Below are 48,726 nucleotides of genomic sequence, written 5' to 3' on the forward strand. Positions count from 1 at the left end.
GTCCTCGAGGGACTCCTTCCACGGATCCGTGCCTGCGTCGACGAGCTCGTCGAGGCCGAGCAGCTGGTCGAGGCCCGCGACCTCGACCTTGCCGTCCGGCAGCTTCGTCGCCGTGCCAAGAAACGGGATGATCGCCACGAGCGCGGCTGCCGCATCCAGCAGGTCGTCGGTCGTCTGGCCATCGGCCGTGTCGACGACGTTGAGCGACGAGAACCCGAGCTGCACGAGGACGGTGAGCAGCTCGGCCCCGCCGAGCACACCCCCCGCGGGAACGGCGAGCGGTGCGAGGAACGGCACGAGCGACACCACGTCGGCCGCGACACCCGCGTTGGACAGGAACGTCTGCAGGTCCTCGAGCGTCTGGTAGACGCTGGCGGAGCCGTCGTCGAGCACGCCCGCGACGGCATCCTCGACCGCGGTGCGGCACGCCTGGTAGTGCACCTCCCACTCGTCGTAGTGGACGTCGTACGCCACGAGCTGCAGGTGCGTCTGCGCCGCGACCCACAGCTGGTACGACGCGAGCAGCGTCGTCGCGGCCGTGACCTCCTGCTGCGCGGCGCTCGCCGACACGAGGCGGTACGGCACCTCGGGCCCGAGGCTCTCGCGGGTGAACGGCGTCGACACCGTGCTCGGCAGCCAGACCCCCACCTCCGTCTCGGGCGAGTATGCGTCGATGACGCCCTGCGACTCCCCCGCCTTCGCCAGCTGCAACTCGACGTCGGCCTGCAGCGCGTCGAGCTCGCCGACCGTCACGTACACCTCGGAGATCCGCTGCGCCGCGAGCTCCATCTCCACGGCGTACGCGCCGAGCGCCGTGCCGGTCTCCTGGTAGACGACGCTGCCTGCGCGGAGGTCGGCCGCGACGGCCGCAGCCTTGGCGCGGATGCCGTCGATCGAGAACCCCACGCCCGCCGCCCGCTCCTCCGCGATGGCATCGACGTAGCCGGCGAGCGTCGTCATCGTGTCGCCCATCCACAGCATGCGCGAGCCCTCGCTCGCGACGGTCGCCGGATTCGGCATGAGCTCGAGCAGCGGTCGTCCCGCCGGAGTGGTGTGGTCGAGCATCAGACGGTCCCGGGCAGCGGCGGCAGGGTCGTCTCGGGCGTGACGCCCGCGCCGGCATCCCAGTCCTGCCACGCCTGGCCGACGGCGTCCATCGCGAAGGCCGCGTCGGTGGCGCGCTGCACGAGCACGCCGCGCCGGTACGCCCAGGCGTCGCCCGCGTCGGAGACGGTCTGGGCGAGCTCGGAACGACCGGGGAAGGGCTCGTCGACCGCGTCGACGATCTGGGCGAGCCGCTCGTCGGCATCCTCGAGCTCGACGGCCACCTGCTTCATCGCGATCGCCATCTGGTTCAGGGTGGCGAAGTCGATCTGCACGTCTGCCATGCCACGACGCTAGCCGCGCATCCTGGATGCGCGGATGCCGAGCGCTGCCCGCCCGCTCCGACGCGCACGCGGCTGGGCTGGGCGCGTCAGTCGGTGACGCGGTGCATCGCGCGCGCGGCGTCGGCGATGGAGCCCGTGAGCGACGGGTACACGGGGAAGACGCGCGCGACCATGTCGACCGTGAGGCGATGCTCCACGGCCATCGCGATCGGGTAGATGAGCTCCGACGCCTTCGGCGCGACGACGACGCCGCCGATGACGGTGCCGGAGCCGGTGCGCGCGAACAGCTTCACGAAGCCGTCCTGCACGCCCATCATCTTCGCGCGCGGGTTCGTCGACAGGTGCACCGTGTGGATCTCGCCCTGCGCGACGCCCTCCTCGATCTCCTTCGACGTCCACCCGACGGTCGCGATCTCGGGCTGCGTGAAGATGTTCGACGAGACGGTGCGCATCGAGATGGGGTTCACGGCGTCTCCGAGCGCGTGGAACATCGCCGTGCGGCCCTGCATCGAGGCGACCGACGCGAGCGGCAGCGCGTTCGAGCAGTCGCCGACGGCGTACACGCTCGGCAGGTTCGTGCGGGCGACGCGGTTCACGAGGATGTGGCCGGAGTCGGTGAGCTGCACGCCGGCCTCCTCGAGGCCGATGCCCTTCGTGTTCGGCGTCGACCCGACGGCCATGAGGCAGTGGGTGCCCTCGACGGTGCGGCCGTCGGAGAGCGTCACGACGACGCCGTCGTCGGTGCGCGTCACCGACTCGGCGCGCGACTTGGCCAGCAGCGTCATGCCCTGGCGGATGAAGACCTCCTCGATGACGGCCGCGGCCTCCGCATCCTCGCCCGGCAGCACCTGGTCGCGGCTCGAGACGATCGTGACCTTCGCGCCGATGTTCGAGTACGCGCTCGCGAACTCCGCGCCCGTGACGCCCGATCCGACGACGACGAGGTGCTCGGGCACCTCGTCGAGGCCGTACAGCTGCGTCCACGTGAGGATGCGCTCGCCGTCGGGCATCGCCGCCGGCAGCATGCGCGGGCTCGCGCCCACGGAGATGACGACGGTGTCGGCCTCGAGCTCGTCGAAGTCGGCACCCTTGCGGCCCGTCGACACCGCGACCTGCGTCGGCGAGATGAGCCGACCCTCGCCCTGCACGATGTGCACGCCTGCGCGCTCGAGGTCGGCGGTCATGTCGAGCGACTGCTGCGCGGCGAGCGCGAGCAGCCGCCTGTTGACGGCGCGCAGGTTGACGGCGACCTCGGGCTTCGACGGCCTGCCCGACTCGCCGCGGGCGTAGAACTGCACGCCGAGGCCCGACGCGTCGCGGATCGCCGCCGCCGACTCGGCGGTCGCGATGAGCGACTTCGACGGCACGACGTCGGTGAGCACGGCGGAGCCGCCGACGCCCACGCGTTCGACGAGCGTCACGTCGGCGCCCTGCTGCGCGCCCGCGAGCGCCGCCTCGTATCCGCCGGGGCCGCCCCCGACGATGACCACTCGCTGCTGCCGCTCGAAGACGCTCACGACACCGATTCTCGCAGCATGCGAGCCCATCCGCCGACTGCCTAGAGTGGCTGCATGACCGATCACCCCCTCGACGACGCGGGCGCAGACCCCATCCTGGTCGCGCGACAGGCCGCCGACGACATCCGACGCATCACCGGCGTCGAGCGTCACGACATCGCCCTCACCCTGGGCTCCGGATGGGCGAAGGCGGCCGACCTCGTCGGCGAGACGACGCACACGATCGACGCGACCGAGGTCACGGGCTTCTCGAAGCCGGCCCTCGAGGGCCACTCGGGCACCATCCGCTCGGTGCTGCTCGCCGACGGCCGCCGCGCGCTCGTCATCGGCGCGCGCACCCACTACTACGAGGGCCACGGCGTGCGCCGCGTCGTGCATTCGGTGCGCACCGCCGCGCAGTCGGGCGCGTCGATCATGGTGCTCACGAACGGCGCCGGCGGCATCCGCGAGTCGTGGACGCCCGGCCAGCCCGTGCTCATCTCGGACCACATCAACCTCACGGCCGACTCGCCGCTCGAGGGTGCGACGTTCGTCGACCTCACCGACCTGTACTCGCGGCGGCTGCGCGACCTGGCGCGCACGGTCGACGCGTCGCTCGACGAGGGCGTGTACTGCCAGTTCCGCGGACCGCACTACGAGACGCCCGCCGAGGTGCAGATGGCGAAGGCGATCGGCGGCCACATCGTGGGCATGTCGACCGCGCTCGAGGCCATCGCGGCCCGTGAGGCGGGCATGGAGGTGCTGGGCTTCTCGCTGATCACGAACCTCGCCGCCGGCATCCAGCAGACGCCGCTGTCGCACGCGGAGGTCATCGAGGCCGGCCGGGAGGCGGAGCCCGTGATCTCGCGGCTGCTGGCCGACGTCGTCGCGGCCACGGGCCGACCGTGACGTTCGAGGCGGCGCGCGCCTGGCTCGCGCAGGACCCCGATCCGGTGACGCGCGACGAGCTCGCGCAGCGCATCGCGGATGCCGAGGCGGGCGACGAGGAGGCGGCGGCGGCGATCGCCGACGCGTTCGCAGGACGCCTGCAGTTCGGCACCGCCGGGCTGCGGGGCGAGCTCGGAGCGGGCCCGAACCGCATGAATCGCGTGCTCGTCGCGCAGGCGACGGCGGGCTTCGCCCGCTTCCTCACGCAGCGCGAGGCGACGCCTTCGATCGTCATCGGCTACGACGGGCGGCGCAACTCCGACGTCTTCGCACGCGATGCCGCTGCGATCATGGCGGGCGCCGGGGTGCGTGCGACGGTGCTGCCCGAGGCGCTGCCGACGCCCGTGCTCGCGTATGCCGTGCGGAACCTGGGGGCCAGCGCGGGCGTCATGGTGACGGCGAGCCACAACCCGCCGCGCGACAACGGCTACAAGGTCTACCTCGGCGGCGCCGACGAGGGCAGCCAGATCGTGCCGCCCGTCGACGCGGAGATCGCAGCGCTCATCGAGGACGTCGCCGCGTCGACGACGTTCGACGACCTGCCGCGCGGCGACGTCGAGATCGCCGGCGACGACGTGTGGCGCGCGTACGTGCGCGACACCGCTGCCATCGCCGGCCATCCGGTGACGGAGCCGCAGACGGTCGTGTACTCGGCGATGCACGGCGTCGGCAGCGCCACGGTGCGCGCGGTCGTCGCGGCCGCGGGCTACCCGGCGTTCGTCGAGGTCGCGGAGCAGGCCGAGCCCGACGGCGGCTTCCCGACGGTGGCGTTCCCGAACCCGGAGGAGCCGGGTGCGATGGATCTGGCGTACGCGACGGCCGACGCCGCCGGCGCCGACCTCGTGCTCGTGAACGACCCCGACGCCGATCGCCTGTCGGTCGCGATCCCGGACCCCGACCGCGTCGGCGGGTGGCGGCAGCTCACGGGCAACGAGGTGGGGCTGCTGCTGGGATGGGATGCGGCGCGCTCGGCGCACGGCCACGGCACCCTCGCCGCCTCCATCGTCTCCTCCCCCGGCCTGCAGGTCATCGCAGAGGCGCACGGTCTCGCGTTCTCGACGACCGCGACGGGCTTCAAGTGGATCTCGCGCGTGCCAGACCTCGTCTACGGCTACGAGGAGGCCCTCGGCTACCTCGTGAACCCCGGCACCGTGCGCGACAAGGACGGCATCTCCTCGCTCGTGCGCGTGCTGACGCTCGCGAACGACCTGCACGCGCGCGGCTCGTCGCTCGGCGACGAGCTCATCGCCCTCGCCGCCGAGTTCGGCGGGTTCGCGAGCGGCCAGGTGAGCCTGCGCGTCGCCGACCGCAGCCGCATCCCCGCGATCGTGCAGCGCCTGAAGGACACGCCGCCCGCCTCGCTGGCAGGCAGCGCCGTCGTCGCCGCCGACGACCTCGCGACGCCCGAGCACGGGCAGATCGGCGACATCCTGCGCCTGACGCTCGCCGACGGCGCACGCGTCATGATCCGCCCGAGCGGCACGGAGCCGAAGGTGAAGGTCTACATCGACGCCGTGTCGACGCACGGCTCGCCGCACGAGCGCATTCACGCCGCGCAGGAGCGCGTCACGGCGCTCGAGGAGGCGATGCGGCCGCTGCTGGGCTGAGCGGCGACGGCGCCGCGCGCGAGCGCTACAGCTCGCGCTCGAGCACGGCCGCGACGGCGTCGACGTCCATGATGCGGTCGACGACGACGACGTGCGCGAGGCCTGCGGCGGCGCGCACGCGATCGGCCCACTCGGGGGTCGTGAGCACGAGCTGCGCGTCGGCGGCGTCCACGCCGAGGTCGTCGGCGCTCGACGCCGTCACATCGGCCTCGACCTCGAGCCGCTGCAGCGCACGCCGCACCGTCGTGGCGAGGATGGCGCTCGTGCCGACGCCCGCACCGCACACGGCGACGATCCTCATGCCTGCGCTCCCGGACCCTCGATCGCGGCGATCGCCTCCGCATGCGTCGTGCTCGCAGCGACCGCGTCGACGACGCCGGGCCGGTCGAGCTGCACCGCGAGCGCGGCGAGCGTGCGCACGTGCTCGGACTGCGTCGTCGATGCGAGGGCGATGACGACGCGCACCGGGTCGTTGTGCGCATGCCCGAACGCGACGGGCTCTCGCAACGTCACGATCGCGGCCGCCGGCCGGCGCACGAGGGCGCTCGGTCGAGCATGCGGCAGCGCGATGCCGGGTGCGACGACGCACCACGGGCCGCCGTCGTCGATGAGCTGCACCATCTCGTCGACGTAGGCGGGACCCACGGCGCGCGCATGGACGAGGTCGCGTCCCGCGCTGCGCACGGCGTCCTCCCACGACGCGGCGGCGACGCCGGGCGAGAAGGTGGCCTCGGCGAGCAGCGTCGCGCTCATCGCAGCTGATCGAAGACGTCGGAGATGTGCTCGACGAGGTCGTCGCGCTCCTCGACCGGCAGGAAGGCGGAGCGGGCGGCGTTCACCTGCAGCTGCTCGATGTCGTCGAGGTCGTATGCGAACGCGTCGGCGAGCAGCGCCAGCTCGTTCGTGAGCGTCGTGTCGGACTGCAGCCGATTGTCGGTGTTGACCGTCACGCGGAAGCCCAGCTGGTACAGCAGGTCGAACGGGTGGTCGTCGATCTCGTCGCCGAACGCCGCGATCGCACCGGTCTGCAGGTTCGACGACGGGCTGAGCTCCAACGGGATCTGTCGCGAGCGCACCCACTCTGCCGTGTGCCCGAGCTCGACGAGCAGGTCGTCGCCGCGGTCGTCGACGACGATGTCCTCCGCGATGCGCACGCCGTGACCGAGCCGCAGCGTGCGGCCCGCGAACAGCGCGTCGCGGATGGAGTCGACGCCCGCCGCCTCGCCCGCATGCACCGTCACGGGCATGTGGGCGCGCGCGAGCAGGTCGAACGCCTCCGAGTGGCGCGACGGCGGGAAGCCGTCCTCGGGGCCCGCGATGTCGAAGCCGACGACGCCGCGGTCGCGGTGGCGGATCGCGAGCTCGGCGATCTCGGTCCACCGGTCGAGGTGACGCATGGCAGAGACGAGCTGGCCGACGCCGATGCGGCGACCGTGCGAGCGCACGAGCGCGACGCCCTCGTCGAGACCCGCCTGCACGGCCTCGACGGCCGCGTCGAGCGACAGCCCACGCTGCAGGTGCTGCTCGGGCGCCCAGCGGATCTCGCCGTGCACGACGCCGTCGTCGGCGAGGTCGAGCACGAACTCGCGGGCGATGCGCACGAGCGCACCCTCGGTCTGCATGACGGCCGTCGTGACGTCGAACGTCTTCAGGTAGTCGACGAGCGAGCCGGAGTCGGCGGAGTCGGCGAACCAGTCGCCGAGCGCCTCCGCGCCCTGCGCGGGCAGCGCGAGACCGATCTCGTCGGCGAGCTCGACGATCGTCTGCGGACGCAGGCCGCCGTCGAGATGGTCGTGCAGGCTCACCTTCGGCAGCGCGCCGAGGTCCACGCCGTCGAGCAGGATGCGGTCCACGTCGTCCTCCAGTCCGTCCCCCTGATCCTACGGACTCGAGCCGCCGCGTGCCGTCGCGTCTGCATGTCCGTGCCTTGCGCCCGCCCGCCTACGCTGAGGGGATGCCCCGCCGCATCATCCTCGACTGCGATCCCGGCCACGACGATGCGATCGCGATGCTGCTCGCCGCCGGCTCCCCCGCGATCGACCTCGTGGCGGTCACGACCGTCGCAGGCAACCAGACGCTCGAGAAGGTCACGCGCAACGCGCTCGCCGTCGGCACGATCGCCGGGCTCGTCGACGTGCCGTTCGCGGCCGGTGCGCATCGACCGCTCGTGCGCGAGCAGGTCGTGGCGCCGGAGTACCACGGCGAGTCGGGCCTCGACGGCCCCGAGCTGCCCGAGCCGACGATCGCGCTCGACGCGCGCCACGCCGTCGACCTCATCGTCGAGACGATCATGGCCGCCGAGCCCGGCTCGATCACGCTCGTGCCCACGGGTGCGCTCACGAACGTCGCGCTCGCCGCGCGACGCGAGCCGCGCATCGTCGAGCGTGTCCGCGAGGTCGTGTGGATGGGCGGCGCGGCGGCCGGCGGCAACCACTCCCCCGTCGCCGAGTACAACGCGGCCATCGATCCCGAGGCCGCCGCGATCGTGCTCGATGCGGGATGGCCCGTCGTCATGGTCGGGCTCGACCTCACGCATCAGGCGCTCGCCGATCGCGCGGTGCTCGACGCGATCGCCGCAGTGCCGGGACGGCCGGCCTCGTTCACGCTCGAGCTGCTGGAGTTCTTCCGCGGCACGTACCGCGATCAGGGCTTCGACTGGCCACCCGTGCACGACGCGTGCGCCGTCGCATACGTCGCCGACCCCGACTGCATGACCGTGCGGCGCGCGCCCATCGCGATCGAGCTGCACGGCACGCTCACGACCGGCCAGACCGTCGTCGACCTGCGGCATCCCGCGCCCGAGTCGTGCCCGACGTCGGTCGCGCTCGGCCTCGACGCACCGCGCATGTGGGGCCACGTCGTCGACGCGCTCGCCCGCCTCGCCTGAGCCGCGCCCGACCGCGCGGGTCCGCTAGAGCGTCGGCCGCAGTCCTGCGACGCCCGCGACCTCCTCGAGCGCCTGCGCCGCGAGCAGCAGCGCGACGTCGCGGCCGGGCGCCGCGACGAGCTGCACGCCCACGGGCAGCCCCTCGGGCGTGACGCCGAACGGCACCGACACGGCGGGGCAGCCCGTCGCCGAGATCACGGTCGACGCGCGCATCCACTCGAGGTAGTCGCGCATGGGCGTGCCGTCGATCGCGGTCGGGAACTCGAGGGACGCGTCGAACGGCACGACCTGGCTCGTCGTGAGCACGAGGAGGTCGTGGCCTGCGAAGCATGCCTCGACCTCGGCGGCGAGGCGCACGCGGGCCTCGCGGGCGTCTGCGATCTCGTCGGCCGTGAGCCGCATGCCAAGCTCGACGTTCCAGCGCACGGCCTCCTTGACCTGCGACGGATCCTGCCGCACGAGCGCGCGGCAGTCGGCGACGAAGTCCATGGCGCGCTGCACGCGGAACACCTCGTCGGCGTCGCGCAGGTCTGGGATGCCGTCGTCGACGTGCGCACCGGCCGCGGCGAGCGCGTCGCCCACGCCGTCGACGACGGCACGCACGGCGGGCTCGACCGGCAGCAGCCCGGCGAGGTCGGTCGAGCACGCGATGCGCAGGCCCGCGAGCCCCGAGCCCGGCGCATGCCGGGCCGGGTCGACGAGGTCGCGATGGTCGAAGACGGTGCCGGGCTCGCCGATCGAGGCCGGCGCACCCGCCGCTGGCCCCGACGCGACCGCCATGAGCAGCGCGACGTCGCTCACGGTGCGCGCCATGAAGCCCGACTGCGCGAGCCACTGCCAGGGATCCGACGGCAGCGCGTGCGGGATGCGGCCGTTCGTGGGTCGCAGGCCCACGAGGTTCGTGAACGACGCGGGCGTGCGCAGCGAGCCGCCCATGTCGGAGCCGTCGCCCGAGGCCTGCACGCCCGCCGCGATCGCCGCGGCTGCCCCGCCCGACGAGCCGCCTGCGGAGCGGGTCCGGTCGTACGGGTTCACGGTGGTGCCGAACAGCGGATTGAAGGTGTGGGAGCCGGCGGTGAGCTCGGGCACGTTCGTCTTGCCCGACATCACGACGCCCGCGGCGTGCAGGCGCTCGATGACGAGCGCGTCGCGATCGGGCACGCGGTCGGCGAGCAGCGGCGAGCCCTTCGTCGTGCGCCATCCGGCCGTGTCGGTCGACTCCTTGTGCGTCATCGGCACGCCGTGCAGGCGTCCGAGCGGCCCACCCGACGCGGCGAGCGCATCCGCCCGCTCGGCGGCGGCGAGCGCGCGCTCGTCGTCGCGCGTCACGACGGCGTTGATCGCCGCGTCGACCGCGTCGATGCGCGCGAGCTGGTCGAGGAGCGCCTCGCGCGCCGACACCTCGCCGGCGCGGATGCGGGCGGCGAGCTCGCGCGTCGACAGCCAGGTGAGCTCGGACTCGTGCGCGGACGCCGCGCCTGCGTCGACCGTCACGCGGGCGTCAGGAGCCCGAGGTGGCGACGCCGATGCCGATCGCGCCGAGCACGAGCGCGCCGAACGCGATCCACAGGATCAGTCCGAGCACGAGGGTCGCGACGTTCACGCCGATGCCCCAGTTGGCGATCGTGCGGGCGTGCGGCTCGCGTCCCTTCGCCATGACGCCGACGATGATGCCCGCGATCGGCGCGAGGAACGTCCACCCCATGAAGATCGAGACGATGCCGATGACGAGGCTCGTGACGCTCCACGCGCTCGACGTGCCCTGGACCTGGTTCTGGCTCATGCCTCCATCTTGGCCCGAGGTCGGTGCATGCCGCGTCCGACCGCGGCAGGATCTCGTCGACGCGACGTCGCACCAGGGGACGATCGCTCAGACGATGCGGTCCCGCACGATCGGCAGCCGCTCGACGGGGGTGCCGACGGGACCGATCTCCCACGCGCCCTCGAGCGAGGCGAGCGCACGCTCGAAGCGCGTGTCGTCGTCGGCCGACAGCGTCCACAGCGGCTCGCCGGCGCGCACGACGTCGCCGGGCTTCACGTGCAGGTCGATGCCCGCGGCGTGCACGACGTCGTCGGTCGCTCGAGCCCGACCCGCGCCGAGCCGCCACGCCGCGACGCCGAACGGCAGCGCCTCCTGGCGCACGAGCACGCCGTCGGCCTCTGCGACGACCGTGTGCGTCTCGCGCGGCGTCGGCATCGCGGCGTCGGGGTCGCCGCCCTGCGCGACGACGAAGCGCCGCCAGCGGTCCATGGCTCGACCGTCGGCGAGCGCGGCCTCGACGTCGGCGTCGGGCTGGCCGACGGCGGCGAGCATCTCGCGTGCGAGGGCGACCGTGAGCTCGACGACGTCGGCGGGCCCGCCGCCTGCGAGCACCTCGACCGACTCGCGCACCTCGTTGGCGTTGCCGATCGCGAGACCCAGCGGCACGTCCATGCTCGTGAGCAGCGCGCGCGTGTCGACACCCGCGTCGTTGCCGAGCGCCACCATGGTCGCTGCGAGCTCGCGCGCGCGCTCCTCCTCGACCATGAACGCGCCGGAGCCGAACTTCACGTCGAGCACGAGCGCACCCGTGCCCTCTGCGATCTTCTTCGACATGATCGACGATGCGATGAGCGGGATCGCCTCGACCGTGCCGGTGATGTCGCGCAGCGCGTACAGGCGCTTGTCGGCGGGGGCGAGGCCGGAGCCCGCTGCGCAGATGACGCCGCCGACGTCGGCGAGCTGGGCGAGCATCTCGTCGTTCGTGAGCGAGGCGCGCCATCCGGGGATCGACTCGAGCTTGTCGAGCGTGCCGCCCGTGTGGCCGAGGCCGCGTCCAGACAGCTGCGGCACCGCCACGCCGAACGCGGCGACGAGCGGCATGAGCGGCAGCGTGATCTTGTCGCCGACGCCGCCGGTGGAGTGCTTGTCGACCGTCGGCATGCCCAGCGACGAGAAGTCCATGCGCTCGCCGGAGGCGATCATCGCCTGCGTGAGGTCGTGGATCTCGCGCCGCTCCATGCCGTTCAGCAGGATCGCCATGGCGAGGGCGGCCATCTGCGCATCCTCGACGTAGCCGCGCGTGTACGCGTCGATGAGCCAGTCGATCTCGGAGGTGTCGAGCACCCCGTGGTCGCGCTTCGTGCGGATGAGGTCGACGACGTCGTGCGCCTCTGCCATGGTATCCCTCTCGTCTTCGAGCCTCGAGGCGGATGGCCTCAGGCGTCTGCTGCGCGGTACGCGTCGAGCGTCGTGGGCCCGAAGGCGTCCGGCAGCACCTCGTCGATCGTACGGATGCCGGAGAGCGTCTGCAGCAGCATGCCGGGCGCGGCGTGCTCGAACAGCAGCTGCCTGCACCTGCCGCACGGCATGAGCGTCGCCCCGTGGCCGTCGACGCACGTGAACGCGACGAGCCTGCCGCCTCCGCCCATGACGAGCGCCGAGACCATCGAGCACTCGGCGCACAGCGTGACGCCGTAGGCGGCGTTCTCGACGTTCGCGCCCGTCACGATGCGGCCGTCGTCGGCGAGCGCCGCGCAGCCGACGGCGAAGCCCGAGTAGGGCGCGTACGCCTTCGCGTTGGCTGCGACCGCTGCCGCGTGCAGCGCATCCCAGTCGACGCTCGCGGGGTCGGTCATGACTTGAGGTACGGCTTGCCGCTGGCCGCTGGTGCCCGCGACTGCCCGATGAAGCCGGCGACGGCGAGGATCGTGATGACGTACGGCAGCATGAGCATGAACTCGTTCGGCACGCCGGAGCCGATCGACTGCAGCACGTTCTGCAGCGCCTGCGCGAAGCCGAACAGCAGGGCTGCGAGCGTCGCCTTGATCGGGTGCCACTGGCCGAAGATCACGGCGGCGAGGGCGATGAAGCCGAGGCCGCTCGTCATGTCGCGCTGGAACGAGCCGTTCGAGTCGAGCGTGAAGTACGCGCCGCCGATGCCGACGATCGCGCCCGCGAGCGTCACGTTCCAGAACCGCCAGCGGTTCACGCGGATGCCGACGGTGTCGGCGGCGAGCGGGTGCTCGCCGAGCGCACGCAGTCGCAGTCCCCACGTGGTGCGGAAGAGCGCGAACGTCACCACGATCACGGCGAGGTACATCGCGTAGACGATGACGGTCTGGTTGAACAGCGCGGGGCCCACGATGGGGATGTCGGCGAGACCCGGGATGCGGATGCGCGGGAACCGGTCGGGGCTGTTGAGCTCGGGGCTCGCGGTGAGCACCGACGAGTAGAAGAAGTTCGTGAGCCCCAGCACGAGCACGTTGAGCACGACGCCGACGATGACCTGGTCGACGTAGTACTTGATCGAGAACGCGGCGAGCACCATCGACACGAGCACGGCGGCGAGCATCGCGGCGATGACGCCGCCGAGGCCCGCCAGCAGCACGCCTGCCGTGCCGAGGGACCCGATGGGACCGGATGCGATGGCCGACGACGCGACGGCGGCCGCGAAGGCGCCCGAGAGCAGCTGGCCCTCGATCGCGATGTTCACGACGCCGACGCGCTCGGAGATCACGCCGCCGAGGGCGCCGAAGATGAGCGGCGCAGACAGGCCGATCGTCAGCACGAGCAGGCCGGGCAGCGGGATGGTCTTCGTCGCGCCAGCCCAGACGAGGAAGCCGAGCACGGCGACGAGGCCGAACACGACCGGCAGCCACAGGCCGACGCGGCGGCGGACGACGTGCGCCGCGATCGCCACGCCCGCCATCGCCGCGAGCAGCAGCGCTGCGACGATGCCCGTGGCCCGCGCGGGCAGCACGGCGTCGGGGATCTGCAGGAAGTCGGATCCGGTCGACAGGCGCAGCGTCGTCTCGCCGTCGCGGCCGAACCCGACGAGGATCAGCGCGACGACGACCGTGAGCACGACGTACGTGATCGGCACGCGCTTGCTGCGCGGACGCGCGACGTCGACGCCGGGGGCCTCTGCGAGGCCGCTGGTCTGCACGGCGCTCATCGTGCGCCTCCCCTCGGCTTGGGCAGGCGGAAGATCGTGCGCACGAGCGGCGGCGCCGCGATGCACAGCACGATGACCGACTGCACGACGAGCACGATGTCGATCGGCACGCCCTCGGCCGCCTGCATGCGGAATCCGCCCGCCTTGAACGCACCGAACAGCAGGCCGGCGGCGAGCACGCCCCACGGGTTCGAGCGGCCGAGCAGCGCGACGGTGATGGCGTCGAAGCCGATGCCGGCGTCGATGCCGGAGGTGAAGCCCGTCGTCACGGTCGCCTGCACCTGCTGCGCACCTGCGAGGCCCATGAAGGCACCCGCGACGAGCATGGCCTGCACGTAGACGCCCTTGACGTCCATGCCTGCGTTCAGCGCGGCCTGCGGGTTGAGCCCGACGGCGCGGAAGCGGAATCCGAGGCTCGAGCGGTCGATGAGCCACCATGCGACGACGACGGCGAGCACCGACAGCACGATGCCCCACGTGACGTTGAACTGCGGGCCGAAGAGCCCTGGCAGCTGCGCCGACTCGAGCGTGCCTGGCGTGATGGGGTTGTTGCTGCCGGGCGCCTGCAGCAGGTCTGGGGTGCGGATGAGGTACGACAGCAGCCAGAGCGCGACGAAGTTGAGCATGATCGTCGTGATGACCTCGTGCGCGCCGGTGCGCGCCTTGAGGAGACCTGCGATGCCCGCCCACAGCGCGCCCGCGACCATGCCTGCGGCGAGCGCTGCGATGGCGTGCAGCACGGGCGGCATCGGGAACGAGAAGCCCACCCAGCCGGCCGCTGCAGCGGCGGCGAGCATCTGGCCTCGGCCGCCGATGTTGAACATGCCGACGCGGAAGGCGACGGCGACGCCGAGGCCGGCCGCGATGAGCGGCGCCGCGAAGTGCAGCGTCTCGGTGAGCGGTCGGATGAAGGCGACGAAGCCGCCCTCCGGCCGCGAGAAGTTGAAGATCGAGCCCTGGAAGAGCGCCCAGTAGGCGCCGCCGACCGCCGAGGCGATCGCGGCGAACGTGTCGCCGGGCCTCGCGAAGAGGTAGCCGCTCGCGGCCTGCACGCCCTCGTCGGTCGCGGCGATGAGCACGCCGCCGACGACGAACGCGACGACCACCGCCAGCAGCGACACCATGGGCGTGCCGCCGAGGATCTCGCGCAGCACGCTGCCGAAGCGGTCCTCGTCCTCGTTCTGCTCGTGCGACTCGACCTTCGGAGCGTCTGCGACGGGCACCTCGACGACCGTCGGGGCGTGCACGACGTCGCGGTCGCCGTCTGCAGAGGGCGCGCCGCTCGATCGCTGCGTCGCCTCCTGGTCGGGGGCCATGGGGGCGTCGCGGTCGGACGCCTCGTCGCCGGGCGTGCGGTCGTCGGTCATGCTGCGAGTCCTTCCGGCAGCTCTCCGGCCATCATGATGCCGAGGTCGTCGCGCGAGGTGTCGGCGGGCACGACGCCCACGATGCCGCCGCCGTACATCACGGCGATGCGGTCGGCGAGCCCGACGACCTCGTCGAGCTCGGTCGAGACGACGACGACGGGGATGCCCGCGTCGCGCGTCGCGATGACCTGCGCGTGCACGAACTCGATCGAGCCGACGTCGAGGCCGCGCGTGGGCTGCGACGCGACGAACAGCTGCAGGGGCCGCGAGAGCTCGCGCGCGAGCACGACCTTCTGCTGGTTGCCGCCCGAGAGCGTGCCGACGGGCGTCTGGATCGACTGCGCACGGATGTCGAAGGCGCCGAGCCGCTCCTGGGCGAAGTCGTCGCGGGCACCGCGCACGATCGAGCCGCGCTTGACGAACGGCTCGCCGAGGTAGCGGTCGAGCATGAGGTTCTCGGCGATCGAGTACTCGCCGACGAGGCCGTCGACCTTGCGGTCCTCCGGCACGAAGCCGACGCCCGAGTCGAGCACGTCGCGCACGCTGCGGCCCAGGAGCTCGACGCCGTTGAGGCGGATGCTGCCCGTGGCGCGGCGCTGGAGGCCGAGGATCGCCTCGGTGAGCTCGGTCTGCCCGTTGCCCTGCACGCCCGCGATGCACACGACCTCGCCGCCGTGCACCGTGAGCGAGAGGTCGTCGACGACGGCGTGGCCCGTGTCGTCGATCACCGTGAGGTGCTCGATGACGAGCTCGTTGTCGGTGCGCACGGGTGCGTCCTTCTGCACGGTGAGCTCGACGGGGCGGCCGACCATGAGCGATGCGAGCTCGACGCTCGTCGCGGTGGGCTGTGCCTCCCCGACGACCTTGCCGAGGCGGATGACCGTGATGCGGTCGGCGATCGCGCGCACCTCGCGCAGCTTGTGGGTGATGAAGACGATCGCGGTGCCCTCGTCGCGCAGCTGCTGCATGATCGCCATGAGCTCGTCGGTCTCCTGCGGCGTGAGCACGGCGGTGGGCTCGTCGAACACGAGCACCTTGGCGTCGAGCGAGAGGGCCTTGATGATCTCGACGCGCTGCTGCACGCCGACGGGGAGATCTTCGATGCGCGCGTCGGGGTCGATGTGGAACCCGAAGCGCTCCGAGATCTCGACGACGCGGCGCTTGGCGCCCGCGAGGCCGCCGAGCTCCTTCTCGTGGCCGAGCAGCACGTTCTCGGCGACGGTGAAGACGGGGATGAGCATGAAGTGCTGGTGCACCATGCCGATGCCGGCGCGCATCGCGTCACCGGGCCCTGCGAAGCGCTGCACGGCGCCGTCGAGCAGGATGTCGCCCTCGTCGGCCCGGTACAGGCCGTAGAGCACGTTCATGAGGGTCGACTTGCCCGCGCCGTTCTCGCCCAGCAGGCAGTGGATCTCGCCTGCCTCGACCACGAGGTCGATGTGGTCGTTGGCCGTGAGCGAGCCGAAGCGCTTCGTGATGCCGCGCAGCTCGAGGGTCATCGGGCGCTCCTTGACTGGGTGGGCCGGGGTGCTGATGGACGACGGCGCCCGGGTCGGGCGCTCGCGTCACATGACTGTAGTCGCACGCGTGGGGGCCGGCACGAAGCCGACCCCCACGCGATGCGATGCCTTACGGCGACGAGGGCGAGTCGACGACGATGTCGCCGGCGATGATCGCCGTGCGGATCGTGTCGAGCTCGGCTTCCAGGCCCTCGGGGACCTGGTCCTCCCACTCGTTGAAGCCCGCGATGCCGACGCCGTCGTTCTCGAGCGTGCCGACGTACGGCTCGTTCGAGAACTCGTCGGCCGCGTCTGCGAGGACGACGGTCTCGACGCCCTCAGCCATGCCCTTGAGCACGGAGGTGACGAAGAGGTCGGCGTAGTCCGGGGCGGTCTGCGCGAGGTCGGCGTCGACGCCGATCATGCCGTAGCGCACGTCGGGGTTCTCGGCCTGCGCGGTGCGGATGGCCTCGGCCGCCGACTGGAAGATCGGGCCTCCGACCGGCATGACGATGTCGGCGCCCTGCTGGAGGAACGTCGTGGCGGTGGCGGCGGCAGCGGGGCCCGCGTCGAACGAGCCGACGAAGACGTACTCGTCTGCACCGAGGATCTGCACCTCGGCGCCGTTCTGCTCGTTGTAGTACTCGGCGCCCTGGATGAAGCCGTCCATGAAGATCGTGACCGGGGGGATGTTCACGCCACCCCACGTCGCGATGATGCCGGTCTGGCTCGTCGCAGCTGCTGCGTAGCCGGCGAGGAACGCGGCCTGGGCCGTGTCGAACATGATCGGCTGCACGTTGTCTGCCGTGACCGAGTTGTCGTCGATGATCGCGAAGTTCACGTCGGGGTTCGCCTCGGCAGCGGCCGCGGTGGCCTCCGCGAGCAGGAACCCGACCGTGATCATCATGTCGCAGCCACCGTCGATGAGGTTGGTGATGTTCGACTGGTAGTCGGTCTCGGTCTGCGACTCGGCCTGCGTGATCTCGACGCCGAGCTCGTCTGCCGCGGACTCGAGGCCCTCGAGGCCGAGCTGGTTGAACGACTGGTCGTTGAAGCCGCCAGCGTCCGACACGATGCAGGGCGAGATGTCGGCGGTGGCCTCGCCGGACTCGGCCGGGCCCTCCTCCGGTGCCGACGCGCAACCTGCGAGCAGTGCCGCGACGCCGAGCGTCGCGAGACCGCCGAGCGCGGTCTTCCGAATGTTCCTCAAGGGGGTCCTCCAGTGCATGGGGTGGCCGTATGCAGCGGCCGGGTACGGGGCAGCCTAGCCAGCCGCGAGGGCGCGGATCGGCGAATGCGACAAGTCGAAACGCGATCGTTGCAATGCCCTCGCTGGCACGGGGGACGGTTGTTCGCTATACATGTATATGCAAGTAGCGCGACGCGGCGCGATCGGGATTCCGACGATGGTGCGGCGCGCGACCGGGATCGAGCAGGCAGGACCCTCGTGCGCATCGGCATCCTCACCTCCGGCGGCGACTGCCCCGGCCTCAACGCCGTCATCCGCGGCGCCGTGCTGCGCGGCTCCGTCGTCGACGGCCACGAGTTCGTGGGCTTCCGCGACGGCTGGCGCGGCCTGATCGAGGGCGACGCGGTGCCCCTCACCCGGCAGCAGGTGCGCGGCATCGCGCGCGAGGGCGGCACGATCCTCGGCTCGAGTCGCGTGAGTCCCTATCGCGAGGGCGCGGGGCCGGGTGCCGTGCGCGCCGTGCTCGCCGCCCAGGGGGTCGACGCCGTCGTCGCCGTCGGCGGCGAGGGCACCCTCGCCGCCGCGCGCAGGCTCGTCGACGAGGGCATCCCCATCGTGGGCGTGCCGAAGACGATCGACAACGACCTCGACGGCACCGACGTGACCTTCGGGTTCGACACGGCCGTGCAGATCGCGACCGACGCGATGGACCGGCTGCGCACGACGGGCGACTCGCATGGCAGGTGCATGGTCGCCGAGGTCATGGGCAGGCACGTCGGGTGGATCGCGCTGCACTCGGGCATCGCTGCCGGGGCTCACGCGATCCTCGTGCCCGAGCGGCGCACGAGCATGGCTCAGGTGGCCGAGTGGGTCGTGAGCGCCCGCGCACGCGGCCGCGCGCCGCTCGTGGTCGTCGCAGAGGGCTTCGTGCCCGACCACGCCGACGATGCGCACGCCGAGCGCGGCCTCGACGCGTTCGGCAGGCCGAGGCTCGGCGGCATCGGCGAGGTGCTGGCGAGCGAGATCGAGGCGGCGACGGGCATCGAGACGCGGGCGGCGACGCTCGGCCACGTGCAGCGCGGCGGCGTGCCCACCGCGTACGACCGCGTGCTCGCGACGCGCCTCGGGCAGGCGGCGAGCGACATGGCCGGCCGCGGCGAGTGGGGACGCATGGCGTCGCTGCGCGGCACCGAGATCACGTCGGTGCCGTTCGCCGCCGCCCTCGACCGGCTCAAGACCGTGCCTGACCACCGCTACGACGAGGCGGCGGCGCTCTTCGGCTGAGCAGCGGCGACGCGCTGCTCGCACCCGCAGCGCGCGACGGCCCCGCACCTGCCGGTGCGGGGCCGTCGTGCGCGATGCCTACAGCAGGATCTGCAGCGGCGACGCCACGAGCTGCGCGAGGCGGTCGAGCCACCTCGCCGCCACGACGCCGTCGACGGGCCGGTGATCGACCGACAGCGTCACCGTCACGACCGAGCCCGCCTCGAGCTCGCCATCGTCGCCGACGACCGCTCGCCTCGTCGCCGCACCGATCGCGAGGATCGCCGCCTGCGGCGGGTTGATGATCGCCGAGAACTCGTCGACGCCGAACATGCCGAGGTTCGTGATCGACAGCGTGCCGCCCTCGAGCTCCGACTGCTGCAGGCGGCCCTCGTTGGCGCGGCCGACGGCATCCTTGATCTTCGTCGACAGCGCCGCGAGCGAGAGCCCCTCGATGCCGCGGATCGTGGGCGTCACGAGGCCGCGGTCGCTGGCGACCGCGACTGAGATGTCGGCGGAGGCGTACGAGACGACGGCGTCGTCGGTCCAGATGACGTTCATCTCCGGCACGTCGACGAGCGCGCGCGCCGCCGCCTTCACGAACAGGTCGTTCACCGACACCCGCACGGGCGAGCCCTCGTTGACCTGCGCGCGCAGCGCGAGCAGCGCGTCGACCCGCAGGTCGCGACGCAGGTAGAAGTGCGGCGCCTCGCGCTTCGACTGCTGCAGCCGCGACGCGATGAGCCTGCGCAGCTTGGTGTGCGGGGTCGCCGTGCCGCCCGAGGGGGCGGCGACGGGTGCGGGCGCTGCCGCAGGCGCCGGAGGGGATGCGGGCGCGGCGGCTGGTGCCGCAGCGGGCGCCTGGGCGCCCTCGACGTCGGCGCGCACGATGCGACCGCCTGGGCCGGAGCCCCGAAGGGTCGCGATGTCGATGCCGCGCTCCTTCGCGAGCCGCCTGGCGATGGGGCTCGCGAACCGACGCTCGCCGTTCGCCTCGGCGGCGACGGGCGCCGACTCGGCGGCGTCGTCGCCAGCGGGCTCGGCCGCAGGGGCGTCGTCCGCGGGCGCGGGCTCCGTCTGCGTCGCAGGCTCGGGCACGTCGACCGTGGTGTCCTCGGTCTCGACGGCCTCCTTCGCCTCCTCCTGCGTCACCTCGGCGTCCTCCGCAGGCGCCGAAGCGGCCGACGAGCCGCCGAGCTGGGCCACGAGGGCCTCGCCCTCGCTGGCGTCCTCGCCGACCGCGAGCAGCACGGCGATCGGGTCGCCGACGGGCACGGTCGCGCCGGAGTCGACGAGCAGCACGTGCACGACGGCGTCCTCGTCGACCTCGATGTCGACGACGGCCTTCTCGGTCTCGACCGATGCGACGGCGTCGCCGGCGCTGATGGTGGCGCCCGCCTCGACGAGCCAGCCCTCGAGGGCGGCCTCGTCCGAGTCGGCGGAGACGCCGGGCATCCTCAGGAAGCGTGCCATGGTGTGCTCTCCTTCGCTCAGGCCGTGACGGCGCGCAGGGCGTCGACGATGTCGGACGTGTGGGCGAGCGCAGCCTTCTCGAGCACCTTCGAGATCGACGGCGACGACTCCGAGCCCTGCACGCGCGTGATGGGCGCGTCGAGCCAGTCGAAGAACCTTCGCTGGATCTCGTCGGCGAGCCAGCCGCCGTACGAGGTGCCCTCGGAGCCCTGCTCGACGATGAGCACGCGGTTCGTCTTGCGGATCGACTCGCCGATCGTGTCCCAGTCGACGCTCGCGCGGTCGAGCCAGCGCAGGTCGATGACCTCGCCGTCGACGCCGGAGGACTCGACGGCGTCGAGGGCGCGCTGCACCATCGACAGGTACGAGATGACGGTGACCTGCTCGCCGTCGCGTCGCACGGCGGCCTTGCCGAACGGCAGGCAGTAGTCGAGGTCCTTCGGCGCTGCGCCGACCGCCTTGTAGAGGTCGGCGTCGTGCTCGAGCACCGCGACGGGGTCGCCGAGGCGCATGGCGGTGTTCAGCAGGCCCACGTAGTCCAGCGGCGACGACGGCGCGATGATGCGCCATCCGACGCTCGTGGCGAGGATGCCCGCAGGGTCCATGGAGTGCTGCGAGCCATAGCCGGTGTTCGTGCCGATCTTGATGCGCAGCATGAGGGGCATGGCGTGGTCGCCGCCGAACATGTGGCGCGCCTTGCCGATCTGGTTGAAGAGCTGGTCGGCTGCGACCCAGAGGAAGTCGGCGTACATGAGCTCGATGACGGGGTAGTAGCGGCCGTCGAGCGCGAGGCCGCCGCCGAAGCCCGTGAAGGCGTTCTCGCTGATGGGCGTGCCGAGCGTGCGGTCCGGGAAGTCGTCGGCGAGGCCCTTGGTGGCGCCGCGCGAGCCGCCGTTGAGGCGGTGCACGTCCTCGCCGAGCACGACGATCGAGTCGTCCTGCGACATGCGGCGATGCATGACGTTCGCGATGACGTCGACGAACTTCGCGTCCTCGAGCTCGTCGGGACCGAACTCGGCGTTCTCCTTGACGGCCACGTCGGTGATCTCGGGGATGTCGCCGCGGATGCCGTAGTTCAGGAACGCCGGGTCGGGCCACAGCTCCTCGCGGATGCGCAGCTGGCCGGGCTTGCCGTTCGGGTCGGCCTCGACGACGCGGTCGCCGATCTCGGCCATGACGGCCTTGACGCGCGCGCGCACCTCCTTGGCCTCCTCGGCGGTGAGGATGCCGCGGCGCGTGAGGTGGCCCTCGACGATCGCGATGGGGTCGCGGTCGCGCCACGACTTCTCCTCGTCCTTCGAGCGGTAGCCGAAGGCGCTGCCGGGGAACGGACCGTTCTGGTGGAAGTAGCGGTAGGTGTCGACCTCGACGACCGTCGGGCCCTTGCCTGCGCGCATGTGGTCGACGGCCTGCTGCATCGCGAGGTGCACCGCGAGCGTGTCCTGCCCGTCGACGCGCCACGAGGCGATGCCGAAGCCGAGGCCGCGGCCGGAGAGGCGGGACTCGCCGGTCGCCTCGTCGACGTTCGTCGACACGGCGTACTGGTTGTTCTCGATGAAGAAGCACGTCGGCGTCTTCCACGCCGCGGCGAGGTTGAACGACTCGAGCACCGAGCCGATGTTCACGGCGCCGTCGCCGAAGTACGTCACCGAGACGTTGTCGGTGCCCGCGTGCGCGTGGCCCCATGCGAAGCCGACCGCGAAGGGCACGGCACCGCCGACGATCGCGTTGGTGCCCATGGCACCCGCCTCGGTCCACTGCAGGTGCATCGAGCCGCCGCGACCCTTGCAGTAGCCGTCCTTGAGGCCGGCGATCTCTGAGAGCGCGCGGTAGAGGATGTCGCGCACGGGCTCGGCGATCTCGGCGCGTGCGCCGAAGCCGTCGGGCTGCACGTGGCCGAAGGCCTTCGCGAGGAACTGGTGGTGGCCGCGGTGCGAGCCGTTGACCTGGTCGGCGGTGACGAGCGAGAGCGCGCTGCCGACGGCGCCGCCCTCCTGGCCGATGGACGAGTGCGCGGGACCGTTGATGAGCTTCTGGCCCGCGAGCTCGAGCACGTACTCCTCGAAGGCGCGGATGAGGTGCAGCTGCACGAGCATGGTCTCGAGCAGGGCCGGATCGGCGGCATCCCAGTCGGCCTTGGTCGTGCGGAGCTCGACCCACGGTGCGGCGGGCTTCAGCGAGATCGTCTTGGCCATTGATCCTCATCCTCGATGAATCGGTCGGCGCGGGGCCGGGTGTGCGTGGGGTACGTGCGCCCGCCGGGGCTATGCTCTCGCATGCGGCGAGTCAGACGACGTCGTACTGGTCACCACCGTACCGTACAACTCTATACAAGCATAGATGAGTCGGTGGGCAGCCCGTGCGACGCGGCACGCAGGCAGGAGGAGGATCCCATGGTGGAGAAGCTCGATCGGGAGTCGGCGACCCCGCTCTACATCCAGCTCGCCGACGTCATCCGCGCCAAGATCCAGCGCGGAGACTGGCAGCCGGACCAGCGCATCCCGTCGGAGAACGAGCTCAACCAGCTCTACGGCATCAGCCGCATGACCGCGCGGCAGGTGCTCGCGCGTCTGGTCGACGAGGGGCTGCTGTTCCGCGTGCAGGGCAAGGGCACGTTCGTGTCGCGCCGCAAGATCTCCACCCGCTCCCCCTCGTACCAGGGCATCCGAGAGCAGCTCGAGCAGCAGGGCTACGCCACGAGCACCGAGCTGCTCGGCCAGCGCCTCGAGCCCGCCTCGGCGCGCGTCGCCCAGGCGCTCGACGTGCCCGTGGGCACCCCCACCTACATCGTGCGACGCCTGCGCCGCGTCGACGGCACCCCCATCAGCGTGCACGAGTCGCATGTGCCCGAGGCGCTCGCGCCCGGCGTCCTCGAGCGCGACCTCGTCGCCGAGCAGCTGTGCACGGTGCTCGACCGCGACTTCGGGCTGCGCATGACGAAGGTGCTCGAGACGCTCGAGACCACCGCGGCGTCCTCTGGCGATGCGAAGCTGCTCGCCGTCCACGAGGGCACGCCGATCCTGCAGCTCGAGCAGCGCATCGCGGCGCCGTCCGGCAAGGCGTTCGAGTTCTCGCGCATCCGCTTCCGCGGCGACATGGTGCGGCTCGAGTTCTCGTACGACCTCTAGACGCCGCGTCGGCAGAACGCGGGCTTCAGCAGCACGAGAGCAGGTCGAGCTTGCGAGCCTCCTCGGTTCGATACGAGACGAACGCAGAGCACGTCACGAGAACGTACTTGGCGAGTGCTTGATCGGCGTCAGCTGGCTTCGATCCGCCATGACGGATGCCGTCCTCGTCCGATGCCCACCCGTACATCTGGTTCCAGGCACGCCGAGCGCCGGGTGCAGGTAAAGCCCGGCACTCTCGAGCTTCTTGAGAGCTGCTCCCAGCGTCTGCTCGCCCGTGATCCTTCGAGTCAGCGCCTCGACGGCCGACACTGACTCCTCGATCGAGTTCGGGTAGTCCGGGACCTGCCGATCGGCGAGCAATTCGATTGCCCGCTCGAGATGGTGCCGCACGCCCTCCGCCCCCTCGGCAACGGACAGCGCTTGCGATACTGCATCAGCTTCTGCGGCCGAATCGACCGGCGTGATCTCATGACCGATGAATCTGTAGCCGACCAGGAACGTCTCAAAGCGGTCGTTGAACGCGTCGACGAAAGGCTCGACGACATCTCCGAGCCTGCTGGACTTGGCGCGATCCAGATCGCTTCACGACAGCCTCAGCCATGTCGAGCGCGTCGGCCCAGTCACCCTCAGGGATGACTTGCTTCACGGACGCCCACACTTGTGAGTCTCGAGGGCGCTCGTCGAGTGGTTGGTTCAGTTCCCAAGCCCAGACTCGATCAAGGAGATCGGCTTGGGATCGGTCGACGGCTCGCTGCGCCAGGTCCGAGAAGACAGACTGCAGCCCAACGAGCACGTTCCAGATGGCGGTACGGGTGTCGGAATCCAGACCGGCCGATTGCACCAGCGTCCGCTGCTCGCGGTGACCGTAGCGTCCTGCACATCCGGGCATACGTCAGAGGCTGTTCGGCGCGGGAGACATGCGGACATGCCGAGCGCGCGCCGGCCACCCCTGCCCGGCGCGCGCCCCGCTCGAGACGCCTAGGAGGCGGTCGCCGCCGCGCGGTGGTGCTCGAGCACGCGCTCGAGGCCCGCGAGATCGACGATGCCTGCGTCGCTCCTGGCGTCGAGGCCCGCGATGAGCGTCGCGGGCGCATCGGACTCGCCGAGCGCCGACACGATCGTCGTCGCCGCGGGGAACGCGTCGTCGTGCGTGAAGTGGCTCACCGTCACGACGTGCGCCATCCCGGCCGCCGCAGCGGCGGCGGCGCCCGACTGCGAGTCCTCGATCACGACGACCTCGTCGATCGCGCGACCGAGCTCGGAGGCGGCGAGCAGGTAGATGTCGGGCGCAGGCTTCTTCGCGGGCACGACGTCGCCTGCGAACACGCCGGCCATGCGCGCGCGCTGCGCGGGTCCGACGACGGCGGCGAGCACGGCCTCGACGCTCGCGAGCGCCGACGTCGATGCGCACGCCACCTGCCAGCCGGCGTCGAGCGCCTCGCCGACGATGCGGGCGATGCCGGGGCGCGGCGGCAGGGCGCCCGCCTCGACGAGCTCGACGTACACGGCCGACTTGCGCTGATGCGCGGCGAGGATGCGGGCGTCGAGGTCGTCGCCGGAGCCGAGGTCGATCTCCGGATGCTGCGCGAGGTACGCCCGCATGCGCTCCTTGCCGCCGCCGACGCGCAGCAGCTCGCCGTACTCCTCGGCCGACCAGCGGAAGCCGAAGCCGAGCTCGTCGAACGTCTGGTTGAACGCGACGAGATGGCCGTCGAGCTCGGTGTCGGCGAGCACGCCGTCGCAGTCGAGCACGAGGGCGCGGGTCATGCCGACACCGCCTGACGGCGTGCGGAGCCGAAGAGCTCGATGTGCTGCAGCACGGCCTGCTCGACGGCGGCGCCGATGTGGTCGAACAGCTTCACGGGCTCCCACTTGCCGGTGCGCTCGGCCTCGGCGAGATGGTCGCGCGACGCGTGCATGTAGGCGAGCTTCACGGCCGTCGAGATGTTGATCTTCGACACGCCTGCGTCGATGAACGCCTGGAACTCCTCGGCGGACAGACCGGTGCCGCCGTGGAGCACGACGGGGATGTCGGTGAGCTCGACGAGGCGTGCGACACGGTCGACGAGCAGCACGGGGGCCGCCTTGTAGAGGCCGTGCGCGGTGCCGAGGGCGGGGGCGATGAGGTCGGTGCCCGTCTCGGTCGCGACGCGCACGAGCTCCTCGTCGGCGTAGAAGTGCACGTTCGGGTCGTCGGAGCCGACGCCGTCCTCGACGCCGACGATGTTCTCGATCTCGCTCTCGACGTCGACGCCCGCGGCGTGCGCCTCGGCGACGACCTCGGCGGTCTCGGCGGCCGCGACGTCGAACGAGCGGTCGGAGGCGTCGAACAGCACCGACGACCAGCCGTGGGCGATGGCCTCGGTGATGACCTCGCGACTCGGGCAGTGGTCGAGGTGCAGCGCGACGGGCACGGAGGCGGCGTCGGCGGCGGCCTGCGCTGCGGAGGCGAGCACGGCGGCGCCGAAGTGCTGCACGGTCTTCACCGACGTCTGCAGGATGATCGGCGACCCGACCGAGTCGGCGGCCTTGACCGCGGATGCGATCGAGAGGCCATCGACGATGTTGACGGCAGGCACGGCGTAGCCGGCCTGCCTGGCTGCGCGGCTGAGCTCGCGGGTGCTAGCGAAGGCCATCGGACCATCTCCTTCTTGCGTCTCGGGCGTCGTCGCCCGATGCCGTGTCTGTCTCTATGCCAAGTCTATACAACTCTAGCCAACTTGGCCAAGCCGTGCGGTCCGCGTCGTGCGGGCCGCGGCCCCGGCGCTCAGCCGACGCCGCCGCCCGCCTCGGCTGCTCGCGCCAGCACGCGATCCACGAGGGCGTCGTCCCACCGCCCCGCGAACAGCAGCAGGTCGGCGAGCGTCATGCGATCGCGCATGAACGGCAGCGCGCCCACCGCCCACCGTGCGCGCTCCGCGTCGACCGGCGGGGTCAGCGCCGCGAACGTCGCGGGCGCCTCCCACGCCGCGAGCGCCGCCGCGCACGCCGATGGGTCGCCGGCGAGCCGATCGAGCTCGGCACCGTGCCGCTCACGGTCGGCGAGGAACGCCGCCACCGCCTCGCGTTGCCCGCGCCATCGCTCGACCTTGCGCTCGACCGCGACCCAGCACTCCTCGCCCAGGGCCCCAGACGGGTCGACGGGCGCCCACGTCGCGAGCACCCGCTCGCGCAGGTCGGCCGGCGGCTCGAGGTCGGCGATCGACACGTCGAGGATGCGCAGCTCGCGCAGCGCGACGTCCCACAGCGACGCGGCGACGACGCTCGCGACGCCCACCTGCGCGCCGTGGAGGTCGTGATCGACGCCCTCGGCCATCGCCCGCATGTCGAGCACGTGGCTCAGCAGATGCTCGCAGCCCGACAGCGGCGCCGTCGAGCCCGCGGCGCCGATGAGCAGGCCGCCGAGCGTGAGCGCGTCGACGAGCCCGTCGAGCCGCTCGGCCCCGCCGACGCCAGGCGTCGTCATGCGCTCGACCGCCTCGCGCACCGGCGCCGTCCACGCATCCGTGTAGGGCCCGGGGTCGACGCCGAGCGCGCACGCGAGGTACCAGTCGGCAGGCGACGAGAAGACGGCGACCGCGTCGCCGACGCCCGCGCGCGACAGGTGCGCAGGCGCCTCGGCGAGCACGTCGTGGTCGATGACGAGGGCCGCGGGCCACGCGCTCGGCTGCGTGCGCTTCGCTCCCCGCTGCACGAGCACCGACAGCGAGTCGGCGAAGCCGTTCACCGACGCCGCCGTCTGCACCGCGACGAGCGGCGCGCCCGTGCGCTGCGACACGACCTTCGCGAGATCGGTGACGGTGCCGGAGCCGACGGAGACGACGACGTCGGCGCCCTCGGCGTCCGCGGCAGCGGCATCCACCGTCGCCTCGTCGAGCACGACGCCGTGGTCGCCCGCGCGCGCCACCACGCGACGCACCTCGTACCGCTCGACGAGCTGGCCGACGACCTGCTCCTCGACGTCGGCACCGCCGACGGACTTCGGCACGCCGTCGACGACGAGCGCGAGCGCGCCACCGGCGACGAGCGACGCCGCGAGCGAGCCGACGGTGCCCAGCGCACCAGGTCGCGACGTCGTGGTCATGGCGCCGCCCGAGTGCTCGAGCGAGAGCCTGGCGAGGTCGGTCATGCGTGCTCCCCTGCTGCGGCATCGGCGACGAACGCGTCGACGAGGTGGTCGATCTGCCCCAGCACGAGGTCGGGGCGGTGCTCGTCGGGCGCGGCGGCGAGCATGGCGTCGTCGGTCTCGCCCGTCATCACGAGCGCCGACGCGATGCCCGAGTTGCGTGCGAAGAGCATGTCGGTCGACAGACGGTCGCCGACCATGACGGTGCGCGCGGGGTCGATGCCCGTGTCGCGCTGGATGATGTCGAACAGGTCCTTCGACGGCTTGCCGAACACCGCCTCGCACTCCACCTGCGTGCCCGCGGTGATCGCTGCGGTGATGCACGCGGCATCCGGCTCGCCCCTGCCACCCGGGAAGGGGCAGAAGCGATCGGGGTTCGTCGTCACGAGCCTCGCTCGCTTGTGGAACCACAGCGCGTCGAACGCGATCTGCAGCTTGCGGTACTCGAACGTGCGGTCGTACGACGAGATGACGAGGTCGATGCGCTCGGGGTCGTCGGTCATGGGGATGCCTGCGGCGGCGAGCGCGTCGACGAGCGGCTGCTCGCCGATCGGATACACCGCCTTGCCAGGCATCTCGCGCTCGATCCAGTGCACCGTCGCGACGAGGCTCGTGTAGACGTCCTCCACGGGCGTCGGCAGCCCGAGGCGCGCCAGACGATCCGCGTAGTCCTGCGGCGACTTCGTGGGGTTGTTGCTGCAGAAGAGCACGCGCTTGCCATGTGCGCGCAACGTCTCCACCAGGCGCTGCGCGCCCGGGAGCAGACCCTCGCCGAGGTAGATCGTGCCGTCGAGGTCGAACAGGTACGCGTCGAACTCGGGGATGCGGTCGATCGGCGTGGCGTCGGTCATGCGGTGTGCGCTCCTTCTGCGTGATGCTGGGCGGGCCGGCCCCGCGCTGCGAGAGGCCGGCCCGCCTGGTGGTGGTCGTGGCCGCGACGCCCGCTCAGGCCGCGACGGGCTCCGGCCCCTGCGGCTCGGGCTGCTCGACCGTGCCGGCCGCTGCCGCGCTCGCGGTGCTGGCAGCGTACTTCGCCGCGACGCGCGTCGCAGCCTGCAGGCGGTCCCACACCGCCGCGTTCGCCTCGCGGATCGCGCGGTACGCACCGAACAGCTCGGTGTACACGGCCGTCTTCTCGAGGTCGGGCTCGTACTCGCGCACGATGTCGACCGTCGCATCCGCGCCTTCTGCGTAGCTGCCGTAGACGCCGGAGCCGACGCCCGCGACGATCGCCGCGCCCTTCGCGCCGAACTCCGAGCCCGCCGGCACGATGATGCGGCGACCGAGCACGTCGGCGAAGATCTGGCACCACACCGCCGAGTTCGCGCCGCCGCCCGCGAGACGCACGGTGCGCACCTCGGTGGGGATGGAGTCGAGGCAGTCGCGGATGCCGTACGCGACGCCCTCGTAGATGGCGCGCAGCATGTCGCTGCGGTCGTGCGTGCCCGTGAGGCCCGAGAACGAGCCGCGGGCCGAGGGCTTCACGAACGGCGCGCGCTCGCCGCCCGGGGCGAGGTAACCGTGGAAGATGACGCCGCGCGCCCCGATGGGCGTCGCGAGCAGCCGCTCCTCGAGGTGCTCGAAGAGTCCCTGGCCGGCCGCCTGCGCATCCGCCTCGAACGCGGCGCCGAACTCGCGCAGGAACCAGTCGAGGTTCGGCGTGCACGAGTTCATGCCCATGGCGCGGATCCACGTGTCGGGGCCGTGCGGGATCGTCCAGCCGACGTCCTGCGGCTGGAAGCCCGTCGAGATGTCGTCGGTGCAGACCGTGACGATGCCTGCCGTGCCGATGACCGCCATGCAGTCGCCGGGTCGCACGACGCCGACGCCGAGCGACGAGGCCGTGATGTCCATCTGCCCCTTGTAGACGGGGGTGCCGGCGACGAGGCCCGTGCGCTGCGAGGCGGCGTCGGTCACGACGCCCGCGACGTCGGTGGGCGCCTTGATGGGCGGCAGCACGTGGCTGACGCGGTCGATGCCCCAGATGGCGTTGACCTGCTGCGACCACTGCCTGCCAGCGACGTCGATGCCCGACAGGCTCGCATCCGACGGATCGGTCGAGAGGTCGCCCGTGAGGTTGTACTCGACCCAGTCCTTGCACCACAGCGTCGTCGCGCCCTCGAGCACCTCGGGCTCGTTGTCGGCGCGCCACCGCAGCACGGCCGACGTCGTGCCCGCGTACGGGCCCGTGCCGGTGATGGCGAACTGGCTCGTGACGGTGCCGTTCGCGTACCAGTCGTCGATGATGCCTCCCGCACGACCGTCGGTCCAGAGGATCGCAGGGCCCTTCGGACGACCGGTGGCCGAGTCGACGAGCCAGACGCCGTCGCCCTGACCGGTCACCGCGACCGCGACGATCTCGGATGCCGGGACGCCGGCGCCTGCGATCGCGTCGCGGATCGCGTCGGCAGCGGCCTCCCAGACCTGGTCCATGTCCTCCTCGGCCAGGTGCGGCTCTGGGCTGTGGATGGCGACGCTGTGCGCGCCGCGGGAGAGCTCGGTGCCCGCTCGGTCGAAGACCGCTGCCTTCAGCACGGATGTGCCGGCGTCGATCCCCAGGATGTACTCGCCCATCGGGCGCCTCCTCGTCGTTGAGGTGTGTCGTCTGATGCCGAGCGGCCGACCTGCGGCGCTCGACGACGCAATCATATAGACATGTATGGACTTGTCTCTAGTGCCATGGTCGCCCAGCATGGCCGTCGGGGCACGAGACTGGTCCCGACCATCCCCCATCGCGAAGGAGCAACACCGTGCGAGCCCTCGTGAAGCACGCGGCCGGCGTCGAGATCCGCGACGTCGCCGAGCCCACCCTCGACCCGGGCCACGTGCTCGTCGACGTCGCCCACGCCGCCGTGTGCGGCACCGACCGCGCGGCGCTCGACGGCGGGCACGACGTGGGCTCCGGCTCGCGCACGCTCGGCCACGAGGCATCCGGCCGCATCGCCGCGATCGCGCCGGGCGGCGTGCGCGACGACCTCCAGATCGGCGACCGCGTGACGTTCGAGACCGACGCGTACCTCTGCATGCGCTGCGACGCGTGCCGCACCGAGCAGTACAACCGCTGCCCGAGCCGCCGCGGCATCGGCACGACCGCCGACGGCGCGCTCGCCGACCGCATCGCGATGCCCGAGCGCGCCATCCACGTGCTGCCCGAGACGGTGTCGCTCGTCGACGGGGCGCTCACCGAGCCGCTGTCGATCGCGGTGCACGCCGTCGTCGAGCAGTCGCCCTCGCTCGCCGGCGAGGTCGTCGTCGTCATCGGCCCCGGCGCGATCGGGCAGCTGTGCGCCCGCGTCGCACGCGCCGTCGGCGCGACGGTCGTGCTCGTCGGACGCTCACGGCACGCGGATGCGCTCGCACGCGCGAAGCAGGCGGGCATCGACGTGATCGTCGACTCCGAGACCGAGGACCCCGAGGCGGTCGTCGCGTCGCTCACGGGCGGCCGCGGCGCGCACTCCGTGTTCGAGTGCTCGGGCGCGACCGCCGTGGCCGAGTCGTCGCTGACGATGCTGCGCCGAGGCGGCCGCCTCGTGCTCGTGGCCTTCTTCCAGACGCCGCCCGCGTTCGACGTCGACCGGCTCATCCACCACGAGCTCGAGATCGTCGGCTCGCGAGGCAAGCGCCCGTCGAGCTACCGCACGGCGCTCGCGCTCATGGCCTCCGGCGCGGTCGAGGTGGGTCCGCTCATCTCCGCGCGCCTGCCTCTGGAGTCGTGGGCCGAGGGCCTCGGCCGCGTCGCGCGCGGCGAGAAGGTCGTCTTCGACGTCGCGCCGTAGGCCCTCGGCCTCCCCGTTGCGAGGTGCGCTTCCCGTCGCGAGGTCGGGAGGGTCGTTGAGATCCATGCCCACGAGCCACACGAGACCCCGGCGGCCAGACTCGTCGCGATGCACGAGCGCGACGGCGTAGCGCGCGCCCGGCGACGCCTCACGCTCGGCGAAGGCGATGGCGTCGACCACCTCGACGCCGACGAGGTCGACCGTTCGCACGTCCCAGCCCGCAGGCACGTCCCAGCGACCGGTCGCCGCATCCTGCGCGACGCCGTGCCCAGGCCCGAAGAGGTACACGCGATACCGCGCACCGTCGTCCTCCCAGGTGGAGTCGCGCTCGTCGACGTCGAACGCTCGCGCGTCATGCTCGCCCATCCCGGCATCCTCGCACCACGACCCGTCGCGAGGTGCGCCACCCCGACCGGGGTGCGGCTCGCAGCGCACCTCGAGAGGAGAAGCGCACCTCGCAACGGCGAAGCGCACCTGTGCGGTGCGGACGACGGGGTCCTCCATGCGGATGGCTGAGGACGGGTGACGACGCGATCGCGCCGGGCCGTGGAGACGGCCCGGCGCGATCGATGCGGCCCTACGAGACGTCGACCTTCTTCGTCCAACCCTTCGTGAGCTCGCGCGCCTCACGCCAGCCCGCGTACTTCGCGTCGGCCTCGTCGCGGCTCATCTGCGGCTCGAACACGCGGTCGACGGCCCACTTCGCCTCGAGCTCGTCGAGGCTCGCGTAGACGCCCGTGGTGAGGCCCGCGAGCAGCATGGCGCCGAAGATCGTCGCCTCCGCGTTCTTCGGACGGATCACCGGGATGCCGAGCATGTCCGCCTGCAGCTGGCACAGCAGGTTGTTCTTCACGGCGCCGCCGTCGACGCGCAGCTCGGGGATCGTGAGGTCCGATCCATTGAGCGCAGCCTCCACGACGTCGCGCGTCTGGTAGACCATCGACTCCACCGCTGCACGGATGATGTGCAGGCGGTTCGTGGCGTTCGACATGCCGACGATCGCTGCGCGAGCGTGAGGATCCCACGTGGGCGCGGCGAGGCCCGTGAACGCCGGCACGAGGTACACGCCCTCGGTCGACTGCACCTGGCCGGCGTACCACTCGGAGTCCGGCGCGGCGTGGATGAGCTGCAGGTCGTCGCGCAGCCACTGCATGGTCTTGCCCATGGCGAAGAGCACGCCCTCGATCTCGTACGCCGTCTGCCCCTGGACGCCCCACGCGAGGCTGGGCGTCAGACCCTCGATGCGCTGCGGCGTCGGACCGCAGTTGATGTTCAGCACGCCCGCCGTGCCGTAGGTCATCTTCACCTGGCCCTGCTTGAACGCCGCCTGGCCGAAGAGGCCCGCCTGCTGGTCGCCGAGGTTCGAGCCGATGCGCACGTCGGCACCGAAGGTGGGCTCGATCGACCCGAAGTCGGAGTCCGACGGCACGATCTCGGCGAGCATGCCCTTGGGGATGCCGTAGTGCCCGAGCAGCTCCTCGTCCCACTCGAGCGTCTCGAGGTTCATCATCATCGTGCGCGACGCGTTCGAGTAGTCCGTCACGAACGAGCGGCGGCCCGTGAGGTTCCAGATGAGCCACGTGTCGACCGTGCCGGCGAGCAGCTCGCCGCGCTCGGCGCGCTCCTGCGCACCCGGGACGGCGTCGAGGATGAAGCGGATCTTCGAAGCCGTGTAGTAGGCGTCGGGGATGAGGCCCGTGCGCTCCTGGATGAGATCGCCGATGCCCTGCTCGATCCAGCCCTGCACGATGTCGACCGAGTGGCGCGACGCCCACACGATGGCGTTGAAGATGGGCCTGCCGGTGTCCTTCTCCCAGACGATGCCCGTCTCGCGCTGGTTGGTGAGGCCGACGCCCGAGAGCTCGGCCGGCGTGATGCCCGCGTCGCGCAGCGCAGCGCGGATGACCTCGAGCTGCACGTTCCAGATCTGCATGGGGTCGTGCTCGATCCAGCCGTTGCGAGGATAGATCTGCGTGAGCTCGGCCTGGCCGAAGCCCTTCACGTTCGTGTCCTCGTCCATGACGAACGCTCGCGCGCTCGTCGTACCCTCGTCGATGCCCAGGATGTACTTGGTCATGGTCGCTCTCACTTCGTCGTGATGCCGCCCGGCGCTCCGATGGGCCGGGCTAGGGGGAACCTAGGCCGAGACCGCTTGTATAGTCAAGTATTGCCCTGTCCGGGTGTGACCTCTACGATCAGGTCCCACGGATACCATCGGCCCTTCGGCGCCTGCCGAGCGGCGATGGACCGGATTCGCCGCCCACGATGACGTGACGCAAAGGACATCTGCATGGACATCGATCTCATCTCCATCCTCGGAGCAGCCGCCGGAGGGTTCTTCGGCGCCGCGATCGGAGGCCTCCACGCCTTCATCTTCACCGGGTTCATGGTCCTCACCGGCTTCGCGATCCTCGCAGGCACCGGCGACGCCAGCTTCATCAGCGAGCTCGCCTTCGGCCCCGTCTTCGGTCCGCACATCGCCTTCGCAGGTGGCGTGGCAGCCGTCGCGTACGCCCGCCGCGTCCATGGCGCGAACGCCCGCGACATCGCGCTGCCCCTCGCGAGCCTCGCCAAGCCCGACGTGCTGCTCGTCGGCGCCGGCTTCGGCGTGCTCGGCTACCTCATCCAGAAGGTCGTCGCGATCATCCCGTGGTTCGGCGCCAACACCGACTCGGTGGCGTTCACCGTCATCATCTCCGCGATCGTCGCGCGCCTCGCGTTCGGCAAGTCCGGACTCTTCCCGAGGAACGACTCGGGCAAGAGCGGCTGGGCGGCGTACGAGCCGACCGACACCGGCCGCTGGGTCGAGCACCAGGAGCGCTTCGGCCCCCTCACGGTGCTCGGCATCTTCGCCGGCCTCCTCGCCGCCTTCGCATCCGTCACCCTGCTCGAGGCGTACCCCGACGTCGCAGGCAACGCCCAGGTGCTGATGTTCGGCGTCTCGGCCGTGTCGCTCGCATTCTCGTCGGCTGGCCACGCCGTGCCCGTCACGCACCACATCACGCTGCCAGCAGGCCTCGCGGCCGTCACGTTCCTGCCGCTCGTCGGCGACCAGACGTGGCTCGCGGTGCTCATCGGCGCCGTCGGAGGCCTCATCGGCGCCTGGCTCGGCGAGCTGTTCGCCCGCCTCACGCTCAGCCACGGCGACACGCACATCGACCCGCCCGCGTTCGCGATCTTCCCCGCGACGACGCTGATCCTCGGCCTCGGCGCCCTGGTCTGAGCCGGCTGAGGACGACAGCACCATGACCGGGAGCCTCGCGGGCGTTCGCGCCGTCGCGGTCGACGTCGACGGCACGATCGCCGGCGCCGACCACCGGGTGAGCGGCCGCACCGCGGCCGCCATCCGCGGCGTGCTCGACGCGGGGCTCCCGGTCTACCTGCTCACGGGCAGGTCGCGCCGCAGCGTGCTCGGCCTCGCCCGAGAGCTCGGCATCTCCAACCCCGTCGCAGCCTCGAACGGGTCGATCGTCTTCGACCCGGTCGAGGACCGCGACCTGCGCACCATCCCGCTCGGCGCCGCCGAGATCACGGCGCTCGTGAGCCTGCACCGCGACCTCGGCCTCGGCATCACGTGGTGGACCCGCGACGACATCTGGGTCGACGCGCCAGGGCTGCTCGCCGACACGCTCGTCGACCTCAACGAGGAGGACGTGCGCATCGGCTCGATCGACGACGTCGCGCCCGGCGAGATCGTGAAGATCATGCTGCACGGCTCCCCCGACGCGCTCGACGCCGCCGCCGCCGAGATCCTGCAGCGCGTGCCGCAGGCGACGCGATCGATGGACGTCTTCTTCGAGGTCGTCGCCCCGCATGCGACGAAGGCCACCGCGCTCGACCTCCTGCTCGGCGACGAGATCGACGCCGCCGACGTGCTCGGCCTCGGCGACGGCGGCAACGACGTCATCTGGCTGCGCCGCATCGGCCACCCCGTCGCGATGGGCAACGCCCGCGACGAGGTGCTCGCCGTCACGACCAGGCAGACCGGCCACCACGCCGACGACGGCGCGGCCGAGATCCTCGAGACCCTCGTCGCCGCCCTCCCGCGCGTCGCCTGACGCGCTCGTCTCCGCATCCGCTCGAAAGGCACGACCATGCCATCCGCACTCGACCTCTTCGCCCTCCCGGAGCACGTGCGTGGCGGCGACCACGTGCTCGCGACGTACGCGCTCGAGCTGCCGGCGGATGCGGACGCGCTCGGCCGCATGGCCGCGTTCGCCGTCGGCCAGACGATCGGCACCTGGCTGCCCGTGCCCGGCATCACCGACGAGATGCGCGCCAGGCACGAGGCGCGCGTCGTGAGCGTGCTGCCGGTGCCGCCCATCGACGTCGGCGACGCCCCCGAGCGCATCGCCTACCTCGTGCGCATCGCGCTGCCCACGATCAACGTGGGCGACTCCATCCCCATGCTGCTCACAACGCTCCTCGGCAACGACTCGTCGACGTCGGTCGAGGCGAAGCTCGTCGAGCTCGAGCTGCCCGACTCGCTCGCCGAGCGCCTCGCAGGGCCCGGCCACGGCGTCGAGGGGCTGCGGGCGCTCACGGGCGTCGAGGGCAGGCCGCTGCTGCTCAACATGATCAAGCCGTGCGCGGGGCTCACGCCCACCGCGGCGCGCGACATCTTCCGCGAGACGGCGCTCGGCGGCATCGACCTCATCAAGGACGACGAGCTCATCGCCGACCCCGAGTACTCGCCGGTCGTCGAGCGCGTGCGACTGTTCACGGCCGCCGCGAAGGAGGCCGCGGGCGAGACGGGCATCGAGACGGTCTACGTGCCCAACGTCACCGACCGCCCCGACCGCATGCTCGACACGGCCCGGCGCGCCGTCGACGCGGGCGCGCGCGCCGTCATGGTGACGTACGCCACGGCGGGCTACGGATCGCTCGAGGCGCTCGCCGACGCCGTCGACGTGCCGGTGCTCGGCCACTTCGCGGGCGCGGCGCCGTTCTTCGAGGGGCCGTCGACCGGCATGTCCGCCCCGATCGCGATGGGGCTGCTGCCTCGCATCGCCGGTGCCGACATGGCGCTCGTGCAGACCCCGTACGGCGGCGGCTCCATCCGCACGCTGCCCTATCTGCGCACGGCCCATCAGATGCTGCTGCCGCGCCCGCACCTGCGGCGCACGATGCCCATCATCGGCGGCGGCGTGCACCCCGGCACCGTCGACCGCTACGTCACCGACCTCGGCATCGACACGATCCTCGGTGCGGGCGGCGCGATCCAGGGCCATCCCGGCGGCGCGGCCGCAGGCGTGCGCGCGATGCGGCAGGCGATCGACGCGCGGATCGCGGGCGTGCCGCTGGCGGATGCGACGGCGGAGCACGAGGAGCTGCGCCAGGCGATCGAGGCGTGGGGCTCGCTGACCTGACCCCGGCCCCACCTCCCGCCGTTACGAGGTGCGCTTCCCGTTGCGAGGCGCGCTTCCCGTTGCGAGGTGCGCTTGTCCAATCGAGGTGCGCAGAGAGCTCCACCTCAGTTGGACAAGCGCACCTCGCAACGGATAGGCGCACCTCGCAACGAGCGCGGGCGGGGCGGATGCTACGACGCGGTCGCCTCGCGCACCTCGGCGACCGCCGCGAGGAAGCCGTGCGGATCGACGCCCGCACGCCCGAGGAACACCCCGTCGGGGATGCCGCCCGGGCGGCCCGTCTCGCGGCCGTGGGCTGCGATCGCCGCGAACGTGCCGGGGCCGGCGCTGCCGCCGTAGAGCACGCGCGACTCCCCCGAGCGCTCCGCGAGCATCGCGCGGATGCGCTCGACGACGTCGACGACGTGGCTCGGCGGTGCCGGCTCGGGAGCACCGATCGCCCACGTCGGCTCGTACGCGACGACCACGGGCGCGTCGCCCGGCACGTCGGCGAAGGCGGCATCGATCTGCGGACGGATGACCTCCTCGGGGTCGCGCCCGCGCTCCGGCTCGCCGACGATGAGGATCGGCACGATGCCGTGCGCTGCAGCAGCCGCCGACTTCGCACGGAAGTCGTCCGGGCCCTCGCCGAGGTGGCGCACGCGCTCAGGATGCCCGACCATCGCCAGGCGCGACCCGAGGCCCGCGAGCAGCTCGGCGCTCACCTCGCCCGTGAACGGCCCCACCGGATGGGCCGAGACGTCCTGCGTGCCCACGAGGGCTCCGAGCGGTGCGAGCGCGTCGACCGCCTCCGCGACGAGCGGGTAGGGCATGCATGCGAACGCGCCCTCGCCGCCATGCGCGGCGAGCCCGTCGCGCACGACCGCGATCCACTCGCGTGCCGCGTCGGCCGTCAGGTACCCCTTCGGGCTGCATCCGGTCATGGTGCTCGGCAGCGTCGTCATGCTGGCCCTCCTTGGCTCTGCATCGAGTGGGACGAGGTTGTGTATGGTTGTATAGACAGCCTAGCCGCTCGCGCACCGATCGCGCGATGCGCCGTCGATGGAGACAGAGCATGACCGGATTCGCACGTGCCGACGCCGCTCGCCTGAGCGCCGGCTCCTACGACCTCGTCGTCGTCGGCGGCGGCATCAACGGCGCCGCGATCGCCCGCGACGCCGCCACCCGCGGCCTGACGGTCGCGCTCGTCGAGCGCGGCGACCTGGCGATCGGCACGTCGTCGTGGAACTCGCGCCTCATCCACGGCGGCCTCCGCTACCTCGAGCACGGCGAGGTGCCGCTCGTCTACGAGTCCCTCCACGACCGCGAGAGCCTGCTGCGCATCGCGCCGCACCTCGTGCAGCCGCTCGGCTTCGTCGTGCCGCTCTACCGTCACAACCACCTTCCCGGGTGGATGTTCCGCGCAGGCGTGACGCTGTACGACGTGCTGTCGGCAGGCAAGTCGATGCCCGCGACGCGGCACCTGGGCCGCAAGGCGCTCGACGCGGAGCTGCCCGGCCTCGACAAGCGTCGCCTCGGCGGTGCCGTGCGGTACTACGACGGGCAGGTGACCTTCCCGGAGCGGCTCGTGCTCGAGACGGCCCTGTCGGCCGCGCGGGCGGGCGCCGACGTCGCGACCTACGTCGAGGCCGTCGACCTGCGCCGCGATCGCGAGCGCATCGTCGGCATCGAGGCCCGCGACGTCCTCACGGGCGAGACGTTCGCGATCGACGCCGCGTGCGTCGTGAATGCGGCCGGCCCGTGGGTCGACGAGCTCGGCGAGCGCGCAGGGCTCGAGCGGCAGATCGGCGGCACGACGGGCACGCACCTCGTCGTGGACCCCTTCCCCGGCGCCCCGGACTCGTGCATCTACTTCGAGGCGCGCCGCGACAACCGCGCGATCCTCGTGATCCCGTGGAACGGCCGCTACCTCATCGGCACGACCGACGACCGCTTCGACGGCGACCCCGCCGTCGTCCGCGGCACCGACGCCGAGGTGGCGTACCTGCTGGAGGAGACGAATGCGCTCGTGCCGGGCGCTGGCCTCACGGTCGACGACGTGCTCTACACGTACACGGGCGTGCGTCCGCTGCCGTACCGGCCCGGCGTCAAGCCCGGCGCGATCCCCCGCAGCCACCTCATCGTCCGCCACGACGAGGCTCCCGGCCTCGTCACGATCGTCGGCGGCAAGCTCACGCCGCACCTCGCGCTCGGACGGCAGACGACCGACGTCGTCGCGAAGGAGCTCGGTCGCACGCTGCCGAGGTCGACGACGTCGTCGCAGCCGCTGCCAGGCGCGACGACGGATCGGTGGGCGCGCGGCCGACGTGCCGCGTCGGTGCTCGCGACCAGGCTGCCGTGGCGCGGGGCGATCGCCGAGCGTCTCGTCGCCGTCTACGGCAGCGCCGCGACGGCGATCGGCGCGCTGCACGACGCGGAGCCCGCGCTGCAGCAGACGTTCGGCGGGGGACGCGGCGCCGTCGTCGGCGCCGAGCTCGCCCATGCGATCCGCGCCGAGGGCGCCCTCACGCTCGTCGACCTGCTGCACCGACGCACGATGGTCGGCCTCGAGCCGGCGCTCGGCACCGACGTCGACCATGAGGTCGCGGCGTTCGTCGCGCCCATGCTCGGCTGGGACGACGCTCGCGTCGAGCAGGAGCTGGCCGACCACCGCACCTACGTCGAGCGGCTGCTCGGCGGCGTGACGCGCAGGGATCGAGTGCGCGTCTGACGACAGGCTCCCGCCCGGTCACGGGCGGGCCCATCCCCGATCCTGCGACACGGGGATGGAGAGGGCCCCGGATGCACTCCACGGCATCCGGGGCCCTCGCATGCGATCGCCGATCGCGAGTGCCGCGTCGCTACGGGGCGCTGGGGCTCTCGACGACGACGTCGCCGGCGACGATCTGCTCGCGCAGGGCGTCGAGCTCGGTCTGCAGCTCCGGGCTGACCCGGTCGGCGAGGTCGTGGTAGTCGGCGAGGCCGACGCCCTCGTTCTCGAGCGTGCCGACGAGCGGCTCGTCGGTGACGGTGCCGGTGTCGACGAGGTCGCCGATCGCGTCGACCACGAAGTCCTGCGTGTTCTTCTCCACGGTGGTGAGCAGCAGCGGGTGGTACTCGTCCGGCAGGGTCTCGTAGCCGTCGGAGTCGACCCAGATGACGAGCGCGGAGGAGCCTGCGTCGATGGAGGCGAGGAACGCGCCCTCGCCGACCTGGCCCGCGACGGGCAGGATGACGTCGGCGCCCTGGGCGATGAGCGACTGCGACGTCGCCTGACCGAGCTGCACGTTCTCGAAGTCGCCGGTGAAGATGCCGTCCTGGGTCTCGACGTCCCAGCCGATGACCTGCACGCTGGTGCCGTGCGCGGCGTTGTACGCCTCGACGCCCTGCACGTAGCCGTCCATGAAGAGCGTGACGGGGGGCTGGTTGCCGCCGCCGAACGTGGCGACGACGCCCGTCTGGGTCACGCCGGCTGCGAGGTACCCGGCGAGGTACGACGCCTGCCCGGTGTCGAAGACGATGGGGCGCACGTTGTCGCCCTCGACGGTCTCGTCGACGATCGCGAACTGCACGTCGGGGTTGGCCTCCGCCTGCTCGCCCGTGGCTGCGGCGAGCTCGTAGCCGACGGTGAGCACGAACTCGCAGCCGGTGCCGACGGCAGCCTCGACGTTGGGCGCGAGGTCGGACTCGCTCGTGGAGACGAGCACGTTCGCCTCGATGCCGTACTCCTCCTCGGCCTGCTCCATCCCGGCCCAGCTGGCCTGGTTGAAGGAGCGGTCCTCGAGGCCGCCGGAGTTCGTGACCATCTGGGCGCAGACGTCGCTCGCGGCGCCGGGCTCGTCGTCCGACCCCTCCGGTGCGGCCTGGCAGGCGGTGAGCGCGAGCGCGACGAGGGCGACGGGCGCGACGAGACGGAGGGCGGTGCGGGACATCGGTGCTCCAGGTGCTGCGGTGCGGGGTGCTGTCACCCTAGCCCGCACGCCCGTCGACATCGGCGAATGCGCGCCGATCGACGACGTGCCCCGGGGGACGCTCGCGCTACAGCACCGTGGCGTTGCCGCTGCGCCGGATGGCGTCGACGACCTGCTTCACGCGCTGCGCCTGGCCCGTGGTCGTCACGAGCAGCGCGTCGCCCGTGTCGACCACGACGATGTCGCGCACGCCCACGAGCGAGATCACCCGGTCGGTCGTCGACACGACGATGCCGGAGGCGCCGTCGGCGAGCACCGTCGCGTCGCCGGAGAGGATCGCGAGGCGATCGGCCCCGACCGTGCCGTTGTGCAGCTTCGCCACCGCCGAGAAGTCGCCGACGTCATCCCAGTCGAAGTCGCCTGGCACGACGACCATGCCGCCGCGGGCTGCGGCGGGCTCGGCCACCGAGTAGTCGATCGCGATCTTCTGCAGCTGCGGCCACAGGCGGTCGACGGCGGGGCCGCGCGTGGCCTGGTCGTCCCAGGCGGCAGCGAGCTCGTCGATCTGCGCCGCGAGCTCGGGCTCGGTCCTCGCGAGCTCGGCCAGCAGCACGTCGGCGCGCGCGATGAACATGCCGGCGTTCCACAGGAAGTCGCCCGACTCGACGTATCCGGCTGCGACCTCGGAGCTCGGCTTCTCGACGAAGCGCACGACCTCGGCGACGCCCGGTGCGCCCTCGATGCCTGCCGACGCGCCCGCCTGGATGTAGCCAAAGCCGATCGCGGGCTCGCTGGGCGTGATGCCGATCGTGGCGATCTTGCCGGTGCGGGCCGCGGCGACCGCGTCGGTCACGGCGCGGCGGAAGGCGCGTTCGTCGGCGATGACGTGGTCGGCGGCGAACGAGCCGACGACGACGCCGGGCTCGCGACGCTCGAGGATGGCTGCGGCGAGCAGGATGGCGACGGTCGACTCGCGCGGGTCGGCCTCGAGCACGATGTTCGCGTCGACGAGCTCCGGCAGCTGCGCCTCCACCGCCGAGCGGTGCGCCCTGCCGGTGACGACCATGATGCGCTGCGTGCCCGCGAGCGGCACGAGCCGCTCGAACGTCGACTGCAGCAGCGTGCGACCGGACCCCGTGAGGTCGTGGAGGAACTTGGGTGCGTCGGCGCGGGACAGCGGCCACAGCCGCGACCCGACGCCTCCGGCCGGGATGATGCCGTAGAAGCCGTCGATCGTCATGGGGGCGAATCTATCCGGCGACCGACGACGACCTCGACCGGACGCGAGGCGTTCACACGCCATTCACACGTTCTCGGCCTCCCTCGCCATGCGCGGTGCCTAGCGTCGGGCACGTGCGGATCGAACGCGTCGCCATCGTCACCGAGAGCTTCCTGCCCACGGTGAACGGGGTGACGTCGTCCGTGATCAGGGTGCTCGAGCACCTGCAGGCGACCGGCAGGCAGGCGATGGTCATCGCCCCGCGATGCGGTGCACCGACCCAGCTGCACGGCGCACCCGTGTTCGAGGTGCCGTCGGTCGCCTACCGCGAGTTCCCCGTCGGCATGCCGAGCCCGCAGATGCACGGACTGCTGCAGCGCTTCCGCCCCGACGTCGTGCACGCCGCCTCCCCCTTCCTGCTCGGCGGGCAGGCGATCGCGGAGGCGCGGCGCATGGGCGTGCCGTCGGTCGCGATCTACCAGACCGACATCGCAGGCTTCGCGCGACGCAACCGCCTGTCGGCGGGTGCTCCCGTCGCGTGGAAGGTGCTGCGCCGCATCCACAACCAGGCGGACGTGACGCTCGCGCCGTCGTCGTCGGCGATCGCCGATCTCGCGGCGGCGGGCATCGACCGCGTCGGCCACTGGGCGCGCGGCGTCGACCTCGACGCGTTCCATCCCGACCACCGCGGCGGGCCCGCGGCGCTCGCGCTGCGGCAGCGGCTCGCGCCGCGCGGCGAGACGATCGTCGGCTACGTCGGCCGCGTCGCCCCCGAGAAGGGCCTCGAGCGTCTGCGAGCCCTGCGCGGCATGCAGGGCATCCGGGTCGTCATCGTGGGCGACGGCCCCGGCATGGCGGCGGCGCGGCGGGCGCTCGCGCCGCTGGATGCGGTGTTCCTCGGCCAGCTGACGGGCGCGGCGCTCGCCGCCGCGTACGCCGCGCTCGACGTGTTCGTGCACACCGGCGCGGAGGAGACGTTCGGGCAGACGCTGCAGGAGGCGGCCGCCGCGGGCCTGCCGGTGGTGGCGCCCCGCGCAGGCGGCCCCATCGACCTCGTCGACCAGGGCATCACGGGGTTCCTCTTCGAGCCCGACTCCGCCCGCGGGCTGCGCGACGCCGTGCGCACGCTCGCCGAGTCGGCAGCGATGCGCGCGCGGATGGGCGAGGCGGGCAGGCGACAGGTGCTGCAGCGCACGTGGCCGCGCGTGTGCGATCAGCTCTTCGGCCACTACGAGGCGGCGCAGCGACACGCGCTGCGTGGCACGGCGCCGTCGCCCGCCGTCGTCCCCTGACGGCCGGACGGCGTCGCGTCGCGAGCGCCGCCGATCGTCGACGGCTGCGCGTCAGGCCACGCGCCTGCCGCCGTTCGTGATGCCGCTGCCCGCGGGTGCGGCGGCGCCCATCCCCGCGACGATCGAGGCCGTCCGTCCGTGGCCGCGCGCCTCGAGCGCCTGCCGGTACAGCGTGCCCGCCCGGTACGAGGAGCGCACGAGCGGGCCGGACATGACGCCCGCGAACCCGATCTCGGTCGCCGCCTCCGCGAAGTCCTCGAACGCGGCGGGCTCCACCCATCGGTCGACGGGGTGGTGCCGCAGCGACGGCCGCAGGTACTGGGTGATCGTGATGAGGTCGCAGCCTGCGTCGTGCAGCTCGCCGAGCGTGTCGAGCACCTCGGCGTCGGTCTCGCCCATGCCGAGGATGAGGTTCGACTTGGTCACGAGACCCGCGTCGCGGCTCCAGCGCAGCACGTCGAGGCTGCGTTCGAAGCGGAAGCCGGGGCGGATGCGGCGGAAGATGCGCGGCACGGTCTCGACGTTGTGCGCGAACACCTCGGGCCTCGTGGAGAACAGCTCCTCCAGCAGGTGCCGGTTGCCGGTGAAGTCGGGCGCGAGCATCTCGACGCCGACGCCGGGGTTCACGGCGTGGATCTGCCGCACCGTCTCGGCGTAGAGCCAGATGCCCTCGTCCTCGAGGTCGTCGCGGCACACGCCGGTGACCGTCGCGTAGCGCAACCCCATCTCGCGGACGGAGGCGGCGACGCGGCCGGGCTCGAGCCGGTCGAGCAGCGCGGGCTTGCCGGTGTCGATCTGGCAGAAGTCGCAGCGACGCGTGCACTGGTCGCCGCCGATGAGGAACGTGGCCTCGCGGTCCTCCCAGCACTCGTAGATGTTCGGGCACCCTGCCGACTGGCACACGGTGTGCAGGTCCTGAGCCTCGACGAGCTCGGTGAGCGCCGTGTACTCGGGGCCCATGCGGGCGCGCGTCTTGATCCACGGCGGCTTGCGCTCGATGGGCGTGGAGGCGTTGCGCACCTCGAGCCGAAGCAGCCTGCGCCCCTCGGGCGCCTGGGCGGGGGTCGTCTCCTGGACGGCGCCTGCGGGTCCTGCGCAGCTCATGCCGCGACCTCCTCGATGGGTGCGGATGCGGTGCGTGCGGATGCGATGCGTGCGGATGCGATGGGTGCGGATGCGACGGCGGCGACGCCGAGCGCCAGCAGCGCGGCAGCGAACGCGTCGCCCACCTCGTCGACGCTCGGCGCGGTGCCGAGCTCGGCGGCGATCGACGTGACGCCCGCGTCGGTGATGCCGCACGGCACGATGCGGGCGAACGCGGCGAGGTCGGGATCGACGTTGATCGCGATGCCGTGGCTGCTCACGCCGCCGGCGACCCGCACGCCCACCTGGGCGATCTTGCGGTCGCGCGAGCGCGGCGTGCCGTCGCCGCGCAGCCAGATGCCGGCGCGGCCGCGGACGCGGTCGACGTCGAGGCCGAGCGGGCGCAGCGCCTGCAGCATCGCCTCCTCGAGCCTGCGCACCCAGTCGACGACGCCGAGCTCGCCGATCGCGACGATCGGATAGGCGACGAGCTGGCCGGGGCCGTGCCACGTGACGCGGCCGCCGCGGTCGACGCGCACGACGCGCGAGCCGTCGGTGGGCAGGTCGGCATCGCGCGTGCTCGTGCCCGCGGTGTAGACGGAGGCGTGCTCGAGCAGCACGAGCGCGTCCTCGCCACCCGCGGCCACCTCGTCGTGCAGCCGCCGCTGCAGCGCCCACGCCTCGTCGTAGTCGACCTCACGGCCGAGCCTCATCACTCGCATGCCCAGACGATAGCGCTTTCTGCACCGAGTGCGGAAAAGTCGCGATCACGCGTGTCGGCGGCCGATCCGGCGAGAAGAACCGCGGATCTTGTCGCAGGACTGGTCAGGCCCGACGCGTCGCAGGCATAGGATCGAGGCAGACATCCCCTCGAGCGAGAGTGGATGGCATCCGCTCGAACGAGACTCGTGAGGAGGGAACGCGTGGCAAGCTCCCGCACCCCGACCCTCGCTGATCCCAAGCCGTCGCGTCTCCGCATCGCGGGCACGCTCTATCGCGGCAACGAGGGCATGTGGTCGTGGGTCCTCCACCGCATCTCCGGGATCGGCATCTACTTCTTCCTCCTGGTGCACGTGCTCGACACGTCGCTCATCCGCGTGAGCCCGGAGGCCTACAACGTCGTCATCGCGACGTACAAGAACCCGATCATGGGCCTCGGCGAGGTCGTCCTCGTGGGTGCCGTCGTGTTCCACGCGATGAACGGCCTGCGCATCATCGCCGTCGACGCCTTCCCGGCTGCGACGCGCATCCAGCGCGTGCTGTTCTGGGTCGTCATCGGCCTCGTCATCGTGCTCATGGCGGGCTTCACCCCCACGCACCTCGCGAACGTCTTCGGGGAGCACTGATGACCGCCACCGTCGAGAGCCCCCGCACGCCCTACGCGTACCCCGCGCGCTCGAAGGGCCGCCGCGGCCCCAACCTCGAGAAGGCCGGCTGGATCTTCATGCGCGCATCGGGCGTCGTGCTCGTCGTGCTGATCTTCGGCCACCTCGCCTACAACCTGCTCTTCACCCCCGGCGGCATCCAGGCCATCGACTTCGGGTTCATCGGCGGCAAGTTCGCCAACCCGCTGTGGCAGTGGTGGGACGTCGCGATGCTCTGGCTCGCGATCCTCCACGGCTCGAACGGCATGCGCACGATCGTCAACGACTACGTGCATCGCGAGAGCCTGCGCCGCATCGCCCTCGGCGCCATCGCCTCCAGCGCCGTCATCCTCATCGCCCTCGGCACGCTCATCACCTTCACGTTCGACCCCTGCCCCGTGGGTGCCGACGCCGAGCTGCTGCCGTCGTTCTGCGCGAACCTCTGATCCAGGAGTCCCACACCAGCATGACCGAGTCGACCGTGTCCGACGGCATCCACTACCACCAGTTCGACGTCGTGATCGTCGGCGCAGGCGGCGCAGGCATGCGCGCAGCCATCGAGGCCGCGCCGCACGCCTCGACCGCCGTCATCACGAAGCTGTACCCGACGCGCTCCCACACGGGCGCAGCGCAGGGCGGCATGGCAGCCGCGCTCGCGAACGTCGAGGACGACAACGCCGAATGGCACACGTACGACACCGTCAAGGGCGGCGACTACCTCGTCGACCAGGACGCAGCCGAGATCCTCACCCGCGAGGCGATCGACGCCGTGCTCGACCTCGAGAACATGGGCCTGCCGTTCAACCGCACCGAGGACGGCAAGATCGACCAGCGCCGCTTCGGCGGCCACACGCGCGACCACGGCAAGGCGCCCGTGCGCCGCGCGTGCTACGCAGCCGACCGCACCGGTCACATGATCCTGCAGACGCTGTACCAGAACTGCGTGAAGCACGGCGTGAACTTCTTCAACGAGTTCTACGCGCTCGACCTCGTCATGGCGGAGGTCGACGGCGTGCAGCGCGTCGCAGGCGTCGTCGCGTACGAGCTCGCCACCGGCGAGATCCACGTCTTCCAGGGCAAGTCGGTCATCTTCGCCACCGGCGGCTTCGGCAAGATCTTCAAGACGACGTCGAACGCGCACACCCTCACGGGCGACGGCGTCGGCATCATCTGGCGCAAGGGCCTGCCGCTGGAGGACATGGAGTTCTACCAGTTCCACCCCACGGGGCTCGCGGGCCTCGGCATCCTCCTCACCGAGGGCGCTCGCGGCGAGGGCGCGATCCTGCGCAACGCATCCGGCGAGCGCTTCATGGAGCGCTACGCCCCCACCATCAAGGACCTCGCACCCCGCGACATCGTCGCGCGCTCAATGGTGCAGGAGGTGCTCGACGGCCGCGGCGCAGGACCCCACAAGGACTACGTCTACCTCGACTGCACCCACCTGGGCGCCGAGGTGCTCGAGACGAAGTTGCCCGACATCACCGAGTTCGCCCGCACCTACCTCGGCGTCGACCCCGTCGTCGAGCGCGTGCCGGTGTACCCGACGGCGCACTACGCCATGGGTGGCATCCCCACGAACAACGACGCCGAGGTGCTCGCCGACAACGACACCGTCGTGCCCGGCCTGTACGCCGCCGGCGAGTGCGCATGCGTGTCGGTGCACGGCTCGAACCGCCTCGGCACGAACTCGCTGCTCGACATCAACGTCTTCGGCAAGCGCGCAGGCAACAACGCCGTCACGTACGCGAAGAGCGCCGACTTCGTGCCGCTGCCGGCCGACGCCGCCGACAACGTCACCGGCTGGCTCACGCAGCTGCGCGCCTCCACCGGCACCGAGTCCGTCGCGCAGATCCGCAAGGAGCTGCAGGAGACGATGGACCGCAACGCCCAGGTGTTCCGCACCGAGGAGACGCTGAACGCCGCCGCGGCCGAGGTGCGCGACCTGCGCACCCGGTACCTCGGCGTCGCCGTGCGCGACAAGGGCAGGCGCTTCAACACCGACCTCCTCGAGGCCGTCGAGCTCGGCTTCCTGCTCGACCTCGCCGAGGTGCTCGTGGTGTGCGCGCTGAACCGCAAGGAGTCGCGCGGCGGTCACATGCGCGACGACTACCCCAAGCGCGACGACGAGAACTACATGCAGCACACGATGGCGTATCTCTCCGGAGACCCGCACTCGGCCGAGTCGGACGACCACATCCGCCTCGACTGGAAGCCCGTGCGCAAGACGATCTACGAGCCCACCGAGCGGAAGTACTAGCGATGGCGACGCACGAGAGCGAGAAGAACGAGCCCGGGACCGAGCGCGAGGCGCAGGTCGAGTCGGGCGATCCCCAGGCGCAGGCCGCGGAGGCGGGCGACGCGACGGCGACGGACGGCGAGGCCGTCTCGCCGTCGGAGCCCGGCACCGCCATCGGCGGCGAGGTCGCAGCCGGCCCCGAGACGACCGGCGGCGAGCCCGTGGCCGACCCGGCACCGGCCGTCGAGGCGGAGCCCGTGGAGGCGCCGCAGTCGTTCAAGGTCACCCTCAACGTGCGCCGCTACGACCCCGAGGTCGACGACGAGCCGAAGTGGGTCGACTACGACGTCGACATGTACCCGACGGAGCGCATCCTCGACGCCCTGCACCGCATCAAGTGGGAGCAGGACTCGACGCTCGCGTTCCGACGGTCGTGCGCGCACGGCGTGTGCGGCTCGGATGCCATGCGCATCAACGGCCGCAACCGCCTCGCCTGCAAGGCGCTCATCAAGGACTTCGACACGTCGAAGCCCATCTACGTCGAGGCGATCAAGGGTCTGCCGCTCGAGAAGGACCTCATCGTCGACATGGAGCCGTTCTTCGACTCCTTCCGCGAGATCCAGCCCTTCCTGCAGGCCACCGGCAAGCCCGACAAGGAGCGTCACCAGACGATCGCGCAGCGCGAGCGCTTCGACGACACCACGAAGTGCATCCTGTGCGCCGCGTGCACCACGTCGTGCCCCGTGTTCTGGACCGACGGCCAGTACTTCGGCCCGGCGGCGATCGTGAACGCGCACCGCTTCATCTTCGACAGCCGCGACGAGGCGAGCCAGGTGCGCCTCGACATCCTCAACGACAAGGAAGGCGTGTGGCGCTGCCGCACGACCTTCAACTGCACCGACGCATGCCCCCGTGGCATCGAGGTGACGAAGGCGATCGCCGAGGTCAAGGCCGCGATGACGTCGGGCCGCGTGTCCTGACGCACCGCGCACGCTGCGACGGCCCGGAGTCCTCGGACTCCGGGCCGTCTCGCGTCTCGCGCCTCGCGTCTCGCAGGCCCGGATTCGCGTTTTGCAGGCGATCGTGGGGGTCGGAGGGAAGATACCCCTCGAGCACCCCGGATCGCCTGCGAAACGGAGACGCGCTAGCCTGGTTAGGTTTCCCTAACCGACGCTTGGAGTCGCATGTC

General features: G+C 71.8%; 43 protein-coding genes (1 of these 43 only partly in view). 15 read left to right on the forward strand and 28 right to left on the reverse strand.

Translation table 11 applies throughout. The features are described from left to right. The 3 genes from ACZ6H8_RS09835 to ACZ6H8_RS09845 form a co-directional block, all read right to left on the reverse strand. On the reverse strand, positions 1–1,065 hold the 5' portion of the coding sequence (locus ACZ6H8_RS09835; protein WP_464146602.1) for a hypothetical protein. The gene continues 66 nt to the left of window position 1, outside the view; 1,065 of the gene's 1,131 nt are visible here — the first part of the coding sequence; the start codon lies at positions 1,063–1,065; its stop codon lies off the left edge, out of view. Next, on the reverse strand, positions 1,065–1,388 hold the full coding sequence (locus ACZ6H8_RS09840; protein ID WP_464146603.1) for a hypothetical protein: 324 nt from the start codon (positions 1,386–1,388) through the stop codon (positions 1,065–1,067). Before ACZ6H8_RS09840 ends, ACZ6H8_RS09835 begins: the two co-directional genes overlap by 1 nt. A gap of 86 nt (positions 1,389–1,474) precedes the next feature. After that, positions 1,475–2,935: an NAD(P)H-quinone dehydrogenase gene (locus tag ACZ6H8_RS09845; protein WP_464146604.1), complete on the reverse strand. Its 1,461-nt coding sequence runs from the start codon at positions 2,933–2,935 to the stop codon at positions 1,475–1,477. 24 nt (positions 2,936–2,959) lie between these two features. Here ACZ6H8_RS09845 and ACZ6H8_RS09850 point away from each other — a divergent pair, with 24 nt between their 5' ends. Further along, positions 2,960–3,793, forward strand: a complete 834-nt coding sequence (locus ACZ6H8_RS09850) for a purine-nucleoside phosphorylase (protein WP_464146605.1) — start codon at positions 2,960–2,962, stop codon at positions 3,791–3,793. Beyond that, positions 3,790–5,439 (forward strand): phospho-sugar mutase, encoded by a 1,650-nt coding sequence (locus ACZ6H8_RS09855; RefSeq protein ID WP_464146606.1) that lies wholly within the window; start codon positions 3,790–3,792, stop codon positions 5,437–5,439. The genes ACZ6H8_RS09850 and ACZ6H8_RS09855 overlap by 4 nt, the downstream gene beginning before the upstream one ends. 25 nt (positions 5,440–5,464) lie before the next feature. On the opposite strand, the gene ACZ6H8_RS09860 is transcribed toward ACZ6H8_RS09855, so the two are convergent. Genes ACZ6H8_RS09860 through ACZ6H8_RS09870 form a run of 3 tightly spaced genes read right to left on the reverse strand, consistent with a single transcriptional unit; the run spans position 5,465 to position 7,292 of the window. After that, the gene (locus tag ACZ6H8_RS09860; protein ID WP_464146607.1) at positions 5,465–5,740 is read right to left on the reverse strand and encodes a PTS sugar transporter subunit IIB; all 276 of its coding nucleotides are present in this window, start codon (positions 5,738–5,740) and stop codon (positions 5,465–5,467) included. Beyond that, positions 5,737–6,192, reverse strand: a complete 456-nt coding sequence (locus tag ACZ6H8_RS09865) for a PTS sugar transporter subunit IIA (protein ID WP_464146608.1) — start codon at positions 6,190–6,192, stop codon at positions 5,737–5,739. The genes ACZ6H8_RS09860 and ACZ6H8_RS09865 overlap by 4 nt, the downstream gene beginning before the upstream one ends. Then, the gene (locus ACZ6H8_RS09870; protein WP_464146609.1) at positions 6,189–7,292 is read right to left on the reverse strand and encodes an adenosine deaminase; all 1,104 of its coding nucleotides are present in this window, start codon (positions 7,290–7,292) and stop codon (positions 6,189–6,191) included. Before ACZ6H8_RS09870 ends, ACZ6H8_RS09865 begins: the two co-directional genes overlap by 4 nt. A 101-nt stretch (positions 7,293–7,393) precedes the next feature. On the opposite strand from ACZ6H8_RS09870, the gene ACZ6H8_RS09875 reads away from it, so the two are divergent. Further along, positions 7,394–8,326, forward strand: a complete 933-nt coding sequence (locus ACZ6H8_RS09875) for a nucleoside hydrolase (protein WP_464146610.1) — start codon at positions 7,394–7,396, stop codon at positions 8,324–8,326. A gap of 24 nt (positions 8,327–8,350) precedes the next feature. On the opposite strand, the gene ACZ6H8_RS09880 is transcribed toward ACZ6H8_RS09875, so the two are convergent. The 8 genes from ACZ6H8_RS09880 to ACZ6H8_RS09915 all read right to left on the reverse strand — a co-directional run bounded on the left by ACZ6H8_RS09880 (position 8,351) and on the right by ACZ6H8_RS09915 (position 17,339). After that, positions 8,351–9,820, reverse strand: coding sequence for an amidase (locus ACZ6H8_RS09880; RefSeq protein ID WP_464146611.1), 1,470 nt, complete (start codon positions 9,818–9,820; stop codon positions 8,351–8,353). Between the two features lie 7 nt (positions 9,821–9,827). Further along, positions 9,828–10,109 (reverse strand): hypothetical protein, encoded by a 282-nt coding sequence (locus ACZ6H8_RS09885; RefSeq protein WP_464146612.1) that lies wholly within the window; start codon positions 10,107–10,109, stop codon positions 9,828–9,830. Positions 10,110–10,196: 87 nt separating this feature from the next. Further along, positions 10,197–11,486, reverse strand: a complete 1,290-nt coding sequence (locus tag ACZ6H8_RS09890) for a thymidine phosphorylase (protein ID WP_464146613.1) — start codon at positions 11,484–11,486, stop codon at positions 10,197–10,199. A gap of 38 nt (positions 11,487–11,524) precedes the next feature. Beyond that, entirely contained in the window at positions 11,525–11,944 is a 420-nt protein-coding gene (locus ACZ6H8_RS09895) for a cytidine deaminase (protein WP_464146614.1), read from the reverse strand. Beyond that, the gene (locus ACZ6H8_RS09900) at positions 11,941–13,263 is read right to left on the reverse strand and encodes an ABC transporter permease (RefSeq protein ID WP_464146615.1); all 1,323 of its coding nucleotides are present in this window, start codon (positions 13,261–13,263) and stop codon (positions 11,941–11,943) included. Before ACZ6H8_RS09900 ends, ACZ6H8_RS09895 begins: the two co-directional genes overlap by 4 nt. Next, the gene (locus ACZ6H8_RS09905; protein WP_464146616.1) at positions 13,260–14,630 is read right to left on the reverse strand and encodes an ABC transporter permease; all 1,371 of its coding nucleotides are present in this window, start codon (positions 14,628–14,630) and stop codon (positions 13,260–13,262) included. The genes ACZ6H8_RS09900 and ACZ6H8_RS09905 overlap by 4 nt, the downstream gene beginning before the upstream one ends. Beyond that, the gene (locus tag ACZ6H8_RS09910; RefSeq protein ID WP_464146617.1) at positions 14,627–16,129 is read right to left on the reverse strand and encodes an ABC transporter ATP-binding protein; all 1,503 of its coding nucleotides are present in this window, start codon (positions 16,127–16,129) and stop codon (positions 14,627–14,629) included. The genes ACZ6H8_RS09905 and ACZ6H8_RS09910 overlap by 4 nt, the downstream gene beginning before the upstream one ends. A gap of 130 nt (positions 16,130–16,259) precedes the next feature. Further along, entirely contained in the window at positions 16,260–17,339 is a 1,080-nt protein-coding gene (locus tag ACZ6H8_RS09915; protein WP_464146618.1) for a BMP family lipoprotein, read from the reverse strand. Positions 17,340–17,576: 237 nt separating this feature from the next. Between ACZ6H8_RS09915 and ACZ6H8_RS09920 the strand changes: the two genes are divergently transcribed. Next, on the forward strand, positions 17,577–18,602 hold the full coding sequence (locus ACZ6H8_RS09920) for a 6-phosphofructokinase (protein WP_464146619.1): 1,026 nt from the start codon (positions 17,577–17,579) through the stop codon (positions 18,600–18,602). 78 nt (positions 18,603–18,680) lie between these two features. Here ACZ6H8_RS09920 and ACZ6H8_RS09925 read toward each other — a convergent pair whose 3' ends face one another. Both ACZ6H8_RS09925 and ACZ6H8_RS09930 read right to left on the reverse strand, forming a co-directional pair. Beyond that, positions 18,681–20,054, reverse strand: a complete 1,374-nt coding sequence (locus tag ACZ6H8_RS09925) for a dihydrolipoamide acetyltransferase family protein (RefSeq protein WP_464146620.1) — start codon at positions 20,052–20,054, stop codon at positions 18,681–18,683. Positions 20,055–20,071: 17 nt separating this feature from the next. Continuing rightward, positions 20,072–22,249, reverse strand: coding sequence for an alpha-ketoacid dehydrogenase subunit alpha/beta (locus ACZ6H8_RS09930; RefSeq protein ID WP_464146621.1), 2,178 nt, complete (start codon positions 22,247–22,249; stop codon positions 20,072–20,074). A gap of 198 nt (positions 22,250–22,447) precedes the next feature. On the opposite strand from ACZ6H8_RS09930, the gene ACZ6H8_RS09935 reads away from it, so the two are divergent. Beyond that, positions 22,448–23,182, forward strand: coding sequence for a GntR family transcriptional regulator (locus tag ACZ6H8_RS09935; protein WP_464146623.1), 735 nt, complete (start codon positions 22,448–22,450; stop codon positions 23,180–23,182). Between the two features lie 93 nt (positions 23,183–23,275). On the opposite strand, the gene ACZ6H8_RS09940 is transcribed toward ACZ6H8_RS09935, so the two are convergent. The 6 genes from ACZ6H8_RS09940 to ACZ6H8_RS09965 form a co-directional block, all read right to left on the reverse strand. After that, positions 23,276–23,572 (reverse strand): hypothetical protein, encoded by a 297-nt coding sequence (locus ACZ6H8_RS09940; RefSeq protein ID WP_464146624.1) that lies wholly within the window; start codon positions 23,570–23,572, stop codon positions 23,276–23,278. Positions 23,573–24,160: 588 nt separating this feature from the next. After that, a complete protein-coding gene (locus ACZ6H8_RS09945; RefSeq protein WP_464146625.1) occupies positions 24,161–24,949 on the reverse strand; it encodes an HAD-IA family hydrolase in 789 nt (262 codons plus the stop codon). Further along, positions 24,946–25,818, reverse strand: a complete 873-nt coding sequence (locus ACZ6H8_RS09950; RefSeq protein ID WP_464146626.1) for a class II fructose-bisphosphate aldolase — start codon at positions 25,816–25,818, stop codon at positions 24,946–24,948. Before ACZ6H8_RS09950 ends, ACZ6H8_RS09945 begins: the two co-directional genes overlap by 4 nt. Before the next feature lie 131 nt (positions 25,819–25,949). Then, positions 25,950–27,311 carry an iron-containing alcohol dehydrogenase gene (locus ACZ6H8_RS09955; protein WP_464146627.1) on the reverse strand — a complete coding sequence of 454 codons (1,362 nt, stop codon included), beginning with the start codon at positions 27,309–27,311 and terminating at the stop codon, positions 25,950–25,952. Then, positions 27,308–28,159 carry an HAD-IIA family hydrolase gene (locus ACZ6H8_RS09960; RefSeq protein WP_464146628.1) on the reverse strand — a complete coding sequence of 284 codons (852 nt, stop codon included), beginning with the start codon at positions 28,157–28,159 and terminating at the stop codon, positions 27,308–27,310. The genes ACZ6H8_RS09955 and ACZ6H8_RS09960 overlap by 4 nt, the downstream gene beginning before the upstream one ends. 94 nt (positions 28,160–28,253) lie before the next feature. Continuing rightward, positions 28,254–29,882, reverse strand: a complete 1,629-nt coding sequence (locus ACZ6H8_RS09965) for an FGGY family carbohydrate kinase (RefSeq protein WP_464146629.1) — start codon at positions 29,880–29,882, stop codon at positions 28,254–28,256. Positions 29,883–30,058: 176 nt separating this feature from the next. Between ACZ6H8_RS09965 and ACZ6H8_RS09970 the strand changes: the two genes are divergently transcribed. Beyond that, a complete protein-coding gene (locus ACZ6H8_RS09970) occupies positions 30,059–31,084 on the forward strand; it encodes a zinc-binding dehydrogenase (protein WP_464146630.1) in 1,026 nt (341 codons plus the stop codon). A 577-nt stretch (positions 31,085–31,661) separates the two neighbouring features. Here ACZ6H8_RS09970 and ACZ6H8_RS09975 read toward each other — a convergent pair. Beyond that, positions 31,662–33,161: an FGGY family carbohydrate kinase gene (locus ACZ6H8_RS09975; protein ID WP_464146631.1), complete on the reverse strand. Its 1,500-nt coding sequence runs from the start codon at positions 33,159–33,161 to the stop codon at positions 31,662–31,664. 213 nt (positions 33,162–33,374) lie between these two features. On the opposite strand from ACZ6H8_RS09975, the gene ACZ6H8_RS09980 reads away from it, so the two are divergent. The 3 genes from ACZ6H8_RS09980 to ACZ6H8_RS09990 are packed head-to-tail and all read left to right on the forward strand — an operon-like array spanning position 33,375 to position 36,453. After that, the gene (locus ACZ6H8_RS09980) at positions 33,375–34,307 is read left to right on the forward strand and encodes a DUF7973 family transport facilitator (RefSeq protein ID WP_464146632.1); all 933 of its coding nucleotides are present in this window, start codon (positions 33,375–33,377) and stop codon (positions 34,305–34,307) included. Between the two features lie 22 nt (positions 34,308–34,329). Beyond that, positions 34,330–35,142 carry an HAD hydrolase family protein gene (locus ACZ6H8_RS09985; protein WP_464146633.1) on the forward strand — a complete coding sequence of 271 codons (813 nt, stop codon included), beginning with the start codon at positions 34,330–34,332 and terminating at the stop codon, positions 35,140–35,142. Positions 35,143–35,178: 36 nt separating this feature from the next. Continuing rightward, positions 35,179–36,453: a RuBisCO large subunit C-terminal-like domain-containing protein gene (locus ACZ6H8_RS09990; protein WP_464146634.1), complete on the forward strand. Its 1,275-nt coding sequence runs from the start codon at positions 35,179–35,181 to the stop codon at positions 36,451–36,453. A gap of 170 nt (positions 36,454–36,623) precedes the next feature. Here the strand turns inward: ACZ6H8_RS09990 and ACZ6H8_RS09995 are convergent, their stop codons facing one another. Then, complete coding sequence (locus tag ACZ6H8_RS09995) at positions 36,624–37,397, reverse strand: triose-phosphate isomerase family protein (protein WP_464146636.1); 774 nt, start codon at positions 37,395–37,397, stop codon at positions 36,624–36,626. Positions 37,398–37,507: 110 nt separating this feature from the next. Here ACZ6H8_RS09995 and ACZ6H8_RS10000 point away from each other — a divergent pair, with 110 nt between their 5' ends. Then, positions 37,508–39,163 carry a glycerol-3-phosphate dehydrogenase/oxidase gene (locus ACZ6H8_RS10000; RefSeq protein ID WP_464146638.1) on the forward strand — a complete coding sequence of 552 codons (1,656 nt, stop codon included), beginning with the start codon at positions 37,508–37,510 and terminating at the stop codon, positions 39,161–39,163. Between the two features lie 130 nt (positions 39,164–39,293). On the opposite strand, the gene ACZ6H8_RS10005 is transcribed toward ACZ6H8_RS10000, so the two are convergent. Further along, positions 39,294–40,364 carry a BMP family lipoprotein gene (locus ACZ6H8_RS10005; RefSeq protein ID WP_464146639.1) on the reverse strand — a complete coding sequence of 357 codons (1,071 nt, stop codon included), beginning with the start codon at positions 40,362–40,364 and terminating at the stop codon, positions 39,294–39,296. 106 nt (positions 40,365–40,470) lie between these two features. Next, on the reverse strand, positions 40,471–41,583 hold the full coding sequence (locus ACZ6H8_RS10010) for a mannose-1-phosphate guanylyltransferase (RefSeq protein ID WP_464146640.1): 1,113 nt from the start codon (positions 41,581–41,583) through the stop codon (positions 40,471–40,473). Between the two features lie 113 nt (positions 41,584–41,696). Here ACZ6H8_RS10010 and ACZ6H8_RS10015 point away from each other — a divergent pair, with 113 nt between their 5' ends. Further along, positions 41,697–42,854 carry a glycosyltransferase family 4 protein gene (locus ACZ6H8_RS10015; RefSeq protein ID WP_464146641.1) on the forward strand — a complete coding sequence of 386 codons (1,158 nt, stop codon included), beginning with the start codon at positions 41,697–41,699 and terminating at the stop codon, positions 42,852–42,854. A gap of 51 nt (positions 42,855–42,905) precedes the next feature. Here the strand turns inward: ACZ6H8_RS10015 and ACZ6H8_RS10020 are convergent, their stop codons facing one another. Both ACZ6H8_RS10020 and lipB read right to left on the reverse strand, forming a co-directional pair. After that, complete coding sequence (locus ACZ6H8_RS10020) at positions 42,906–43,958, reverse strand: lipoyl synthase (RefSeq protein WP_464146642.1); 1,053 nt, start codon at positions 43,956–43,958, stop codon at positions 42,906–42,908. After that, positions 43,955–44,659 (reverse strand): lipoyl(octanoyl) transferase LipB, encoded by a 705-nt coding sequence (lipB, locus tag ACZ6H8_RS10025; RefSeq protein ID WP_464146643.1) that lies wholly within the window; start codon positions 44,657–44,659, stop codon positions 43,955–43,957. Before lipB ends, ACZ6H8_RS10020 begins: the two co-directional genes overlap by 4 nt. Before the next feature lie 201 nt (positions 44,660–44,860). Here lipB and sdhC point away from each other — a divergent pair, with 201 nt between their 5' ends. From sdhC to ACZ6H8_RS10045, 4 genes are all read left to right on the forward strand, one after another. Further along, on the forward strand, positions 44,861–45,283 hold the full coding sequence (gene sdhC, locus ACZ6H8_RS10030) for a succinate dehydrogenase, cytochrome b556 subunit (protein ID WP_464146644.1): 423 nt from the start codon (positions 44,861–44,863) through the stop codon (positions 45,281–45,283). Further along, positions 45,283–45,747 (forward strand): succinate dehydrogenase hydrophobic membrane anchor subunit, encoded by a 465-nt coding sequence (locus ACZ6H8_RS10035; protein ID WP_464146645.1) that lies wholly within the window; start codon positions 45,283–45,285, stop codon positions 45,745–45,747. Before sdhC ends, ACZ6H8_RS10035 begins: the two co-directional genes overlap by 1 nt. A 20-nt stretch (positions 45,748–45,767) precedes the next feature. Continuing rightward, complete coding sequence (gene sdhA / locus ACZ6H8_RS10040; RefSeq protein WP_464146647.1) at positions 45,768–47,558, forward strand: succinate dehydrogenase flavoprotein subunit; 1,791 nt, start codon at positions 45,768–45,770, stop codon at positions 47,556–47,558. Between the two features lie 200 nt (positions 47,559–47,758). Continuing rightward, the gene (locus ACZ6H8_RS10045) at positions 47,759–48,517 is read left to right on the forward strand and encodes a succinate dehydrogenase iron-sulfur subunit (protein WP_464146658.1); all 759 of its coding nucleotides are present in this window, start codon (positions 47,759–47,761) and stop codon (positions 48,515–48,517) included. Positions 48,518–48,726: the final 209 nt, after the last annotated feature.

The organism is Agrococcus sp. AC640b, assembly GCF_979255995.1.

Coding starts and splice junctions, on each gene's coding strand:
- ACZ6H8_RS09840 (WP_464146603.1), bottom strand. CDS start 1,388: ATGGCAGACGTGCAGATCGACTTCGCCACCCTGAACCAGATGGCGATC.
- ACZ6H8_RS09845 (WP_464146604.1), bottom strand. CDS start 2,935: ATGGGCTCGCATGCTGCGAGAATCGGTGTCGTGAGCGTCTTCGAGCGG.
- ACZ6H8_RS09850 (WP_464146605.1), top strand. CDS start 2,960: ATGACCGATCACCCCCTCGACGACGCGGGCGCAGACCCCATCCTGGTC.
- ACZ6H8_RS09860 (WP_464146607.1), bottom strand. CDS start 5,740: ATGAGGATCGTCGCCGTGTGCGGTGCGGGCGTCGGCACGAGCGCCATC.
- ACZ6H8_RS09865 (WP_464146608.1), bottom strand. CDS start 6,192: ATGAGCGCGACGCTGCTCGCCGAGGCCACCTTCTCGCCCGGCGTCGCC.
- ACZ6H8_RS09875 (WP_464146610.1), top strand. CDS start 7,394: ATGCCCCGCCGCATCATCCTCGACTGCGATCCCGGCCACGACGATGCG.
- ACZ6H8_RS09885 (WP_464146612.1), bottom strand. CDS start 10,109: ATGAGCCAGAACCAGGTCCAGGGCACGTCGAGCGCGTGGAGCGTCACG.
- ACZ6H8_RS09890 (WP_464146613.1), bottom strand. CDS start 11,486: ATGGCAGAGGCGCACGACGTCGTCGACCTCATCCGCACGAAGCGCGAC.
- ACZ6H8_RS09895 (WP_464146614.1), bottom strand. CDS start 11,944: ATGACCGACCCCGCGAGCGTCGACTGGGATGCGCTGCACGCGGCAGCG.
- ACZ6H8_RS09900 (WP_464146615.1), bottom strand. CDS start 13,263: ATGAGCGCCGTGCAGACCAGCGGCCTCGCAGAGGCCCCCGGCGTCGAC.
- ACZ6H8_RS09905 (WP_464146616.1), bottom strand. CDS start 14,630: ATGACCGACGACCGCACGCCCGGCGACGAGGCGTCCGACCGCGACGCC.
- ACZ6H8_RS09910 (WP_464146617.1), bottom strand. CDS start 16,129: ATGACCCTCGAGCTGCGCGGCATCACGAAGCGCTTCGGCTCGCTCACG.
- ACZ6H8_RS09925 (WP_464146620.1), bottom strand. CDS start 20,054: ATGGCACGCTTCCTGAGGATGCCCGGCGTCTCCGCCGACTCGGACGAG.
- ACZ6H8_RS09930 (WP_464146621.1), bottom strand. CDS start 22,249: ATGGCCAAGACGATCTCGCTGAAGCCCGCCGCACCGTGGGTCGAGCTC.
- ACZ6H8_RS09935 (WP_464146623.1), top strand. CDS start 22,448: ATGGTGGAGAAGCTCGATCGGGAGTCGGCGACCCCGCTCTACATCCAG.
- ACZ6H8_RS09945 (WP_464146625.1), bottom strand. CDS start 24,949: ATGACCCGCGCCCTCGTGCTCGACTGCGACGGCGTGCTCGCCGACACC.
- ACZ6H8_RS09950 (WP_464146626.1), bottom strand. CDS start 25,818: ATGGCCTTCGCTAGCACCCGCGAGCTCAGCCGCGCAGCCAGGCAGGCC.
- ACZ6H8_RS09955 (WP_464146627.1), bottom strand. CDS start 27,311: ATGACCGACCTCGCCAGGCTCTCGCTCGAGCACTCGGGCGGCGCCATG.
- ACZ6H8_RS09960 (WP_464146628.1), bottom strand. CDS start 28,159: ATGACCGACGCCACGCCGATCGACCGCATCCCCGAGTTCGACGCGTAC.
- ACZ6H8_RS09965 (WP_464146629.1), bottom strand. CDS start 29,882: ATGGGCGAGTACATCCTGGGGATCGACGCCGGCACATCCGTGCTGAAG.
- ACZ6H8_RS09975 (WP_464146631.1), bottom strand. CDS start 33,161: ATGACCAAGTACATCCTGGGCATCGACGAGGGTACGACGAGCGCGCGA.
- ACZ6H8_RS09980 (WP_464146632.1), top strand. CDS start 33,375: ATGGACATCGATCTCATCTCCATCCTCGGAGCAGCCGCCGGAGGGTTC.
- ACZ6H8_RS09985 (WP_464146633.1), top strand. CDS start 34,330: ATGACCGGGAGCCTCGCGGGCGTTCGCGCCGTCGCGGTCGACGTCGAC.
- ACZ6H8_RS09990 (WP_464146634.1), top strand. CDS start 35,179: ATGCCATCCGCACTCGACCTCTTCGCCCTCCCGGAGCACGTGCGTGGC.
- ACZ6H8_RS09995 (WP_464146636.1), bottom strand. CDS start 37,397: ATGACGACGCTGCCGAGCACCATGACCGGATGCAGCCCGAAGGGGTAC.
- ACZ6H8_RS10000 (WP_464146638.1), top strand. CDS start 37,508: ATGACCGGATTCGCACGTGCCGACGCCGCTCGCCTGAGCGCCGGCTCC.
- ACZ6H8_RS10005 (WP_464146639.1), bottom strand. CDS start 40,364: ATGTCCCGCACCGCCCTCCGTCTCGTCGCGCCCGTCGCCCTCGTCGCG.
- ACZ6H8_RS10010 (WP_464146640.1), bottom strand. CDS start 41,583: ATGACGATCGACGGCTTCTACGGCATCATCCCGGCCGGAGGCGTCGGG.
- ACZ6H8_RS10020 (WP_464146642.1), bottom strand. CDS start 43,958: ATGAGCTGCGCAGGACCCGCAGGCGCCGTCCAGGAGACGACCCCCGCC.
- lipB (WP_464146643.1), bottom strand. CDS start 44,659: ATGCGAGTGATGAGGCTCGGCCGTGAGGTCGACTACGACGAGGCGTGG.
- ACZ6H8_RS10035 (WP_464146645.1), top strand. CDS start 45,283: ATGACCGCCACCGTCGAGAGCCCCCGCACGCCCTACGCGTACCCCGCG.
- sdhA (WP_464146647.1), top strand. CDS start 45,768: ATGACCGAGTCGACCGTGTCCGACGGCATCCACTACCACCAGTTCGAC.